This window comes from Streptococcus sanguinis, assembly GCF_019929225.1.
Lineage (GTDB): Bacteria > Bacillota > Bacilli > Lactobacillales > Streptococcaceae > Streptococcus > Streptococcus sanguinis_J.
In genome coordinates this window covers 346,030-402,378 of record NZ_JAHZPA010000001.1, presented here as the reverse complement: position 1 = coordinate 402,378, position 56,349 = coordinate 346,030, and the positions used below count along the sequence as shown (strand labels likewise).

Sequence of the window (56,349 nt, the reverse complement as noted above, 5' to 3'; positions counted from 1 at the left end):
ATTTTTCCCATAGTTCTGAAACTCCTTAGAAACTTCGTTTGTTTTATATCAATTTTATCACGAGAACATTACGTAGATATTACAAAAGTTGATTTTTCCTTTTCAAACTTCCTTGACATAAACCAATTCTTGTTCACTAGACAGGTCAGGTCGGTAAGTAAAGCCAGCAAAGCTTAATTTTTTCATCTGTTCGACTTCTGTTACTTGGTTAGTTATTAGAGTTGTTAAAAACTCACCACGCGCTTTTTTAGAGATGGTCGAATGGACTTTCAGCTTGCCGCCTCGGTCTTCCAGAAATTTAAAGCTTATCATGCGCTGGTGAATTTCCTTGGAAAAGACTGTTTCAAACTCGCTGGACAGGAGGGAGAAAATCACCTCATCTTCTGCCAGGGCTTGGTCATAAGCTTCTTTCCAAAATGCCTTGAGACTCTTCCCATCTAACTTGAGTGGCATCATAAAGTCCAAGCGATGGGGCGCTATGGGCTCCAGGGCTGGGATGACACCGTAAAGTGCTGATGTGATGGCAAGATGCTTCTCGATATACTGACTCTCTTCTTCGGTATAACCCTCTCTCTTGATATGGCGGTACATGAGGCCGTCAAAAAGATAAAGGGCTGGAGCATGCTGCGCGGTTCCTTCTCGCAAAGCCTGAATGGCTTGCCACTCTACCTCCGCTCTTTCTGGGGAGATTTTATAAAATGATGCCAAGTCAGCTACTGACATGGTTGCCAACTCATCCAACACAGCCTGAGTTTGTGCTGAAAATGGATTAGGGATTGCAGGTGGAGCAGTTAGATTCAACTCTTTCGCAGTTGGGATAAGAATTTTCATAGTTTCCTTCTTTCATTTAGTGAATATGGCGGACAACCCATTTACCCAAGGCTGTCTCTAGTAGATAGCTACCAATGATGAAGCCTAGCAGATTAGTCAAGATATCACCCAAGTCAAAAATGCCCAGGTGAAAGAGATACTGGCTCCCCTCAACCAGACTTATAGCCAAGGTAAAAGAAGCCACATGTTTCCATGACAGCTTGCAGAGAAAGCCCAGCGGAATGAACATAATGATATTCATAGTTGGTACCAGCTTATCTCCATAAATCCAATTATAGGTAAAAGACTGCAGGTCCAAACTAAAGCCCTGCCTGCCGATATTTTTCAAAAAGAGCGCATAGAATAGAATGAGAAAATAGAGGGCATAACTGGCTAGCACCAGCCAACGAGGAATATGCCGACTATAGAGGCCACGAATAAAAAGCGAGCTGATAGCTGTCAAAGTCAGAATGATAGAAGCTGGTATCAGCAGGTTCCACTCTGGCTGATTCTTGTAAAAGACGACGGCTACGTAGGCATAAAAAAAGCGCATATAGAGCCAAGACCAGAAAATCAGACTGCCTAGGAAGGCTGCCATATCAAAGATTATTTGTTTTTTCATCTGAAACCTCCCTTTCTTCTTTTTAAGATTATATCAAATTTCAATGGGACATTCTATTTTTTGCTTGACTTTGATTTACAGAGATGTTATCATCTAGTTATAAAGACTAGATAAGAAAGTGATAAAGATTTGAACGCTCAACAAGTTTTTCCCAAGTGGGACGAATTACCAGATCTGGAGCTATATTTGGACCAAGTCCTGCTCTATGTAAACAATGTCTGTGGCTCTTCTATTTCAGCTGCTGACAAGGGACTGACCGCTTCTATGATTAACAACTACGTCAAGCATGGCTATATTGCCAAGCCGGTCAAGAAAAAATATCAACGCCGCCAAGTAGCACGCTTGATTGCCATTACAACCTTAAAAACGGTCTTTTCTATCCAGGAAATTTCAGCTACTTTAAATATGCTGCATAAATCAGCAGATTCGCGAGAACTTTATGATGACTTCGTTGACTATATGAACGGTAGCAAGCTGGAGGTGGCCCCCATCATTTCCACAGCCTGCCAGACGGTCAAACTCTATCAAAAGACCTTATCCCTAATCCAAGTACCAAATGAGGAGGAAGAAAATCTTGAACTACGCGCTTAAACTCAGTAAAAAACTATCCTTCGGAGAGGAAATTGCCAACGCTGTTACCCATGCGGTAGGGGCCGTTCTGATGCTGATTCTGCTGCCTATCTCAGCTATTTATAGCTATGAAGGGCACGGGTTGGTGGCCGCTGTCGGAACTTCTATCTTTGTCATTAGCCTCTTTCTCATGTTCCTCTCCTCGACAGTCTATCACTCCATGTCCTATGGCTCGACCCACAAGTATATCTTGCGCATTATCGACCACTCCATGATTTATATCGCCATCGCTGGCAGCTACACGCCAGTCGTGCTGTCGCTGATGAATAACTGGTTTGGCTATCTCATCATTGCTATCCAGTGGGGCACGACCATCTTTGGCATTCTCTATAAGATTTTCGCTAAGAAGGTCAATGAAAAATTCAGCTTAGCTCTCTATTTGATTATGGGCTGGCTGGTGGTCTTTATCATTCCACAGATTATTGGTCAGACCGGACCAGTCTTCTGGGGACTCATGCTGGCTGGTGGTCTCTGCTATACTGTAGGAGCTGGCTTCTATGCTCAAAAGAAGCCCTACTTCCATATGATTTGGCACCTTTTCATCCTAGCTGCTTCTGCCTTGCAATACCTTGCTATCGTCTACTTTATGTAAGACAAATACACTAAAACCGTCCGAGAATTCTCAGACGGTTTCTTTATTTCTGCTGATTATTGATTCATCCTTGCTTTTCAGTGGCCTTCTTTGCTTGTGCGCTTTTCTGATTTGCTTAAAGATTGGATATAAGATTGGGACGGCGATGACTGTGGCTAGACTGGAGCCAAATGTACCAGTAATCTCAGCTACTGCCAGCAAAAAGGCTGCTGGTAAACTACTCCCGCCAAGCAGTGTTCCTGTCAGAGTGTACTTGAGGATATTAAGCACAATTTTTACCAAAGCTGCTGCTACTGCTGTCACAAGAATATTTCTTAGTTTATCCTTTCTCTGAAAAAGTTCTTCATACAGAAAATGAATCACCGCGGCCACCGCAAGAGCTTCTAGCAAGATAACTGGGATTTCCGCTGCATAACCATTTAGCAAGTCAAATATTCCCAATCCAATAGCAGCCGCTAAAAAACCGAGTTTACTGCCAAAAATCAGACAACCCACTACCACCAGCGCATTCCCAAAGTGAATAAACTGAGCTCCCACAGGAATTTTAAAAAACTGAATGCTCAAAAAAATCAAAGCAGCAAATAAACTAATCATGGTTAAGGTTTGCAAATCAAGTGTTTGTTTCTTCATCTTTTTCCTCCATTAAGGCTTGAAAATCAGCAAAAAGCTCTCCTAGGTAGGGTTGGTAAAAAACGCCCTTCTTTGGATCTATTTGCTCTTTAAAGCTAAGTGCCAAGCTCTTTTCAATAAATTTCAAAATCACAGGTAGGGCTTGCTTGATGTCGACCCCCTGAACAAAAGCGGCAGCTACAAGTGTCGTCAATATATCACCCGTTCCAAAAAATTGCTGGGGCAAAGCCGGACTAGAAAAGAGGTTAAACTCCTCTGTTGCCGCATCAAAATAGGCCACACCAATCTGCTTCTCTTTCATGGGCAAGCCAGTCAGCAAGACCTCGCTCGGTCCTAACTCAGCCAAACGTTTGCAGTAGTCCTCCCATTTATCTTCTGATAAACTATCTTCGTAGGGTTCCTCCAACAACAAACAGGTTTCCGTCAAATTGGGCAGAACCAAATCGGCATGTTGGCAGAGGCGACGTATATGGTCTAGATGGGCATCTGAAAATCCCTGATAAAAAGTCCCCTTGTCCCCCATGATAGGATCCACGATAAGGGGCAAGCTTTTTTCCTTTTTAAAGCGCAGCAAATTTTCCACCTGTATGTCAGATTTCAAATATCCTGTTACCAAAGCTGAAAAGTCGAACTCCAGGCTCTGCCATTGTTTCAAAAAAGCATGCATCCCATGCGTGTAATCATCTATATAGACGTCTGGAAAACCGCCTGTATGGGACGACAGAATCATGGTTGGCAAGAGGGCAACCTCTAGCTGGCAAATTGCAAAGAGCGGCAGGGCAGCTGTTGCGGCAACCTTACCTAAGCCAGAAATATCTGTGGCCAGAATAACTGTTTTTGTTTTCATGACTCCTCCTACTTGCTCTCTATTGTAAAATATCTGAAAATGAGTTACAATATGAAAAAATCAAATCTGTATGGGGACAGTTTCATGGTTAAAGCAAAATACCAACGCATAATTGATAAGATTACTAAGGATATTAAAGAGGGAAAACTGGCAACTGGTCAGAAAATTCCTTCTGTCCGACAGCTAGCCGAGCGATACCACTGCAGTAAGGATACTGCGCAAAAGGCTCTGATTGAGCTCAAGTATCAGAAGTACATCTATGCCGTTCCCAAAAGCGGCTACTATGTGCTGGAGAATGCTCAGGAAGAAAAGCAGGATTTGGAGCTGCCTGTGAGGGATGACCGCCACCAAGCCTATGAGGATTTCCGACTCTGTGTAAATGAAACTCTGATTGGCCGCGAAAATTATCTCTTCAACTACTACCCTCAGCAGGAAGGACTGGAGGATCTGCGCCGCTCTGTGCAAAAGCTAATGCTGGACTCTGCTGTCTATGCTTCTAGGGATCAGCTGGTTCTGACTTCCGGTACCCAGCAGGCCCTCTATATCCTTTCACAGATTGACTTTCCCAACCAAAAAGAGCGTATCTTGGTGGAGCAGCCGACCTACCATCGGATTAATGATCTTCTGCTAGCCCAAAAGCTTCCTTATGAAACCATTGAAAGGACACCGCAGGGGATTAATCTGCAAGAGCTGGAGAGGATTTTTCAAAGCGGAAAGATTAAGTTTTTCTACACCATTCCGCGTTTTCACTATCCCTTGGGCCACTCTTACAGTCGGCAGGAAAAGGAAGAAATTCTTCGGCTAGCCCAGCTCTATAATGTCTATATCGTAGAAGATGACTACCTATCAGACTTTGATAGCCGGCGGGAGCTAACCTTTCATTATCTAGACAATAGCCAGCGGGTCATCTACATCAAGTCCTTTTCAACCAGCCTTTTCCCAGCCTTGAGGATTACTGCCCTGCTCCTTCCGCCCCAGATTCAAAAGACCTTCATCGCTTACAAAAGCGCCGTAGATTATGACAGCAACCTCATCATGCAGAAGGCTCTATCTCTCTACATCGACAGTCTCATGTTTGAAAAAAATAGGCTGGCGCTGCTGCAGCTGCAAGAAGAGGAAGCAAGAAAGGCGCAAATACTACTGGAGCAAGCTCAACTGCCGCTATCCAGCTATCTGACCAAGGACGGCATCCTGCTAGACCTGAGGTCACTTTCTTCTGTCAGTGCTCTCAAACACAGCAGTTTGCGGCTTGACTTCTTTGAACAAAGCTACCTTGCTAGCTGCCCTTACCAGTATGCCAAGCTGCCTTATGATAACTTAGAAGAAAATCTAGAGAAACTAAAAGACTATTTAAAATAGGTGTAGAATTCATTTGGAATTCTACACCTTTTATTTATAATCAGGCTTTTCAAGATTCCATCATCCCAGCCTGCAGTTGGTACATTTTCTTATAGGTGCCATCTTGAGCTAGCAATTCTTCGTGGCTGCCAGATTCGATAATGCGGCCCTTATCTAAGACATAGATGCAGTCGGCATCCTGAATAGTAGACAGCCGGTGAGCAATGGCAATGGTGGTCCGTCCCTGACGCATTTTTCTCAGTGAGGCTTGAATCAACTCCTCTGTCTCCGAATCAATATTGGCTGTCGCCTCATCCAAAATCAAGATTTTAGGCTTGGTGGCAATGGTTCTGGCAAAAGCTAGAAGCTGCCGCTGACCGCTGGAAAAAGTCGCTCCCCGCTCAGTCACAGGGGCATCATAGCCTTGAGGCAGCTGACTGATAAAGCCATGAGCGTCTACAAACTTAGCCGCTTCTATAATTTCTTCTCGCGTCAGCTGCTCTTGGTAAAGCTGAATATTGGAAGCAACGCTACCGTGATAAAGGAAGGGATCCTGTAAAACAAGACCAATCTTTCGCCGCAGCTCCTCCTGACTAAAGTCTTTAATGTCACGGCCATCAATCAAAATCTGCCCCCGCTCAAACTCATAAAAACGTAGGAAAAGATTGATAATAGAGGACTTGCCAGAGCCAGTCGAACCCACAAAGGCAATCGTCTGGCCTTTTTTGACAGAAAAGGAGATATCTCGCAAAACATCACGCTTCCCATCATAAGAAAAGGAAACATGCTTGAATTCGATGCTGCCATCTTGGATTTGCAAGTCTTGGTTAGCCTGCTCAGGCTCATAATCTGTGCGATCCATGATTTCAAAAACCCGCTCCGCAGCAACCATAGATGTCTGCAGAACAGAGTAATTCTGCATAACATCAATCAAAGGATTAAAAAGTTGATTGACATACTGGATAAAGGCATACATAATACCAGCCGTAATTCCCGCCACTTGCCAAGTCAAGCCAAAGTAAGTCAGAATCACTCCATAAGCCAAGATTTTCAGCAGGGACATGGCCGGCCTCAGAAAGAGACTATTGATATTGAGATAGCGATTGGTGAAGCCTAAATGCTGACCGTTAATTTCTTCAAATTCCCGCAACAAGCGCTTCTCTTGCCCAAAAGCCTGAATAATCCGCATCCCTTCAATACTCTCAGATAGCTTGACATTTAAATCGCTGAGCTTATTCCGAACCTGCTTCAGCTGACGATTGGATAGATGCTGATAAAGCAAGATAGAGGCTGCCATCAAAGGCAAAAAGAGAGCGATCATCAGGGTCAATTGCCAGTTGAGGGCAAACATGGCGCTCAAAGTAACAACTAAAATCAGCAAGGAGCTCAAAAAATTAGAAAAAATCTCACTGAACATATCTGCGACTGCCTGAGTATCATTAGTCAGGCGGGAAACGATAGCACCAGCTGGCGTTCGATCAAAATAAGCCATTTGCAGACGCTGGATATTGGCAAAGCTTTCCTGTCGCAAGTCCCGAACCACACTTTGAGCCACACGCGCAAAGAAATACTTTCCCAAGAAGGTAAAAAGTACCCGCAAGAGGAAAAGACCATAGTAAAGAGCCAGCAAAGGCAGGCCAGCCCAGGCTTGATTGCGGCCAATAAACTGATCAATAAAATAGCGAGCCAGAAGCGGCAACGCCGTTGTGACCAGAGTCGTCAGCAGGATGAAGGTCAAGGCCATGCTGCTCACTATCCTGTAGCGCCACATATAGCCAAGGAGGCGATGAAAAGTTGCTTTCTTTTTCATATTAATCTTCCTCCTTCAAGCTTTCTGCCAGCTGCTGATTATGGTATGTCTGAGCATACCAGCCCTTTTGCTCCAATAGCTCTTGGTGGGTGCCCCGCTCCTTGATACGTCCTTCTTCCATGACCAAAATCAGGTCTGCATGCACCAAGGCTGACAGCCGATGAGCTGTGATGATGGTTGTCTTGCCAGCACGCTCTGACTTTAGATTTTCTAAAATCATATGCTCCGTCTTGGCATCAACAGCCGACAAGGAATCATCTAAAATCAGAATTTCAGGATTGGTAATAATAGCCCGACTCATCGCCAAGCGCTGCTTCTGCCCACCAGACAGAGACAAGCCACGCTCACCGACAATCGTATCCAACCCCTCTGGCATAGCCTGAATATCCTCATACACACCGCAGAGTTGAGCGGCAGCTAGAACCTGACTATCTGTCAGCTGGGGGTTAGCAAAGCGGATATTGTCCCGAATGGACAGAGCAAAGAGCATTTGTTCCTGTGGTACATATCCGATGAGACGGCGCAAGTCTTTGAGGCGGTAGTCTCGGATATCATGGCCATTCAGATAGATAGCCCCCTCCTGAATATCCTGCTCCCGCAGCAACAAGCGCAGAAGAGTGGTCTTCCCAGAGCCCGTCTGTCCGACAATTCCCAGTGTCTGTCCCTGCTCAATGGAAAAATAAATATCCGATAAACTAGTCTCCTCTGCATAAGCAAACTTCTGAATGTCATAATCCAATCGACCATTTTCCGCATGAGAGAGGGGTTCTTCAGCTTCCTTGACCTCCGACTCCTGAGCCAGCAGCTTCTCAATCCGTTCATAGGAAACAGCCCCTCGCTGGCCGATGTTAAAAAGATAGCCTGTAGCCTGCAGCGGCCAAACCAGCATATCCAGATAAGTGATAAAGGTAACCAACTCTCCTATGGTAAACTGCCCTTGGGAGATAAAAATTCCACCGAAAATCAAGGTCAAAACATAAGAAAGACCGATAAAAAGCAAAACCAAGGGGTCAAAAAGAGAATCGTACTTGGCAGCCAAAACATTTTTTTCGTAGACTTCTTGATTTGTCTTGGCAAAAGACTGAGTCTCCGCCTCCTGATAGCCAAAGGACTTGGTCACTCGAATCCCTGAAACACTCTCCTGTACCTTATTGTTCAAATCTGAAAATGCCTCTTGAGCAGCCTTAAAACTTTCATGATTTTTTCGACCAATCAAGCCCGTACCCCACGACAAGAAAGGCATGGGCACAATGGCAATCAAGGTCAGCCGCCAGTCCAAAACGAAAAACATGGTCAGCAGGGTCACCAAGGCTGTAATAGAAGCATCCACAGCTGACATGACTCCACCACCAGCCAGACTAACAACTGCATTGATATCGTTGGTCGCATGAGCCATCAAATCCCCTGTACGGTATTTCTGATAAAAAGAGGGAGACATGTGAGTAAAGTGCTCGAACAATCGAGAGCGCAGAATCCGTCCCAGGTTATTGGACGTCCCTAAGATATAAAGGCGCCAGACATAACGCAGGCCGTACATGATAAAAGCTGAAGCAATCAGCAACAGCAAATTAAAGAGCAGCTCTTGAGAAGTCAGATGTTTGCTAGCAATTCGGTCAATAACCTGACCGATGACTCTGGGCGGTATCAGATTGAAGACACTGACCAAGGACAAGGCCAAGATACCGATGATATAGCGCCGCTTTTCCAACTTAAAAAACCAGGCTAATTTTCTAATGAGGTTCATAATTTCTCCTATTCTTACTAGTCTTTTTATTATACTGTTTTTTGAGGAAAAATGAAACACAGCGGATTGGAGCGCTGTGCTTCGATTCTATTTTTTACCGGTCAGCTGGTAACTAACAGCCAGTAAATCAAAAATTTCCTGATCGCTCAGGGTATCATTCAAGGGCAGACTGAGCCAATATTTCTTATTCATGTGAAAGGCCGGGTAAATCCCCTTTTTCTGAACCAGCTCTGCCACATGGTCATTCTTAACATTCAGCACCTCAATAGCGCCGCTTCGATCTGCTTCAAACTTTGACCAGTCTGTGGTCAGAAAAGCTCCGTACCATTTTTTACTATCATAGTGACGGAAAACTCCAGCCTTGGTTGAGCTCTTTCTCGAAGACTTCTCCCAGAGGTACTCTATTTGCCCCTGATAAACCTCAGTTGCGTGATCCCGCAGTCGCTTACTCTGCTCATAGAGAAAGCCAACCTCATCAAAACAGTGCTGACGGATAGCCAGCAGTTCTGCCTGACAAGCTTCACGAACCTGCCCAACAAACTCACCCGTCACCTGCTCCATCTTGACCTGCAGATAGGCGTCATCAGTATCACAATCAAAGACCTGATAGTCCAGCTTCCCATCTCTGATAGTCACCTCCAAGCGAAAGTCACCCTTCATAATCTTCTGCGAGAAATGGTAAGCCCCGTCAGACTCCTTAAAACCGTAAATCTGAAGCTTGTCTGGATTAGCCTTGTATTTTTCAAATAGTTCCAACATCTACTTAGCCGCTGCTAGCGCAGCTTACCCCTCCTTAAAATACAATTTTAGTTCCATGCAGCTGTTCTACTGCCAGACTGTCTATAATTTGCTGACGATTGCCTAAATGAATGCCTCCACCCGGCATGATATCAATCCGATCAGCAGCATGCTCGATTAATTCGTCCAGCCAAGCAAAATGCTCCTCAATCGGCTCACTGGCAGGTCCTCCGTGGGTCAAAATTCGCTGGACACCGTTCTCAATCAGCCAGTCCATTTCGCCAAACTGGTATTCAGCTGGGATTGAGTCAAAAGCCATGTGAAAGACTACTTCCAGTCCCTTGCAAGCCTCTAGCAGGCACTGCATCTTCGAAACATCTATTTCGTTCTTCTCCGTCAAGACACCAAAAACGACTCCCTGACTGCCGACTTCCTTGGCTTTTTGGATATCTGCCAGCATAATCTCAATTTCAAGATCCGAGTAAACAAAATCACCGCCCCGTGGCCGAATCATAGTCATCACAGTCGCACCGTAAGGCTTGGCTAAGTCAACTGCTGCTTGAATTACGCCGTAGCTGGGCGTCGTACCACCGACAGCCAGATTATCACAGAGCTCAATCCGCTGGGCTCCCGCCTTCATAGCCTTTTCTAACAAGGTTACATTTTCCGCACAAAATTCATAAAGCATCATCTCACCTCTGATTTAATATATTGATTCCCTCTATCTATTATAACACAAGAGCTTCGCGATATCAGCTCTTATCAAATTTTCTAGCTTCTCTTTTACACCAATCAAGCCATTTGGTCTGATAATCTTCCTTGGACAAGATGCGGTTCTGTAAATCAGCTATCGAGAAGATGCCTCTTTCTTGACAAGCCTGAACACAGTATTGATAAAAATCCCAGTTAAGCTCATCCCTATCATAATAGATGGGGATATGAGAGAGGCCAGCCTGATATGCCTTAAAGGCTCTGCTATGTCCATCAGTAAAGAAAACTTTTCCATCCATGCACTTGACAGGTAAAGCTTCAAGTTCTTGTTGGTCAAAATCAATGCTAATCCTGTCCAGCTTTTCCCGTGAAAGGTAGAACTGACTGGGCTGGATCTGCGCTATGGGCAAGGTCAAATCAAGTGTATAGGACCTACCTCTCTCCCTAGCATGAGTTGGATAGAAACCAAGCGACTCAAATAGACTGCAAGAGGGCTGATTGAAATCATAAATTTCTTGAACTGTTAGTTTCTGATAGCCTAGATTGCGTGCGCGCTGTATCAAAGCAGAAAGAACTTTCTTGCCAACTCCTTTCCTACGGTAGTCCGCATTTCCAATGACAATAGGCAAATCATCTTGCCAAAAGGTCACATCCCCAATGGCCAGCCAGCACTCCGTCTCCCAAACCTCAATAAAATACACTTCACCTTGCCTAGCAAGATATTCATACATTCTTTGAACTCGCTCCGACGGATAGGGGTCTCTTCTGCCATCAATCATATAAATCGTATCTGGATCTTGGTACCAATCTAAGGCTAACTCAAACTGGCCATCATAGGCCCGCAAACGCAGATTGTCATCAATAACAATCAGCTCCTCTTGCTGGATATTAGGAATAGGCATCTTTTCTCCCTCACAATGACATTACTCAAATAATAGTATAAAAACTCCATTTGATTCGGAAGGACTCCTCCTCAAATGAAGTTTTCTTTTTTAGATTCCATAACCCATGCTGAACTGGATTTTAGCAGCACCGTTCTGGAAGCTGATCTTGTTAATGCTGAATTGACTCTGCGGCAGAGCTAGAAGGAAACTATCTCCCTCCGTTGTGATAGATGAATTAGAGGCCTGCATTTGTTGCTTCAGCATGCCTGTCACCCAAGATTTAGGGATAGGAAGAGAGCCCAGCTTAGCACTATCGATTGTGATGTGTAAGACATTATCCCTCACCGTCACATCCACCTCTAGGTCCAGCTTACTGTCAATAAAGAGAAGCTTGACTGGATACTGGATGCGCAGCTTATTGCCTTCAATGCTGTAAACACTATTCAGTAGCTCCTGATTCTCAGAGTCAGTCAAAGAAGACTTGAGCACCTGATTAAGCTGGACGCTATTGAGAGAAACTTCCGTGCTGACTCCCTGAGCCGTCACATTGGCATTGCTCAAAGCCGGCTCAATAATACTCATCCAGGAAGCACTGCCTTGAACATTTTTTAATTGTTCATTTTGATTAACAGATGCAGGAACCAGAAACAGCACCGCCGCAAGCAACAGCACCAAAGCAATTCCCACTACTCTTTTTACCATTTTCATGTTTGTATTCCTTTAATTTGAGAAAATCCCTCTAACTAAAAACACAGAAAGGATTTATCTTATTTTACACTATTTTTGCATAATTTTCTGTAACAAACATATTAAAAAGCTAACAATCCTGTGAGAAAAGGCTGGGACAGATAATCCCAGCCTCTCAATCACATAGCGCCATTTTTACAAGGCTCATCATAGATAGCCTATCCTTACTTAATCACTTCCTGAGTCTTAGCATAGTTGGCTTCGACTGCTTCTTTTTCAGATTTCCACCAGTCTTGGTTATCCGTGTACCACTTGATGGTCTCTTTGAGACCAGCTTCAAAGTTGGTGAACTCTGGCTTCCAACCTAGTTCATCGCGGAGCTTGCTGGCATCAATGGCATAGCGAAGGTCATGGCCAGCACGGTCTGTCACATGGTCATAAGCGTCAGCTGGCTGTCCCATTTCCTTGAGAATCAGCTCCAGCACTTCCTTATTATTCTTCTCACCATCAGCACCAATCAAGTAAGTTTCACCGATTTGTCCCTTTGTCAGAATCGTCCAAACGCCTGATGAATGGTCATTGGTATGAATCCAGTCACGGACATTCTTGCCTTCACCATAGAGTTTTGGCTTGATACCGCTCAGGATATTGGTGATTTGGCGCGGAATGAATTTCTCAATGTGCTGGTAAGGACCATAGTTGTTTGAACAGTTAGAAATAGTCGCTTTCACACCAAATGAGCGCACCCAAGCTTTAACAATTAAATCTGAAGCTGCTTTAGTTGATGAGTAAGGTGAGCTTGGATTGTACTTGGTTTCAGCCGTAAATTTCTCACCTGGACCTTCTCCATGACCTGGCAAGTCTTCACGCAGAGGCAAATCCCCATAGACTTCATCAGTCGACACATGGTGGAAACGAATGTCGTATTTACGAGCTGCTTCCAAAAGTGTGTAAGTTCCTATGAAATTGGTGTGAATAAATGGGCTCGGGTCATTGAGCGAGTTATCATTGTGGCTTTCTGCCGCATAGTGAACGATAGCATCTGCTTCAGAAGCCAGCTTATCTACCAAGGCTGCATCAGCAATATCCCCAACAACTAGCTCAACACGGTCACCTAAAATTTCTTCAATATTGGCGCGATTACCCGCGTAAGTCAGCTTGTCCAGCACTGTCACATGAACATCTGGAAAGTTATTGTAAACATAGTGGACAAAGTTAGAACCGATAAAACCAGCTCCACCTGTCACGATAATTTTTTTGTATTCAGTCATTTTTATTCCTTAACTTTTTTATAATTGCCTTAAGTGGTAGGGACGCAAGCAAACCTCCGGTTTCATTGCTTATTTTTGAGCCTAATGTCTCAAAAATCCCCTGTCATGTAACAAACTAAATAATTTGTTACATGACTTACACTACAGCGGCAATCATTTCTTCCACTCGCTTTGCTCGGATAGGAGCTGAGCTTAATTATATATTTCAGTATCAATTAATGAATCAGAAAAGAATTCTTCTTACAAATCTTCTTTTCTTAGAGGTTTGACATCCTTAAGTAATGGATGGTTCTTGTCTGCTTCTGAGACTTCTGCTGCTTCTAGGTTTTCCCACTGGATTCCCAGAGCCGGGTCTGCATAGTTAACAAAGGCATACTTCGGTTTGAGTTCCAAAGCCCAATAGTCATTCACCAGATAGCTATACGAAACCGTGTCAGAAAGGACTTGGAAGCCGTTGGCTACACCACGTGGCACAAAAATTCCCTTGCTGGCATCAATTACTGTCTGGTAGGTATTGCCAAAGGTCTCGCCTTCACGCAGGTCTACCCAAGTTCCCAGCACCTTACCGTCATCTGCAACAGAGATGTACTTGTCCCATGGTTCAGCATGAAGGCCACGCAGGACATTTTTACGAGAAAAGCTGACATTATTTTGCAGTTTTCCTTCTGCAAAGAAGCTTTCAGGAAAGCCTAGTGGCAGCATTTTTTCCTTTTGGAAATTCTCCTTAAACCAGCCTCGGTTGTCCCCGCGTACAGGGATATCAAACTCCAGCATTCCTGGAATTCCAGGGACCTCACGCACTGCTAATTCCTTATCAAAAAATTGTTCCGTCATCTTCTTATTCTTCTCCAATCAAGCGCAAGAGATAGTGGCCGTATTCATTCTTTTTCAATGGCTGCGCCAATTCATGCACTTGCTCTTTAGTGATATAGCCCATGCGGTAAGCAATTTCTTCCAGATTTGCCACCTGAACATTCTGCATACGCTGAACTGTTTCGATATATTGAGCGGCTTCTAAGAGACTTTCGTGGGTACCTGTATCCAACCAGGCAAAACCACGTCCCATAAGCTCAACAGACAAATCGCCACGTTCCAAGTAAGCCTTGTTAACGTCAGTGATTTCCAGTTCTCCGCGAGGACTTGGCTTAATATTCTTGGCAATCTCTACAACATCGTTATCATAGAAATACAGTCCTGTTACTGCATAGTTAGAGCGCGGTTGTTCCGGTTTTTCTTCAATGGAGATAGCATTCATATTTTCATCAAATTCTACAACACCAAAGCGTTCTGGATCCTTAACATGGTAGCCAAAAACCGTTGCCCCTTTTTCCTTAGCCGCAGCATTTTGGAGCATTTTACTCAAACCTGGTCCATGGTAAATATTATCCCCAAGAATCAGCGCCACGCGGTCATCTCCAATAAAATCAGCCCCAATGATAAAGGCTTGTGCCAGCCCGTCCGGACTTGGCTGCTCAGCATAAGAGAGCTTGATACCAAACTCAGAGCCATCACCCAGCAGATCCTCAAAACGAGGCAGATCCGTTGGAGTGGAGATAATCAAGATGTCCTTGATACCAGCCAGCATAAGAGTTGACAGTGGATAATAAATCATGGGTTTGTCATAAACCGGCATGAGCTGTTTTGACGCAGCGCGGGTCAATGGATATAAGCGAGTCCCAGATCCACCTGCAAGAATAATACCTTTCATATGAGTTTCCTCTCTTAATGTATTCCCTTTATTTTACCATTTTTGAAAGCGGATGTCATCCTTTTCACTACCCTTAAATAAAAGAAAAAGAGCGGAAATTCCGCTTTCTTCCGCTCTTTGATTCCAAGTTGGCATCAGCCCAAAGCCACATCCAAGACCATCATGAGAACAAAGCCCACCATGAGACCTAAAGTCGCCACATCAGTATTGCCATTGGTCTGCGAATCCGGTATCAGCTCCTCTACCACCACGAAAATCATGGCGCCTGCTGCAAAGGATAGGGCATAGGGCAGAATAGCCGTCATGGCCATAACAGCAACTGCCCCCAGAACAGCCCCGATTGGCTCTACAATCGCGGACATAGAACCCCAGTAAAAGGCTTTAAGCCGAGACTTGCCGTCCGTCCGAATCGGAATGGATAGAGCCGCTCCTTCTGGGACGTTTTGCAGGCCAATTCCCAATGCTAGGCCAATCGCGCCGACAAAGGCTTCTGGACTAGGATTGGCGGCCAAAGCACCAAAGGCTACTCCGACTGCCAAACCTTCTGGAAAATTGTGAATGGTAATGGCTAAAAAGAGCAGGGCTGTCTTGGACAGCTTCTTTCGGCTATGCTCAGAAACACTCTCAGCCTCCGAAATATCCTTGCTCAAGTGCAAGTGAGGCACTACCGCATCAATCAGCCGCAGGAAAAAACCTCCCACTAAAAAACCAATCGCTGCAGGCAGCCAGGACAGCTTGCCATAAGAACTTTGCGCATATTCAATCGACGGCGCCAGAAGCGACCAAAAGGAAGCCGCAATCATGACCCCTGCCGCAAATCCCATCATAATATCCAGCAGCTTACGGCTGACCTTTTTAAAGAAAAATACAACAGCTGAGCCTACAATAGTACACCCCCATGTAAAAAGCCCAGCCAAGAATGCCTGCATAACTACAGGCTGCGATCGTAACCAGTCCATAACTTCTCCTTATCCTCTGAAATCAATCATACAAAATCGTCTTGGTTTCCCCTATACAGTGCTCTTCCTCATTCCAGTAATGAATCCGCTCGAAAGAGCCTTTCCGCCAGTAGAGAGGCAAACGTTCACGTATGTCGTCCTGCATATCTATTTGGCCAAGTTCCGAAATCTTCCACCATTTTGGCTCCCCTTCATGAGCGTTTCCCCTAACTTGCCCCTCAAAGGCAGTACAAAGAAAATCGTAATACACATACCGTTCTTTTTTACTCGGATTAGTGAAGCCTGAAATCCCCTTCAATTCCAAGTTTAGAGCAGTCAGCCCTGTTTCTTCTTTTAATTCGCGCCTTGCAGCTTCGAAAAAAGATTCTGGAAACTCTTACGAAGGTAAAAATCTAAGCTTTTTCTATCCCCAGACTGGTGAAGCCACCTGGTTGTATCCACCCTTTAAAGTTATCATGCTTGCGATTAAGCAGTAAAATTTCATCATCTTTTTTCACACAAATATTGACCCAATTCAAAATGGTTTCTGCCATATCAAACCTTCTTCACATACCGCTCAATAGGATAGTCAGCTGGATTCAGCAGCCCCGCTTCTCCTAGAGCCATCTGGGCCAATTGGCGTCCGATAAGCGGGCCAGTTGTCAGACCAGAAGAGCCTAATCCGCTGGCAGCGTAGACATGCGGTAAGTCTGGAACAGCTCCAAAGAAAGGTGCAAAGTCGCTGGTATAAGCCCGTGTTCCCACGCGCTCACCTAAAATCTCTGCAGTAGCTAACCTCTGCAAGTAAGTTTCCGCTTCTTGCTGCAACTGATTCAGCACTTTCTTATCTACCGTCAAATCAAAGCCCTGATCATTTTCATGACTGGCACCGACGCTGACCTTGCCTGCCAGAAAGGGAATGATATCCAGCTCGCCCTCAGGCATAACAACTGGGTAGTCATCCGTCTTTTCAGCCAGCTTGAAATCACGTAGCTGTCCCTTTTGCGGCCGAACATCTGTCTTATAGCCCAGTGGCTGCAAGATTTCTCCTAGCCAAGCTCCCACAGCCAAGACAACACAGTCAAAGTTACAACCATCAACCAGAAGTTCCTCCCCTTCCACTATCAGACTTACCTTTTTCTCAACCAACTCTGCCTTGCTGGCTTTCAGAAGCGTCTTCGTCAAGAGTGCTCCCTCCACCCGGGCCCCGCCGGAAGCATAGAGAAGCCGCTCAAATCCTTGTAAGTCTGGAAATTTCTCCCAGGCTTCCTGACGACTGAGAAGACTCACCTCCCCAATTAGAGGCGACTCTTCTCGACGATTAGCAGCCAAATCATAAAGCTCCTGCAGCTTGCTCTCATCCTTTTTCAGCAGATAAACACCTGTCTGTTGGTAAAAGTCTGTCTTGATTCCAGCCGATTTCAGTTCCGCAATCAAGTCTTGATAAAAATCAGCGCCCAGACGCGCCATCCTGTACCAAGCCTTGTTGCGACGCTTGGAAAACCAAGGACTGATAATGCCTGCAGCTGCCTTGGTTGCCTGCCCCTTGCCGTCATCAAAGACAGTCACCTCCACATCTGGGGATTTGGACAGATAATAAGCTGCTGTTGAGCCGACAATCCCAGCTCCAATCACTGCTACTCTTTTCATATCGCTTCCTCTCAAATATGTCGGAAAGGATTGGTCGAAGCCTGACTAGCCAGAATCTCAATCTCCCAGCCCTCTTCTGCCTTCCAAGAATCAAGCTTTGCTTTCAATTTTTCCGTAAAAAGAACCTCAATATGGTGTCCAGGATCCAGCGCCAAAAGACCTTCTGTCAGCATTTCCTGGGCAGTATGATAGTAAATATCACCTGTTATGTAGACCTGCGCTCCCTTGGCAATGGCCTCTTGATAAAAGGACTGACCGCTGCCACCACAGATAGCCACACGCTCAATAACGCGTTCGAGGTCTGCTTCTTCATAAGTGACCATACGCAAACTATCTAGTCCAAAACTTGCCTTGACCTTAGCCGCAAAGTCCCCAAAGGTCTGAGGAGCAATCTTCCCCACGCGACCAATACCGTGATCTGGCCCCGTCTGACTGAGAAAACTTGTCTCCTCAATCTCTAAAAGCTGACAGAACCAGTCATTTAGCCCGTCTTCCACGACATCAATATTGGTATGGCTGACATAGACAGCAATATCATGCTTGATGAGGTCTAAAATCATTTGATTTTGCGCCTTATCCGCCACTAGGTCCTTAAGCGGGCGAAAGATAGGCGCATGCTTAACAATAATCAGTCCAGCACCTGCCTCAATAGCCTCCGCCACCGTCTGCTCACGAATATCCAGCGCCACTAGAACCTTGTCCACTTCCTTATCCAAAGTCCCGATTTGCAGGCCTGAAATGTCGCCCTCCATGGACAGCTCTTTCGGGCAGTAAGCTTCATAACGGGCGATGATTTTACTTGCTAGCATGGAGCACCTCCTTGATACTTTCGATTTTTTGGGACATAGCAAAGCGTTCTAACTCATTTTTTTCTGGGATACGAGCCAGTGCTTCTTCGAGTTTTTTCAGTTCTTTCTGCCATCTTAGCTGAAAAGCAGGTGACTGTTGCTTCATCAGAAAAGGTCCGAAACGCTTTTCTTGCTCTGTCAAAGTTTGCTGCCCAGCTTCTGCTACTAGGATTTCGTAAAACTTCCCCGCCTCTTCTAGGACATCCTCAGCCAGCAAGCGAAAGCCGTTAGATACCAGCCAGCTGCGAAGCTCATCCTCTCGGTTATTGGGCTGCAAAATCAAGCGGGAAATAGACCCAAGCTTAGCTCTGCCATTTTCCAAAATCTCTGAAATCAAGCGACCACCCATGCCAGCCATAACGATGGTGTCAATCTGATCTACCGCTTCAAAAGCCGCCAGACCATTGGCAAGACGAACCTCAATCTGCTTCGTCAGCCCATGCTCTGCAACATTTTTCTGGGCAGATTGAAAAGGCCCCTCTACCACTTCTCCAGCCAGAGCCTTCTCAATCCGCCCCTCCTGAATCAGATAAATAGGCAGATAGGCATGATCGCTCCCAACATCCAGAAGCTTAGCACCATCCGGCACAAAAGCAGCTACTCGCTCCAAGCGTTGGGAAATAGTCTTTTTTTGCATTGCTTACTCTTTTCTAAACATTCTTCTATTCAGTATATCATTTTTAAGGGTATAAAAAAAGCAGCGGAGGAAAAATCAGCCTTTCGATAAACTGATTTTGTCTCGCCACTTGATGATGGGTGTTCTACCCATCACTTTTTTATTTGATTTCCTGATACTCGGCAGCTAAACCGCGCTGGACTGCCGGACGAGCTGCAATCTTCTCCGCCCAAGTAACTAGATGTTTGTAGGAGGTGACATCCAAGAACTCAGCTGCGCCTGGATAAAGCTTGTCCTGCACCAACTGACCATACCAAGACCAGATAGCAATATCAGCAATACTGTAGTCTTCTCCAGCTATATAAGCTTTCTTGGCCAATTCTTTATCCAATAAATCCAGCTGTCGCTTGGCTTCCATCGTAAAGCGGTTGATAGGATATTCTAGCTTTTCTGGAGCATAGTTAAAGAAATGACCAAATCCGCCCCCCAAGAAGGGCGCCGCTCCTGTCTGCCAGAAGAGCCAGTTGAGCACCTCAGTCCGACCAGCCAAATCTGACGGAATCAGCTTTCCAAACTTCTCCGCCAGATAGAGCAGGATATTCGCAGACTCGAAGACAGGAATCGGCTTATCGGCTGACTGGTCCAACAAGGCCGGAATCTTGGAGTTGGGATTGAGTTTCACAAAATCTGAGCCAAACTGGTCGCCATCCATGATGCTGATCTTATAGAGGTCATAGGCTGCCTCAGTGATACCCGCTGCCAGTAGTTCCTCCAGCATAATCGTCACCTTGACCCCATTAGGAGTCCCAAGTGAATAAAGCTGAAAAGGCTCTTTACCGACAGGAAGCTTCTGCTCAAAGCGTGCGCCTGCAGTAGGCTGATTGATACCTGAAAATTTTCCTTGGTCGCTGTCCGCAGCAGACCAGACTTTTGGCAATTGATAGGTCATACTTTTCTCCTTTTTTATAAAACCAAGGGCCTGTCATATCAAACAGGCCACCATAAATCTAATAAAATCAGTCCTTCCACAAATTCATGGCATTGAGGAAATCATCTGAAACTGTCACATTTTGAGGATTAGCTGCTTCACGTTCTTCCCGTTTGGCTTCTACCTGAGCAAGTGTAGTGATACCTTCCTTGCGCCAATTGCGCAAGATAGCCTGAATATACTTCCAGTTGGCCTTGCCATTAAACACAGCCTCACGAAGGGCAGCCTTGACCAAGTCAGGATTGGTTTTGTCGTCTTGAACAGTCTTAGTCAAATCCTCAATTTCAAAGGGTGTCAAGAGACGGCCCAGCTCCTGCTGGAAGGTCTCCACCAAGTCTTTCAAGACATTCTGAGGTGCCTTTGCCACAGTCTGCAGACCACTTTTGGCTGCCAGCAGTTCATCCAGCTTTTCCAAAGCCGGCGAAGCATCAAAGATAACCTCTGTCTCTCCATTCAGCTCAATGGTCTTATACTGCAAGAGACCTTTCTCCGTCAAATGGGACATAGAGCGATTGACTTCTGACAGGGTCTTGCCAATATGCTCCGCAATCTGACTAGGCGCCAGCTCTTCCAAGGAAGTCGTATTTTGCAGATAGAAAAACTGCCAAACCAAAAAATCATCGCTGGAATCAAAGATGTCCTTAAAATGTAAAAGAAGGGCACTCGGGATTACTAGATTGCCCGATTTAAAAGCTGATAAATAAGTCATGTCACCTCTTATAGATAAGCAAAAAACGATACATCATTTTCAGGACTCTCCCAGTCGAAAGGTGTCTCCTGATAGACAGCGTAATTGACCCAATTGCTGAAAAAGAGTGCAGCGGCCGAACTCCAGCACAAGGCCGGTGTCGTATGGACATCATCGTTTTTAAAATAATTCTCTGGAATGTGTGGATTCTTCCCTGCCTTCAAGTCGCGGAAATACTCCTTGGATAGAGTATCGCGGTCGTATTCCATATGACCGAAGCTATACACCTCTCGCAAGTCCCGGCTAGCCAGCACAGAGAGGCCCGTATTCTCTCCATACGAAAGAATTTCCAGATTGGTCAGATTGACAATATCTTCCTTCAGAACTTCAGTATGACGGGAATGCGGCGCATAAAACTCATCGTCAAAGCCACGGAAAAGCAGATTACTGCTGTCAGCCAACTGGCTATAAACACCCGATAATTTGCGTGTCATCTGGTGTTTGTCCACGCCGTAGCGAGCGTAAAGTCCAGCCTGAGCTCCCCAACAGATATGCAGAGTCGAAAAGACATGGGTCTTGGACCATTCAATCACCCGTTGGAACTCTTCCCAGTAGTCCACTGCTTCAAAAGGCAGATGCTCTACCGGTGCACCAGTGATAATCAAGCCATCAAAATAGCGATTTTTAACCTCATCAAAAGTCTTATAAAAAGTCTCCATATGCTCTGCGCGTGTCGTTTTAGACTGATGAGAGCTCATGTAGAGGAAGTCAATAGTTAACTGCAGCGGAGTATTAGCCAAATGGCGCAGTATCTGAGTTTCTGTCACCATTTTTTGGGGCATGAGATTGAGTACCAGAATATTCAGAGGGCGGATATCCTGATGGTCCGCCCTATCGTCATCCATGACAAAGATATTCTCAGAACTTAAAATGTCAACAGCTGGCAGTTTCTTATCAATCTTAATTGGCATGAAAATATCTCCTTCAATCGTTAGAAAGGCTTGGAAATACTTTTCCAGCCTATTCTTTGTTTATCCAATATACTTTCATTATACTGAAAGGAGATATAGTTTTCAATTATACTTTTTCTCTAACTAGATATAGTTAGAAACTATGTATTAATAGTGCATCAGAACCTTGTAGTCGTAATCGCCGATAACTTCGCGACCCTTGAGCTCATCCAGCTCAATAAGGAAGGCACAACCAGCCACCACGCCACCAAGGCGCTCAATCATCTCAATCGTCGCCTTCACTGTTCCACCAGTCGCAAGGAGATCATCTACGATTAGAACGCGCTGACCTGGCTTGATAGCATCCGCATGCATGGTCAGGGTATCCATACCATACTCTTTTTCATAGTCAGCTGAGATAACCTCGCGAGGAAGCTTACCAGGCTTGCGGACTGGAGCAAAGCCGATTCCTAACTCAAAGGCAACAGGACAGCCAACGATAAAGCCACGAGCTTCCGGTCCAACGATCATGTCAATCTTCTTGTCTGTCGCATATTGCACAATCTCACGAACAGCGTAGCTATAAGCATTTCCATCTGCCATCAATGGGCTGATATCACGGAATGTCACGCCTTCCTTTGGATAATTTTCGATTGTTGCAATGTAGTCTTTTAAATTCATGATATACTTTCTTTCAAAAAATTTTTTTACTCTCTATTATATCACTTTTTCATCCAAATGGTAATAGAAAAGTTATTTTTTAAGGGGATAGATTATTTAATTTAAAAGAGTATGTTTCATTCATTTATAGACCACCTTATTGAGGCTGGGATTGAGTTGGTTAACCTTTATAATCGTTTTTTCTAGGCAAGTCAAAATTAAATGTATTGCTCTAAATAAAGTGGTGTTGCTATTTCTTGTTCATAATTTTTTACAATATCCTTCGTAAATAAGCCTAATAAGTCCAAATCATTAGATGGATTAATCTCAAATATTGAAAATACAGATTTTTCAAGAAAATCATTCAATTCTTTATAATTCGACATATAACTATAGCCTTGAGGAGCGTTAAATCTCGGTGATAATTCTTTAGCTTGTTTCAATGATATAGGCGAGTCAAGAAGAGACAGGGAGTAAATTGGAGAAAAATACTTAGCACCTTCTTGCAAATGTTTTTCCAAATATGAACGACTACTATTGGCTAAATCTGAATTTTCTAAAAAGTGTTGGATATTATTACGCTGACCTAAAACCATTTTCCCAACAATCATCTTAGCGGGTGAGGAAAGATATAAATAGGCTACCGTTTCTTTTTCAGGAATCCTTGAACGATATTCAAAATGCTTTTTTACTGTTAGCAAAGCTTTAAAAAATTCTGGTTTAAAGCTCAGGATAATTTCATTCATCTAAAATGTTCTCCTTTGCAAGGCTTTGGCTTAGTCTGGTACCATCTCATCTCTCCATCAAATAATTATAAATCTCCTGCACAGTGCCCAGAGCCATGAGTTCTTGTTCTTTGACTAGGCGCTTGAGGTCTTGGTAAATACGACTGCTTTCAATTTCTTTCTTTTCAGCTTCCTTATTGACCTTCATGACGCCTTCTGTGATGCTGACAAAGCCCAGTTCTTCAAAAATCTGAATCATTTTGACCAAGAGAATAGTGTCGATTTTCAGGTATGCAGCTAGGTCCTTGAGCTTATAGCGAACGTCAAACTCAGGGAACTGGTAGATAGTTTTGTAGAGTTTGGCAAACTGCTCACGGTTACCATAACCTGTCAGATAGTAGGGCTTGGCAATCTCATTCTTAAAGTAAATCGCTTCGAAATCCTGAGACTGAAGAATCTTTTTCAAGACCTGCAAATCATCAGGCAGGTCGTAAATTACAACTGCTTTACTATTTGTCAAATCCGGCAATTCCTCTGTGAAACGCAAGACTGGAACCTTATCAGGCAGCGTCGCATTTTTGCTGCGGATATTGAAAAGTTGAACACCGTCCACACGGGCATCTACCAGCATGAGCTGGAGACTGGTCTGTCCATTCCATTTATTGACAGAGAGGCTGACAGCCAGCTCCAGATTCTTGGTCTGGGCAAACTCTGTCGCCAGGCTTCCTTGCCCAAAAGCTACTACTTCAAAAGATGCATCTTCCTGAGAAATTTTCAGCTTAAGATGACTGTTGCCAGCCCCCATAGTCCGAGTATTGTCCACTTTAAAGTTCTTGAGGTAAAAAAGCGGCTTCTTATTGTCCATACCAAAAGGCGCCAGTTTTTCAAAACTTTTGAGTGTATCCAGGGTCAGTTCTGGCAGGTGCAGCTCCTCGTCCAAATACAGGACTGTTTTGCCAGTCAAATCCAAATCATTGTCTGAGATGTAAGCTGTCAAAATATCAGACAACTCTTCTAGCTTGTCTGCTTCAAGAGTCATACCAGCTGCTCCAGCATGGCCGCCAAAGGCTACAAAAAGGTCACGATGACTGTCCAAGGCATCAAAAATATTGACCGCTTCAATACTGCGGGCGCTGCCCTTAGCGATGCCATCCTCAATATTGAGCACTATGACTGGCTGGTGCAGCTCTTCCAGCAAGCGCCCAGCGACAATCCCTAGCACTCCAGGATTCCAACCTTCCTTAGCCAGCACCTGCACTGGTCTCTTAGGATCCAGCATGGTTTGTGCTTCTTCATAAATCTGCTGGACGATTTCCTTGCGCTCATCATTTTTCTGGTTGATCATGAGAGCAATGTCACGAGCTTCTTCATCATCAAAGCCAGTCAAAAGCTCAACCGCTGGATTGGGGTCATCCAATCGTCCCAAGGCATTGAGTCGGGGGGCAAGCTGAAAGCCAACCGTTTCTTCATCCAGTTCATCAGGCTGAATACCAGCTATTTTGAAGAGTTCCTGAAGACCTACTCGCTGGGTATTTTTGAGAACAGAAAGGCCATATTTAACCAGAATCCGATTTTCCCCCGTCAGACTGACCATATCAGCGATGGTCCCAATGGCCACTAAGTCCAAAAGTTCGACTTGGACTTCTTCCAACAAGGCTGTTGCTAGCTTAAAAGCCACCCCACAGCCAGCCAGATGCTTGAAAGGGTAATCCGCTCCGCTATGTTCCGGATGGACAATCGCATAGGCATTTGGCAACTCCTCAGGCATGGAGTGGTGATCCGTCACGATGACATCCACACCCAGAGACTGGGCCAGCTCGATAGCTTCAATGCCGGCCACTCCATTATCTACTGTAATAATGAGCGAAATACCTTGATTTTCAATAAAATACTTATAAACACTGCTATTAGGACCATAACCATCCGTAAAGCGATTAGGCAAGTAGACCTGACACTCAGCCCCCAACTGCTCCAAGGCTTCCTTGACAATAGATGCTGAGGTCATCCCATCAGCATCATAATCGCCATAAATCAAAATCTGCTCGTAATTCTCAATCGCTGCACGAATGCGCTCCACTGCCCGCTCCATATCATGCAGGTCATAAGGGTCATGAAGCTGGTTTAAACTAGGCTCCAAAAATTCCTGTAAAGCCTCCTCAGTCTGCACACCTCTTTGGTAAAGAAGACTGGCAGCGGCGGGTTCTAATCCAGCTTTCTTAGCCTGTTTTAAAAATTTTTCGTCTGTAAAATTTGTGGCAAACTGCCAGTCGTATTTTGAGCTAATCATGATAAGTGAAACACTTTCTCCGTTCAATCTTGTCTGAATATTATAACATGAAAGAGGCTGGGACAAAAGTCCTAGCCTCTCAATTGTCTTTGGATTGTCGAGCAAGACGCAGTGGTTGAGTGGGCTCTACTACGCTGATTTCATCAGCTTTTACAGCCCTACTCAACTGTGCGGAGGTGGGACGACGAAATCGAATTCTAACGAATTACCGATTTCTGTCCCACTCTCCAAACTTTCTATCTACGAGCAAGGCCCTCAGGCTCACTCATCTAGGTAAAGCCCCTTGGCAACACTTTGATCAATAACTTCCTGAGCCAATTCCCAAAGAGTTTCAGAGGTCTCTTGAATAAAGGATTTCTTAGCGATGACCTGTGACTTGGTCAGGCCATAAGGATTATCCTGGGGCTGAGCAACTTCCAAGTGATTGAGCAGAGGAACCAGAGCGTCCAGCACTCGGGCATATTTAGCCTCTATGCTAATGCCGTTTTCAAATTCCTGCCAAAGCTCTAAAAAGGAATCCTGCTGATCTGATGGTAGCTTGTCCAAACTGATTTTCAAGGAGTCCAGCTCTCTATCGTAAGAATCACTCTTGCCTACATCGTCAAAGATAAAGGTATCACCAGCATAAATTTCGCCCAAATCATGAATCAGTAACATAGACATGACTTTTTCCAGATTGACTTCTTCGGGAATATATTCTCGAAAAACTAGCGCCATGAGCGCCCCCTGCCAACTATGCTCAGCAGAATTCTCAAAACGATAGGCATCCAAGGTACGATTGTTGCGATGAGTGGCTTTCAGCTTTTCCAGCTCATTGGTAAAAGCCAGCTGCTGTTGTAGACGTTCAAGCATGTGGAACTCCTTTGAAATGTTTTTATAGCTAATTCTATTCAAAATTGATAGTTACTCTTAACGCTCTATATGATCTTCTTCAAAAAAACTAAGCTTTCATTTCTTTTCTGTTTTTTTCCCTCGCCATCGAATCACTAATTCTGACGTCAGATGGGTCAGGATAATCGTCAGAAGGAAGGCCCAACGGCCATTTTCCCACTTGGTCAGCTGCTGGGATTTGAGCAGAAAGAAAGATAACTCGATAAAGATAGGATGGAGGAAGAAATAAAGGATACTTAGATCTTTTAAATGTCGCCAGTTTTTTTCGCGCTTCCACTCTGCTTTTAGTAGCCAGTTAAATAAGAAAAGTGTAAAGGGAATGAGAGCAAAGAAAAAGTTTTTATCCAGTCCCTGCCTGATGTAAACCAGCAATCCTTCACCTGCTAGGAAAAGACTTGCCAGCAGAAGAGACAGCCAGCGTTTTTTCTGAAATAATGCTACCTGCCCGTAATCAGCTAGAAAGTAGCCTAAATAGATAAAAATGGGCGTATAGAAGAGGCCATTCCTGCTAGTGAAAAAGAGCTTGGCATAAGCATCATACCAGTCTGTCAGCAGGCTAGGCGCCAGGTAGGCGTGATAAGTCTCAATAGCACCTAAGGCAAAGAGAACCAGTAAAAGAACAAATGTTTTCTTGGGACCCAACTTCCTATACAAAAAATGGACCAGCAGTAAACCTAAGAGAAAGGCAGGAATATACCAAAGCTGGTAGCTCATTCCTATGTAGAAGAGCGCTGCTAGAATAGCCAGAGGAGCTAGGTAGAGGGGCAAATGCAGTGATTGGAAATAAGTCAAGGCGTAGGGAAGGTAGACCAGACTCCAAAAACCATAAACCTTTAAAATGCCTTTAATATACAGAGTTAGTTTCACAGCTTGAGGCTCTTGCTTCCAGTGTACTCGGAAAAAATAGGCTGAAGAAATTAAAAAGAAAGGGACCGCCATGCGGCCAAACATACTCTTCTGAATAAAATGTAGAGCTTCATGTTCAAAAAGCCTCTGGCAATGGACCATAATCACCAAAACAGAAGCAATATATTGAAAAAGGCTGAGCAGGGCATAATTGACAGGTTGCTCTGGCTCTATGACTCCTCTCCTTTGCATCAAGCTTTCTCCTTACGAGGTTTGTTTAAGATGTAAATGAACACTTTTTCATTCAATTTAGGACTTGACTAGCCAAACATGCTGAAAGGCAGCGATGTCCCGATAAGGAGATTGGTTGCAGACAACCAGCTCCATCTCAAGCATCTTTTCAGCCCAATCAGGGGCAGTTTTGTAGTCATTGGATTGCAGCCCATAAAAAATTCGTACTCCTTGATAATCCTCAACTTCTAATGGAAGACCTGAAATCACATCTTGGATCTGATAGACCTTAGCAGCCCCCATGCTGTGGGTTTGATATGCCTCACCCGCCAAAAGCTGCTGGGCCTTTTCTGGGTCATTTTCAAAAACCACCGTATGCATAACTCGTCCAACCTCGTGATGCTTAACCAGAGAAATTTTGCCGCCCTTTTTTAATAGTCTGGAAAATTCTGCTAAATAAAGAGCAGGGTCAGATACATACTCTAAGACATTATGACAGACGATGACATCAAAAAACTGGTCTGGCAATGTTTGCAGAAGCTCCAAGCTGCCTTGCAATTGCTCATAGGAAAAGTCCTGCTTGCGCTCAGCAATCATTTCTGAACTAGGCTCGATGGCGGTCACTTGGTTGTTTTTCGCTAGAAAATCAGCCACAATTCCAAAACCACTGCCGAAATCAAGGATTTTCTGGCCCCTCAGCGACTCTAGAAAGGCAAAAACAATATCATACTGAAGCTTGCCCCAAGGCGCCTGCAGATGAGCTTTGTAGGCTTGTAGATTAGCTGTCATAAAACCTCACTTATAATTAAACATATTGGCTGCCATCTTGTCGGCAATTCTTGGAAAAAGAGTATAAAGCTTGTGAGCCAGATTGAGAATTCCAGGTAGATTAATTTCCCGCCTCTTTTTGCCAAAGGAGCTGACAATTTTGCTCGCTACAAAGTCAGGCTCAAGGATATACTTGTCAACTGCTTTTACATAGGAACCATCAGGATCCGCTTGATCGAAAAAGGAAGTTTTAATAGGACCTGGGTTCACCGACGTGACATAAACCCCAAAAGGCAGGAGTTCCAAACGCAGAGCATTGGAAAAGCCAATAGCAGCAAACTTGGTCGCCGAATAAAGACTGGACTTGCTACTTGCAATGAGGCCGGCCATACTAACGATATTGACGATATGTCCTTGACCTGCCTGCTTCATGCGAGCTCCAAAGATACGGGACAGATTCATCAGGGCAAAGGTATTGACTTCAAACATGGCCTCGATATCACTGGAAGTGATTTTGTCAAATTCTTCAAAAATCCCATAGCCAGCGTTATTGACTAGAACATCGACGTGGCCGTACTGACTGTCAATCCGCTCAGCAAATCTTTCTAAAGCTGAGCTATCCGTGATATCCAGCTCAACTAGGTCAAGATTTTCTCTTTCTCCATATAGTTTTTCTAGCTCAGCCTTGCTCCGTCCGACCAAAATCAGTCGGTCATTGGGCAAGAGCTTGACCATTTCCTGAGCCAGCCCACCGCTAGCCCCTGTGATGATGATGGTTCTCATATCTCCACCTCTTCCAAGTCTTTGACCACATGGACCTTTTCAAAGACAGCACTGGCATCGCGGCGCATTTGGCTGATGTCCTTGGCTAGAAAGCGAGCACTGATATGGTTGAGGAGAAGGCGCTTGGCACCAGCTTCCTTGGCTACTTCTGCGGCTTGCATATTAGTAGAGTGACCGTGATTACGTGCAATTTTTTCGTCTCCCTTGCCATAGGTCGCTTCATGTACCAGCACATCTGCTGCCACAGCCAAGCGGACGCTGGCAGCAGTCTTACGGGTATCACCTAGAATAGCAATGGTCTTTCCCGGACGAGGAGCTGAGATATAGTCTGCTGCAATAATTTTGGTCCCATCTTCTAGGACGATATCCTGACCGTTCTTGACCTTGCCAAAGAGGGGACCAAAAGGTACGCCCGCTGCCCGTAGTTTGTCTGCATCTAGCGTTCCTTCCAAATCTTTCTGCATCACCCGATAGCCCACACAGAAAATCGTGTGATCCAGCTTATCCGCATAAACAGTGAACTTGTCCGTTTCAAGAATCTTGCCCAGACTGTTTTCATCAAACTCATGAAAATCAATCCGATAAGGCAGACGAGAGCCAGACACGCGCAGGCTAGACAGGACAAAGTTTTTAATGCCTTTGGGACCATAAATTTCCAAGTCAGTCTGCTCTTCATTAGCCTGAAAAGAACGACTGGACAGAAAGCCCGGCAAACCAAAAATATGGTCGCCATGCAGATGCGTGATGAAAATCTTACTGATTTTGCGCGGTTTAATCGTCGTCTCCAAGATCTGGTGCTGGGTCCCCTCACCGCAGTCAAACATCCAGACCTCATTGATTTCCTCCAAGAGCTTGAGGACAAGGCTGGATACATTGCGAGCCTTGGAGGGCTGACCGGCTCCGGTTCCTAAAAATTGTAATTGCATATTGTTCTTTCTAAATGATATAAATCATGGCAGAGCGATTCTGCGAGTGATAATATTTTCTACCAGCATAGGACTGAGCCAGCTGACTGACTTCATCTTGATTGTAGCCCAGAACTCTTTGGCTGCCATCCGCTAGCTGCTGCCAATCGGTCAAAGCAGTCAGCGCCTGACTGTCCACGACTTGCGACTCAGATTTGAGAGGCACCATTTTTATTCTCCCTGCTTCTTCGTAGACCAAGTATTGTGGAAAGACTTGGGCGATTTCAAAGAGCAAGTCGTCTGTTACCGACTCTGGCTTTTCAGGAAAGACCAAGCCGACTTCCTCGCTCTCATAGCAAAATCCATAGGACTTGCCAGAAAGATTAAGCCGTACAAAAGGTTTATTTTCTACAAAGCTAGGCTCCGTATTCCACAAGTCCAGCGCCTGAGTAATTTCTAGAAAATAGGCTGTTGCGGCTTCCGGACTTTTCTTTTGATAAAGCTCAGCAAAGTAAGCATTGATAACGCTGGGCGGAGGAGTGATGAAGCTACGCTTCTGCTCCTTTGTCAGTCCAGCCAATACTTGCTCTAAGTAGACCCTGTCTAGGCTTGTAAAACCGCCGTATTTCAGGGCCAAGTCAATATAATCAGTCATAAAATTCTTCCAGTTTCCATTTGTTTTTCTCGGCAATCCAGCCTGAAATGACTTCGACATCGTCTATGTATTCTCGATTTCCCATAATCGCGACTTTCTCTAAATCATGAATCTTGTAAGCTTTAGCCGGCGCTACTTTGATGGTAAAAGGCAGGAAAATCTCTTTCATCCGCTCCAGTAGGACTTGCTGCAAAATAGCTCTGCTATTGTCCGCCTTAGCCGAAATTAAAGAATAAGGAGTCAGGGTCGGAGTGAAATACTCCGCCTTGTCTGCTTTGTTATAGAGAGTCAGCCGGGGAATATCCAGCATGTCCAGCTCTTTCATGATGTCGAGTACGGTCTTTTCATGCTCCTCATGATGAGGGTCGCTGGCGTCAATAACATGGACCAGCAAATCGACATTTTTACTCTCTTCTAGTGTGGATTTAAAGCTGGATACCAGCTCTGTCGGCAAATCCTGAATGAAGCCAACTGTGTCTGTCAGAGTGACATTGAGCTGGCCACTGAGGTTGATGTTCTTGGTCGTAGCGTCTAGCGTCGCAAAGAGTTCGTCGGCCTCATACTGGCTCTTGCTGGTCAAGCAGTTCATGATCGTAGACTTTCCCGCATTGGTGTAGCCGATGAGACCGATTTTGAAAATACTGGATTCCAGCCGTTTTTCACGAACAGTAGCCCGATTTTTCTCGACCGCCTTGAGCTGGCGCTCAATATCATGAATCTGATTGCGGACACTGCGTCGATTGAGCTCCAGCTGGCTTTCACCAGGCCCGCGGGAGCCGATGCCACCTGCCTGACGGCTGAGCATAATTCCCTGACCAACCAAGCGAGGCAGCAGGTACTTGAGCTGGGCCAGATGCACCTGCAGCTTGCCCTCATGACTCCTAGCCCTCATGGCAAAAATATCCAAAATCAGCTGCATACGGTCAATGACCTTAACCCCCAAGCTTTCCTCCAGATTGACATTTTGGCGAGGTGTCAGACGGTTATTGACAATGACGGTCGAAATCTCTTCGGCATCAACCATCTGTCGGATTTCTTCTAACTTACCAGAACCGACAAAGGTCTTGCTGTCATACTTTTCCCGCTTCTGACTATAGGAGCCGACTACCTCAGCCCCTGCAGTCTTAGCCAGACTTTGCAGCTCCTCCATAGATAGGTCAAAATTCTCCGTATCTGCTAGTTCCACACCGACCAAAAAGACACGCTCTGTTTTTTTCTCTGTTTCTATCATCTCATATCCTTACTAAGACTTGGTCAGCCAGCTACTTGTCCAGAAAATTCTTGATGTCTTCCATGACCTGATTCTTATAGTCTGGATTTCCCACCTGATAAAAAGTCACGGACATCCGGTTGCGAAACCAAGTCAGCTGGCGCTTGGCGAAACGACGGGTATTCTGCTTGAGCTTGTCCACCGCCTCTTCCAGGCTCATCTGACCTTCAAAGTAGGGGAAAAGTTCCTTGTAGCCAATACCCTTGCTGGCTTGACTGGTCGGAGCTTTCTCAAACAGCCAGCGAGCTTCTTCTAAAAGTCCGGCTTCTATCATCAGATCAACCCGCCGATTGATTCGCTCATAAAGCCGATCCCGCTCATCATCGAGGCAAATCAGCAGGGCTTCATAATCAGGCTGACTGTTTTCTAGCAATCCGCCCAGATGAGCAATCTCCAGCGCTCTCATAGCCCTGCGTCTATTTATCTGTGGAATCTCGATACCCAGCTCTGCTATTTTTTCAAACAAATCCTCATCTGACCAACTGTCCAGCTGCGCCCGATAGGCCAGAATCTCCTCGTGAGGAACGGAGCCGCCCAGATGATAGCCCTCAAGCAAGCTCTGGATATAGAGCCCTGTGCCACCGCAAATTATGGGAAGCTGATTTTGAGCCGCAATCTCACGAATAGCCTGAGCTGCCTCAGTCACAAAATCATAGGCAGAGTAGCTCTCTCCGACCTCCCGCACATTCAGCAGATGATGGGGAATGCCCTCCTGCTCCTCCGGACGAATCTTGGCCGTGCCAATATCCAAGCCACGATAGACCTGCTGACTGTCACCGCTGATGATTTGGCCATTGAAGCGCTTGGCTACCTCGATACTCAGATCTGTTTTTCCGACCGCCGTAGGCCCCACTATCACAATTATCTTGGTTTTCATCTTTTTTCCTTGAAAAAATTTTGATTTTTCGTTACTATTAATTATAACATAAATAATAAAAGTTCAGAAAAGGAGAAATCACATGGCTAAAGGATTTGGAAAAGGCGTTCTTACAGGAGTTGCAGCTACTGTTGCTGCCGTGGCAGGCGCAGTATATGCAGTCAAGAAAAAAGTCATCGAACCTGAAGAACAAAAAGCGGCTTTCATCGAAGAAAACCGTAAAAAAGCAGCTCGCAAACGTGTAGCGCACTAAGCCTGCACATTTCACTAAAAAGCCTGGAAAAATCCAGGCTTTTTATTTTTTGAAAAAACAGTAATCAAAGCTATTAGACTTTAAAAGCCTTCTCTTTCTTGGGCGGTTGAATACCATGAGAGCTAAAGATATAATTGCTTAAGAGCAAGAATACTAACAACTCAAGCACAAAAAACAAATCGAAAGCAGGATTGGAAGACAGAGAAACGAAAGGAATTGCGAGACACACAATTGTGACATAAAAGATTTTCAAGCGTTTGATATAAAGCCAGAAAAGTTCAAGGCTTTGCCTGCCATTAATCTGCGACTTAGACTTACTTCCTGAGTACCAGATGATAAATACTTCCGCAAAAAAGAATAGACCTAGCAAAATGATCATTCTCCAAAAATGAACCTGCAGTAGAATTCCCACTGCTAGCAATAACAAAACACCCAAGCTCAGTGCTAGCACTGCTCGCCTAGTATTAGTCATAAAATCAACTCCTTTATATGACTACGAAGAAAAGTCAAATTAATTATTGCTAATCGATTAGATTGTTCTAGGAGAACATATTTTATTTCGGCTTTATTTTACCACTTGGCAAGAAAACTTACAAATAATACGATAAAGCATTGTAGAAGTTATTGGTTACTGAAAAAAGCCACCCTCGGTGACTTTTCTACATGCCTATTTCCCTTGCATAAACTCTTGGAAACGATGAGTATCAAAGTAAATAGTAGATACAATCAATTTGTCTGATTCATCAAATTTTAAAAATTCCGCTACATCCAACTCTAGTTGATTTCCTTGTGGCGACTGCAGGCGATAGCGATTTAAAGCCGCTATTTCTCGTCCCTCTACCAATAACTTCTTCACTTCAAGATGCTGACTTAAAGCATAGAATTGACCTGCACCTTGCAGATAAACACCACGCCCTTGCCTGATCTCCTGACTGTCGCACATTCCATAATTAAAGTTTTCAGCTACGAAATCCTCCCAGCCACCTTTGTTGACAGCGGTAAAATAGCTTTCTGCTAATCTTCTTGTATCCATTTGGAACCTCCAAAAATAATTTAGGCAAGCACTCAAACAATGAGATTTTCAAGCCATTTAAGATTATACAAAAAGCAATATGACTACAGTCTGTCATATTGCTGAAGATTTTTTTGAAGAGTATGAATTAATTTTCCCTGCAGTTTTTTTGGCGATATGACTTTTACTTGATGAGCAAAACTTAAAATCAATTCGAAAAAGGCCGGTGTCAATGCTCTGAAAGCATGGACCTTTATTCTGGTTTGCTCAACAGTGATTTCTTCTTCTGTGAAATAATCATAAATCTTTGGAAGCGCAGATTTTTCAAAAATTAGCTCTACTTCTTCTTTATTGCCCTCAACTTTATCTTTAGACGGATTTAGAAAAAGATCTAGCTTTTCTTGAGATAAAAGCGGGTAATCTCCAGCTTCGATACCCTCTTCTACTTGTTGCAAATCACGAATCCTGCTAAGTTTGAAAAAACGAAAATCTAACTTTTCTAAACAGTAGCCGATAACATACCAGGCATTCAGTTTAAAAATCAGACGATAAGGAAGAATCGTTCGCCGGCTTCGTTCTTGTTTTTTAGAAAAATAAGAAAAGGAAACTTTCTTCCCAGTTTGTATAGCCTGCTCAATTTCAAGTAAATAATTTGTATTGAGAGACCAGGAAGTAAGATCGAAGTAAAAAGGGTTAACCTTATCGGTCGACTCTTGAGAAGCAAACTTATGCTCAAGGCTGCCAAAACTTGGACGACCAACGATTTTGCCGACATTTTGGCTCATATTGATGATAAACTGCTTTTCTTCTTCTGTGAAAAAGCTGCTGTCCATCTTGTAGTCATCTGGTATATAAAAGCCGCCCTTATCTCCACGCTCAGAGTAGATAGGGATTCCAGCTAAGCTGAGCGTATCCATATCTCGATATACGGTACGAGTAGATATTTCAAAACGTTCAGCAATTTCTTTAGCTGTTATCTGTCTCTTATTCAAAAGGGCTAGTAGAATATAGATTAATCGTTCTAGTTTCATGAGTTTTCTTTTCTTATTACAATAGGCACAGCATCAAATAATCATCTTCCCTCTCTTCAACCGTGACAAAGCCCAGTCTTTGATAAAAGCGAACGGAGGGATTGTCTCTGGAAACGGAGAGGGAGACACTTGGGTAGTCTTTGGCCTTGAGCAAGTCCAGCATGGCCGTCATCAACTGCTGGCCTAGTCCTTGCCCTCTGAAGTCAGGCAGGAATGAAATGGATAGAGAGGGTGTCTGGTCGTCAAAATAGCCGTAATCTTTCATGATGCGAATCCAAACGGCTCCGACCAACCGGTCGTCCACTTCTGCTACTAAAGCCCAATCATCTGGCTACTTGCCAAAGTCCTTGATATACATCTCTAGTTCTGGCTCCTTCAAGATACTTCTGGGCAGCGGCTCTAGACCTGGGGGGATAAAAATAGCTTGGTAAAGAAATTCCTCTAAGAGCGGGATTTCCTCTTGTTTTAAGGGCCTAATCTCAGTCATGATTTCTCCTTCTAGATCAACTGCTCCTCGCCTATGCCAGCCTCAGCTAAGATTTTGGCAACTCGGTCAAATTGCAAGCGGAAATGCTCCAGCTTGTGGCCGTCTGATCCCACTGAAAAGCGCTGGCCGCCCAGCTCCTTAACTAGAGAGAGAGCGTAGATATAGAGTTCCTCGTGTCCATATAGATACATGGACTTGCAGTTGAGCTCAAAGGCCAGATCGTGGTCAATCATCTTTTGAAAAAGATGTCGCAGCTCTGGTTCAAAAGTTTTTAACTCCTCTGCGGTAAGCGCAAATTTTCGGAAACCATAGTCAAAGTGAGCTAGTACATCTGCTGGCACAGCCTCGATAGCCTCTTCTAACTCTCTCAGGTATCGGGGAATCAGCTCCATCTTATCCAGCTGCAGGACTGGCTCTTCCAGATAGTCAAAACTGCCATTGTGGTGGACAGACAGGAGCTTGAGGTCATAATCCTTGTCCGCTAGGAAAGCTAGGATATCATCCTTACGCGGAGCGTAATAGCCAATTTCAATGCCCTTTTTGATGCGGTTGCCATATTGCTGGTTCAGCTCTGCTATTTTTGCTGAATAGGCCGTATAGTCAGGTACATCATCATGGGGCGAGGCAGCTTCGTAGGGGTAGGGATTGGACAAATCATAGTGCTCAGTAGTGACAATCTCGCCCTCATAATGGTCCAGATAGTCACAGAAATCCGCCTCAGAATCATAGGAAAAATAGGTATGAAGATGGTTGTCGCGCATGCTGGACCGCCTTTCTGTAAATCTTATATCCGTTTAATAATGGTTAATTTCAGGTCGGTCGTGAATCCGGCTCTGCTTGCCCTGACGGGCCTGGAGGACGGCCTCTACCTCTTTCAGACTGACACCAGTCTCAACGAGAGCGACCGCCAGATGGTAGAGCAGATCAGCTGTCTCATTGGCCATCTCGTCCTTATCAGCGTTTTTGGCCGCAATGACTACTTCAGTCGCTTCTTCACCGACTTTTTTGAGAATCTTGTCCAGCCCCTTGTCATAGAGATAGCTGGTATAGGAGCCTTCCTTGGGCTCTTTTTTGCGTTTGAGGGCTTCTTGATAGAGGGTTTCTAGCATAGTATCTCCTTGTTACTGTCCTTATTTTACTATAAAAAGCAATTCTTTCCAATGGTAGGCCGGTGTCTTGATGCTTAGTTCTTAGTTTTATTCTTGCATTAACCAAGTACTAAAGTAAGGGAGCTTTTAGTCAGTTTTGCCGTCTTTTTCGTCCCAGATTGTATGAAAAAAGCAGGATTTAGCACCAGTATGGCAGGCAGCTCCCAGCTGATCTACCTCGATCAGCAGGGTATCTAGGTCGCAGTCAGCTGTGATTTTTTTGACAGTCTGGTAGTGGCCGCTGGTGGCTCCCTTATGCCAAAGCTCCTGACGTGACCGGCTCCAGTACCACATCTGACCGCTGGTGCGAGTCAGATGGTAGGCTTCTTCATTGAGATAGGCCAGCATGAGGACTTCTTTGCTGGTGTGGTCTAGGATAATGGCAGGTATAAGACCGCCTTGCTTTTGAAAATCTAACTTCACTTCTGTCATCAGATGCGCACCTCCAATCCAGCTTCCTGCATGGCTTTTTTGGTCTCTGAGATGGAGACCTGACCATAATGGAAAATTGAAGCTGCCAAAGCACCTGTCGCTGCAGTCTTTTCAAAAACTTCTAGGATATGCTGGCTACTGCCAGCACCACCAGAGGCGATGATAGGAACGGAAACCACTTGAGAGACGGCTTCCAACATTGGCAAGTCAAAACCAGACTTGGTCCCGTCCTTGTCCATACTGGTCAAAAGAATTTCCCCCGCTCCAAGACTGACAGCTTCTTGAACCCAGTCTAACAGGTCGCGACCGCTGTCCTTTCGGCCGCCAGCCAGATAGACATGCCAGCTGCCATCCGCTTCTTTCTTAGCATCCACGGCCAGCACCACGCATTGGCTGCCGAATTTTTCAGCGCAATCAGCCAAAAGCTGAGGATTTGCCAGTGCTGAGGAATTAACTGCAACCTTATCCGCACCAGCCTGCAGCATCCGCTTCATGTCCTCAACCGTGCGAATGCCGCCCCCGACGGTAAAGGGAATGAAAACCTGCTCCGCCACGCGCCGGACCATCTCGACCGTCGTGTCCCGCTCCTCATGGGTGGCGGTGATGTCCAGAAAGACCAACTCATCGCAGCCAGCTTCATAGTAAGCCTTGGCCGCATCGACTGGATCGCCCACATCAGTCAGATTAACAAAGTTGATACCCTTAACCACCCGGCCGTCCTTGACATCCAGACAGGGAATGATTCGTTTTTTCAGCATGGCTAGCCCCTTTCTGCTTCCTTGATCTGCTCTAGGCTAATTCGTCCACTGTAATAGGCCTTGCCCACAATGGCACCAGCCAAGCCCAGTTTTTTCAGCTCTTCTAAGTCATCCGCTGACTGAATACCACCTGAGGCAATGACTTGAGCATGCTTGAGCGCTGCCAGCAATTTTTGATAATGCTGGATATTGGGGCCAGTCAGAGTCCCGTCTCGGTCCACATCCGTATAGACGAAGAGACGGACACCGATCTTTTCCATGGCTAAGGCCAGACTTATATAGTCCTGACTGCTGGTTTCCAGCCAGCCCTCAGTCGCAACCAGCCCCTCTTTCGCATCAATGCCAATCACGATTTTGCTGCTGCCAAAGCGCTCCAGCGCAGCCTCAACAAATTCAGGATTCTTAACAGCCATAGAGCCAATAATGACACGGTCAATTCCAACTGCCAGGTAATCTTCAATCTGCTCCAGACTGCGAATGCCGCCCCCTACTTGGATGGCTAGGCCAGTCTCCGCTTTAATCTGGGCAATCAGATCTCGATTGGCCGCCCGACCTTCTAAGGCTCCGTCCAAGTCAACCACATGAATCATGGTAACCCCGGCTTCTTTGAAAACTCGAGCTTGCTCCAAAACATCGGGATTTACTACCGTCTTCTGACTAAAATCCCCTTTTAAAAGGCGGACGGCCTGACCGTCTTTGATATCAATAGCGGGCAGTATTTTCATAGACATACTCCTTAAACTTCTCTAGGATACCGAGGCCGACAGCGCCAGACTTTTCTGGGTGAAACTGACAACCAAAAACTGATCCTCTGTGAATCATGGCTGGGATAGGCAACCCATAATCAGCCGTCACATCCAAGTACTTCTCCGGAACATCTGTATAGTAGCTGTGGACAAAATAGACTGACTGGCCATCAAGACCAGCTGTCAAAGCAGACGACTGCTGGATCTTTAAGTCATTCCAGCCCATGTGAGGTACAGGCAGACCAGCCTGGTCCGGAATCCGGCGGCAAACACCGGGAATCAAGCCCAGCCCAGAGCTTTGACCATTCTCCAATCCAGACTCCAGCAGGAGCTGCATGCCTAAGCAAATGCCCAAGAGAGGCTTGCCATCGGCCACAGCCTGTTGAATAACTGAAACCAACCCTCGCCTTTCCAATTCCTGCATAGCAGTAGGAAAAGCACCGACTCCTGGTAAAATCAAACCATCTGCGTCCAAAATTTCCTGCGGATTAGCTGACAGGCGTGCTTCTACTCCGACCTGAGCCAGAGCACGGAGGACATTGGCAGTATTTCCTGCGTCATAATCAATTACAATCATCATCTCTACATCAACTCCTTTCACTCAGAAGGACAAGCTAGAGCAAGCCCTTGGTGGAGTTGACTCCATGAATCTCTGGATTTATCGTAATAGCCTCCCGCAGAGCTCGTCCAGTCGCTTTAAAGAGGCTTTCTGCCTTGTGGTGACTGTTCTTGCCATGAAGGATTTTCAGGTGCAGATTCATCTGCAGATTAAAGGCTAGGGCTTGGAAAAATTCCTCTACCAGCTCGGTGTCAAAGTTCCCAAGCTTGGGATTGTCAAAATCAGCCTCAAAAACCAGATAGGAGCGACCGGATAAGTCCAAACTAGCCATACCCAGCGTTTCATCCATAGGCACAAAGCTAGTGCCGTAGCGGTTGATACCTGCCTTGTCTCCCAAAGCCTGACGCAGAGTCTGTCCTAATACGATGCCCACATCCTCAACCGTATGGTGGCTGTCCACCCATAGGTCGCCTTCAGCCTTGACCGTCAGAGAAATCCGACTGTGGCGGGCAAAAAGGGTCAGCATATGGTCAAAGAATCCGACACCGGTCTTGATAGCTACCGGCTCCTGTTGGTCAAGATTGACAGCCAGTTCAATATCGGTCTCCTGTGTTTTACGCTTGATTTCAGCTTGTCTCATGGCAACTCCTTTTATTTTTCCTGTCTGCGGGCTTCGATGGCCTTAGCATGTCCCTGCAGGCCTTCTGCATAGGCCAGACTGGTAATATCCTTGTCAGCCGCCCCTACAGCAGCACGGCTGTACTGGGTGTACTGGATGCGCTTGATGAAGTCATATACTCCCAGAGCTGATGAAAAGCGGCTGGTGCTGGTAGTCGGCAAAACGTGATTGGCTCCCGCATAGTAGTCACCAATCGGCTCGCTGGTATAGTGTCCCAGAAAGACAGAGCCAGCATTTTCAACCTGATCTAGATAGCTGTAAGCATCGTCCATGGCAATTTCCAAATGCTCAGGTGCCACCTGATTCATAAGCTCAAACATGGCTTCCTTAGAAGGCGCAAGGATGATGCGGCCGTTATTCTCAATCGAAGCACGCGCGATTTCCTCTCGCGGCAGCTCTTTGAGCTGTCTGTCCAGCTCTGCTTCGACTTGGTCTGCCAGCTCCTCCGAGTCGGTCACCAGAATAGCCCGAGCCAGCTTGTCGTGCTCAGCTTGCGACAGGAGGTCAGCTGCCACATAGACGGGACTGGCTGAACGATCCGCAATGACCCCAATCTCCGAAGGCCCAGCAATCATGTCAATCCCCACGATGCCATAGACCATCTTCTTGGCCGTAGCCACAAAGATATTGCCCGGTCCAGTTATCTTATCCACCTTGGGAATGGTCTCAGTTCCATAAGCCAGGGCTGCTACGCCTTGGGCTCCGCCAATTTGGAAAATCCGATCCACACCAGCCAGCTTGGCAGCGACCAAAATCGCTGGGGTAAAGTGCTCTTGGGGCGGTGTAATCATGATGATTTCCTTGACACCAGCAATCTTGGCTGGAATAACATTCATGAGAACGGAGGATGGATAAGCTGCGGTGCCGCCAGGTACATAGGTGCCGACCCGCTCAATCGGCCTAATCAACTGACCACGGACAACGCCCTCACTGGGACTGTCCTCAAAACCAGTCTCCAACTGCTGGCGGTGGTAGGATTCGATATTGGCTTGGGCATGTTTCAAGGCGGCCAAGACCTCTGGATCAATCTCCTCAAAAGCCTGATCAATCAGCTCCTGCCCAATCTCAAAATCTGTCACCTCAACCTTGTCAAAGAGCATGGTATAGTCTCTTAAAGCTTGGTCACCGTCTTGTTTGACCGTTTCTATAATCTCAGCCACCGCTTCTTCCACATCTAAGTTCTGCTGACTAAGCTGCAGCTGCTCCTCGTATAAAATCCGTGAAATTTCTTCGTTACTTCCACTTAAACGCTTGATAATTGTCATTTAAAAGCCACCTCTCTTCTTCCTACTAGGGATTCAATGCTTGCCACAAAAGGCATGATATCTAGGTTATTTTTCAGGGAAGCCTGATTGGCAATGAGCCGGGCCGATACTCGGCAAATATCTTCAAAAACCCGCAGGCCGTTAGCTGATAGGGTATGCCCCGTCTCCACAATATCAACAATGGCATCCGCCAGACCCAGCACCGGTGAAATCTCCACACTTCCCTGGATAGAGATGATTTCCACATCTTCCCCCTTTTGATTAAAATAATCAGTCGCTACTGTTGGGTACTTGGTCGCAATCCGCTTGCGCTTGTGATCATGAGGTTCATAGCTGGGAACCGAGGCCAATGAGAATTTACAAAGGCCAAAGTTCAGATCCAGCAGCTCCAGATAGCCAGTCGGATGCTCAAAGAGAATATCCTTGCCGACAATGCCCAAATCAGCGACTCCATGGCGCACATAGGTTGTCACGTCAGGCCCTTTGACCAAGAGAAAGCGAAAACGACTGTCTGAACTTTCAAAAATCAAGCTGCGCCCCTTGTCTGCCATGAAGGACATATCAAAGCCAGCCTGGGTCAAGAGCTTGACCGTATCTTTCTCAATCCGCCCCTTGGTCAGGGCAATGGTAATCTGACTCATCTGCCATCACCTTCCTTTCCACCCTCGTCCGGTAGGTCATCATGAATGGCCTGATAGACACTGTCAATGTCTAGGGACCAGCCGATAGCTGTCAGCTCTGCTGCCCCGAAGCGCTTGAAAAGCTGATCATAGCGACCACCAGATAGAAAAGCATCTGGTACTCGGTCGCCAAAGACCTTGAAGGTCAGGCCGGTATAGTAAGGCATGGTTGCTACCTGCCCCAAGTCCATGGTCGTCTGATCCAGCAAGCCTGATAGACTCTGCAGAACCTGCTCCACATCATCTAGAGCCGTCAATATCTGCTCGTTGTCAACTATCTCTCTAGCTCTAGCTAAAACCTGTTGGCTAGGACCAAACAAATAGGGCAGCTCCTGCAAAAAATCATCAAATTCACTCGATCTGGTCTGGGTGAATTCAAAGAGTCCCATCCTATTTTTCTTGCGAATATAATCAAGCAGCTGGGCCTCCTCCTGCGAATCCAAGGCCAGACTCTCTAGGATGGTCTGCAGGATTGCTGCATGGGAAAACTCAAACTGATAAGACTTAACTTGCACCAAATCCAGCGACTGCTTGGCTGTCTTGATAGCCTCAAGCACCGCCTCGCGAGCTGGATGACCGATAATCTCAATACCAGCTTGGCTGAGCTCGTTAGCAAGACCGCGCAGCTCTTCTTGATAGTGAAAGACCTTGCCTGAATAAGAAAACTTGGTTGGCGTATGCACCCTGGTCGATGCAATAACCCGACCAATCTGGCTGGTTACATCTGGCCGTAGCACCAATAGCTCGCCTTTTTTATCGAAAAGATGATAATGATGGGGCTCCACATGGTCACTGAAGACCTCGAAGTGCTCCAAAGTCGGCGTGTCAATCCGATTGAAGCCCTGAGCCATCAGGAAATCACTGATGTCCCGCTCAATCTCGTAGGTCACACGCGCCCTCTTGAAAAGCTTGTCATGCATGCCAATCGGAAGGGTGATTTTATTCATAGGCTGCTTTCCTTTCTTACTCTATTCTTACATTGGTTGGCTCCGAGTCAAACTCTCAGCTGCTGCAAATTTCCTTGATAGCTGCCAGGACTGTTTCCATCTCCTCTCGCCGTCCGATAGAGATACGCAAAAAGTCTTTGATACGTTCTACTTTTGGAAAATACCGCACATAAATCCGACGCTCCTCTAGCTGCTGGAAAAGCTCTGCTGCAGAGATTCTAGTAGGCTGGGCTAGGACAAAGTTAGTCTGACTAGGCAGGACTTGGAAATCCAGCGCAGCCAATTCCCCAGCAAACCAATCTCGGGTCTCTTGAATGGCTCTGCCGGTCTCCAGATAATAATCCCAATCTTCAACAGCCGCAAGGGCTAAGCGCTCTGCTAACAGATCCACTGAGTAAGGATTGATGGAGTCCTTAACAGCTTTCATGACAGCTATTAAGTCTGAATGGCCAATGCCGTAGCCCACCCGCAGACCAGCCAAGGCCGCATCCTTGGAAAAGGTCCGCGTGATAAAGAGATTGGGATAAGTCTCTAGCAGAGGCAAGGCAGATTGACCGCCAAAGTGAATGTAGGCCTCGTCCACCACCACTACCACATCCTGATTGGACGCCAGAATTTCTTCCAACTGATCCAGCGGCAGATAAATCCCTGTCGGAGCATTAGGATTAGCTAGGATAATGCCGCCGTTGTCTCCAAAATAGTCGGACGGATGGACCTCAAAATCATCTGTCAGTGGGATTTCTCGAAAAGGCACATGGTAGAGGTCCGCCCAGACCTTGTAAAAACCATAGGTCAAATCCGGAAACAAGACCGACTCGCCGCTGTTAAAGAAAGCCAGGAAAGCCATGGACAAGATGTCGTCACTGCCGTTGCCAATAATGAGCTGATCGGGCGATACACCCAAGTTTGCTGCCAAAGCCTGACAGAGATCCGCCTGATCCAAACTGGAATACTTGCGCAACTCCTGAGCATCAAAGTTCTGCAGGGCCTCTGCCACCTTAGGACTCGGCCCATAAGCATTTTCATTGGTATTGAGCTTAATCATGTCTGGCTCATTGGGCTGTTGCCCCGCTACATAAGGATTGATCTGTCTGAGACCTTTTAGCTTCACCATCTTGCCACCTCTCTTTCACACACTAGCCATTATCTGACTCTGATTATCTTTTAAAACTTCTAATAAATGAAAAACGAAATTTACCGCTTTGCTAAAGGAAAATGGGGGAATCTTCTAGTTTAAATATAATAAAAAGCCCTCGCAAAAAAACTTTGCAAGGACGTTGACACGTGGTTCCACCTTTATTCGGACCCCAGTCGCCTGAGGACCCTCTGGGAGTACGAGACTCCAGATTGATAACGGCAATCAGCCGTCGGACACTAGTTTCAGACTGCTGACTGATTTCGCATCCGCACTCAAGAATGTGTCGTCTAAGGATTGCATGCCGTCTCACCATTAGGCACTCTCTGTTTCTTGTCTTAGACTTTTTCTCTCATCGCTTTCAATTTATTGTTGAATATTCTACATGAATTTTTATTAAAAAGCAAGAGGAAATTTGAAAAAAATTAAATATTTTTTTCTTTCTAAATGAATTAACGTTCTTTCAGCATAGAGCTGGACAAGTCCAACAGATTGATTGCTGTTTCAAAATGCTCCCCCATCAGATTATAGACAGCATCTTCACTTAAGACGCCGCACGCTATATTTTCAGGGAAATCCGGCCCATTCGAGAACTCTAAATCATCAAAAAATTCCTGACCAATATAGTAGTCCCTCAACTGGATATAATCTGACTGGCAGCGCTCCAGCTCAGCTAAAGCTTCCTGAGCACTTGCCAATACCTGAGAATATTTATTCAGGTGCTTTTCCATTTTTTGAATGCGTTCTAACTGTTCCACAGGCTTCCTTCCTTTCTGGACATGACAAACGAATCAGTCAACCTGAACCACCTGCAGCTGCTCACCGCCCAGCAGAATCAAATATTTTTCAATCTGCGAAATGCCATAAGAATGGCTGAGAGCTTGAGCATATAAGTCTAGCTGGCCATGGTAGCGAGCAATCAACTCAGACGAATCCTTGTATTTATCCGTCTTGTAGTCAAAGAGAATTATCCGATCTTCAAAAAGCAGGTAGCCATCCAAAATCCCCCGCAAAACAAATTCCTGACCACTAGCGTCATCCCTCTTGAGCATGGCAAATGGTGCTTCTCGACGAACTCTATCACTGTTCTCAATCAAGAGTCGCCCCAAATCCGTCTCGAAGAAAGATGCAATCTTAGGCAGCTGAATCTGCTTTTTGACCGCTTCATCGGCCTGAACCTGAGCCAAGGCAGAACGAAGTACAGCCATGCTGGGCCTGCTATCCAAAGGAATCCGCTGCATGAGTTCATGAACGGCACTGCCGACTTGCGCCCAAGTCACCGTGGCTTTTCTGCCAAAATCAGGCAACTCAAAGCTAGGCTGAGGCCGAAAAGCTGCTCGCTCATCCATGATATCCAGACCATCCGTATCCATGATTGGCTCATAAAACTTCTTAATCTGGCTTGGAGTTCGTACACTAGGCAGCTCAATGGCAGATCGGTACTGGCTATTCAGCCGGTCCACGCTTTCTAAAATATCCAGAGCCCGACGGATATCATCCGACTGACGATTATCTGCCAAATCATCCGCTGGAAAGAGCACAGGCTCATTAATTCGCCCTATCTCTTCAGCAGTTAGCTCTTCATCAGTGACAAAACGGGTCTCGTAGGCAAGATTCTCATCGGAAAAAACAGCCTGAATGGCATAGAGCCAGTCTTGGAAATTACTGAGTTGGCTGCGCATACTGGCAGACAAACGCCCTTGCTGGCTCTTGCCCCACTGACGCTTGTCCAAGGCCTCTTGACTGCCCTTGCCGACCAGATAAAGCTTGGTTTCAGCCCGCGTCATAGCCACATAAAGCAAGCGCATCTGCTCAGACAGACTAGCCAACTGCAGCTCCGCTAGATTCTGCTGATAAGGCAGCGTATCCATAGAAATGCGCAGCTGATTCGGCGCATAGGGGTCTTCCACAGACACTGATACATCCGCTACATACTTGATGCCGATTCCCTTGGCTCGGCTAAGGATAATAGCAGAGCTGCTATCCTGACGGTTGAAAGCCTTGTCCATATTGAGCAGAAAGACATATTTGAACTCCAGCCCCTTACTCTTGTGAATGGTCATGAGACGAACGGCGTCCTTAGGCACCGCCACTGGCACACTGGCCAGATCATGCTGATTTTCCAAGATACGGTCAATCATCCCGATAAAGCGAGACAGGCCTTTAAAGCTAGACTTTTCATACTCATTGGCCCGCAAAGAGAGGGCATAGAGATTGGCCTGTCTCTGGGCACCATTGGCCAGAGTCCCCACCATGTCATAGTAGAAACGATCCTGATAGATCTTCCAAATCAAATCATACAGGGAATGTGTCTTGGAATAGGTCCGCCAGCCTTGCAGAGTCTCATGGAAATACTGCAGCTTTTTCTGCAGTTCCTGGGTGACTAAAGCAGGGTTCAAACCTCTTCCTTCAAGGGCATTGAGCAATTTTTCATAAAGATTTTCTTGAGAACGCTCTTGACTGGCCTGCAGGGACAGCCGAGCCAGCTCGTCCTCACCAAAGTCAAACATAGGAGACTTGAGAAGGGCGGTCAGGGCATAGTCATTCAGAGGATTATTGATGGTCCGCAGGGTGTCTAGCATGACCAATACCTCTACTGACTGCAGATAGTTTGCGGCGCCATCATCTGGTACCAGCGGAATCTGGTGCTGCTCAAAGGCAGCTAAAATCAAATCATTGCGGGTTCTGGATGCTGTCAGCAGCGTAATATCTTTAAAAGCCACTCCTTCTTCATTGTGCAGGCGGATGATTTCCTTGATGACTAGGTCCACTTCCCCAGCTGATACTGCCTGTGGCAAGCCTTCATCAGCCTCCTCTTCCGGACTCTCCTTGGAGCCTTCATAGATTAAGAAGGAAGCGCGATTAGCTGGATTAGGCTCGCGTTTGGCAGGATTTCCAGCCACCAGATAGTGGGTTTCATTGTAGTCAATTTCCCCAACTTCTTCATCCATCAGGCGTTTGAAAACATCATTGGTCGCTTCCAGCACCTCAAGATGACTACGGAAATTTTCCTTAAGGACAATCAGCTTGCCCTGACTACTATCCTCTTGATAAGCCTTAAACTTATCACTGAAAATCTGCGGATCCGCTTGACGGAAGCGGTAGATAGACTGCTTGATATCGCCCACCATAAAGCGATTTTGCCCTCTGGAAAGCAAGTCCAGCATGCGCTCCTGCGTATGGTTGGTATCCTGATACTCATCCACCATGACCTCATGGTAGCGTTCCTGATAAAAGCGACGCACCTCTGGAAAAATCTCTAAAATCTCAATAGCAAAATGGCTGATGTCACCAAATTCAAAGGCATTTTCTGCTTTCTTTCGCTCCAGGTAAGCCTGTGCAAAGTCCGCCACAAAATCCCGCAGAAGCTCAACCAGAGGCAGACATTCATCCTGATGCTGCTCAATAAAGTCCAGCTGATAAAGCTGCTGGTCAAAGCTTCGTAGCCGCTCAATCATAGGCTTCCTTGCTTCATTGTAGTCCTTGGCCATTTCTTTTTTGAGCTCATCTGCATTCTTGCCAACCCGAGCTGTAAAGGCTTGGCCATTGGACAGTTGGGAAAGGGCCACGATCTGTTTGAGAATCTGAGCTGTTTCTTCTATCGAGGACAGTTCATTCAGCCCTGCTAAGGCGGTCAGAGCGTCTTGGACATTCTCCTGATACTTGGCGCCCACAAACTCTCTTCCTTCATGCTCCAGATGGGCAGAAAAGAAAGTTTCCAGCTCCCAAAGGGATGATTTGATTTGACCAAATATCCTCTCTCTCTCTGCCGCAAAATCACTGTGCTCATAGCCATAGAGGAAGGTTTCTTCCAGCCAGCGCTGAGGGCTGCTGGTTGACTGAAGAAAACTGTAAATCCGATAAACTTGCTCCCGGAAGCCTGATAAATCCTTGCGCTTACCAGTAAAATTCTTAACCAAACAGCTAAACAAAGCCTGACGCTCGCTGTCATAGTAACGGTCAAACACTTGGCTGAAAACTTCATTTTGCAGAATCAGCTGCTCACTGGCAGACTGGAGAATCCGAAAATTCGGTGCCAAACCAAGCAGGTAACCATAGCGACTCAGTACTTTCTGGGTAAAGGCGTCCATAGTGCCGATGTCAGCATTGGGCAGATCAGCTAATTGCTGGGCTAGATGTTGCTTAAGTTCAGGACTCTCGGCCTCTTTCAAGGCCTGCCCCAGCTCCTTCTCCAACCTCTCTTTTAGCTCGCCTGCTGCCTTGACGGTAAATGTTGAGATAAAGAGCTGGCTGACAGCAACACCTCTAAGAATCTGGTCGATAATCCGCTGGACCATGACAAAAGTCTTACCCGAGCCGGCCGAAGCGGAAACCAGAATATTCTGGCCAGAGGAGTAGATGGCCTCAATCTGCTCTGCCGTCTTTTTCTGTGGCTTGTCCGAAGCAGCTTCTTGGGCTTGCTTAAGAGCAATCTCTTCTGCAGTTAAAAAAGGAATTCTCTTCATTTTTCCATCTCCTCCCTCATCTTTTCTAGCCAGGCCTGGCGCAACTTCTCACCAGTCGGCCGCCTATCAAACTTGCTTGCATCCAGCTTTTCTAATTGGCGTGCCTGTCCCAAGTGTAGATTGGCTTCAAAGCCAGTAATGGCCTTAAACTGCTCCACATAAGGTGCAATGCTGCGCCCATTCTCTGTATAAGGATTGACTGCAAAGTGGCCTGATAGAATGCCTTCTGCAGCTTTTTTGTAGAGATAAGCATTGTAGGTCAGGAGCAAGTCCAAGTCTCCCTGACTCAGCAAGTTGGTCTTATTTTTTTCATAGAGCGGACCAAGCTCCTTGACAGCATCAGCCACAAATAGCCCCTTGTACTGGAGTGGCTTCATAGACTGATTGACTGCATCCGCCAAGGTCTTGGTATCTTTAAGCGCCACAATCGGATCGGTCATCTGCAAATACATGGCACCAAATGTTCCCTTATCCTCTTGATAGTCTGCTAACTCTTCAATCGCTGCCAGATAGGTCGGCAGCTGAGAATTCAGTCCATTAAAGAACTTTTCAAAGCTGAACTTAATATCGCCAGACTTATAGTCCACCACTCCCAGACTCTCGGTCTTGGTCAAACGGTCAATTCGGTCCACCTTACCTCTCACGGTCACTGCTCTGCCATTTTCCAAGGTCAGGAAAGGCTTAGAAGCTGAGCCAAAGCCAGTCTCCTCACCAATGGTCTCAATCCCAGTTGGATGAGCCAGCACCCGGCCGGTTGCCCTCGCCGTATCTAGCAAGAGTTGGCGCGCAAAACGGGTCTGACCTGACTCACTGTAGATACTCTCAAACTCGGCCTCTCGGCTGGTCTCTTCCATAGCCCGCGCTAAACGCCGGTCAAAATCAGCTGACGAATCATCCTGCAGGACCTTTTCAAAGATCCGGTGAAGGAAAATCCCATGACTGCGAGCATCTGGATGAATGGTCCACTCTTCCTGTAGGCGCAGAACATACTTGAGAAAATAAGCATACTGATGCCGGAAATACTCGTTTAAAGCTGACGCCGAAAGTCGGAGGGGTTGATCTTTTGGATAAAGGGCTTGCAGAGTTTCCGGCTGCAGAGACTCCGTTTTCAGTTCTTTGCTGATTTGCGGAATGCTGATGCCTTCTGCTGCCAATTTCTTGCGGAGAACCCGCACAGCCACCGCCCAAAAAGTCTGCTCCTCTGCTGTCCACTCTCGGTCAATCTCCTCTTGGTGGAGCTCGATGATTTGAGACAAGAGAGCTCGATAGCTACCAATATCATCACTGGAAGCCTGAGGCTTTTTGACAATGATGGGCAAGGAAAGTGGAGCGGCAGTCAATTCCAGTAGATAGGTCGACATGCTGTCCTCTACTTCATTGACCAAGGCTGGCGCAGACAAGACCAGCTCTTTGGTAGCAGAATTCATCAGCGACAGAGCTGTATAGCGATTCTTCTTGAGATTTTCTGAGCTGGCAATCTGCAGTTCCGCCTGAGAATCCGTTGCGTCATTGAGTCGAGCCCGGTCTTCGTCACTGAGCAAACTCTTGTTTTGTGCGATTTTCGGGAAACGCTCCTGAGTCAGTCCAATCGCATAGACGTAAGGAGCTGCTAAAGGCTCTATCAGGTCATAAGACTGGACCTTGAGCACATCTACTGTCGCCGGCACCATCCGATAGTTTGACAAAAGCATACCTGAGAGGATCAAGGCTAGAAAATCATCCAGTTTGACCTTGCTATCTGCAAAGACTTGAGCAAACTGCTCTAAGACATGGCTGAAAGCCTTCCAGACTTCCTCGTGACGCTCCTGCTCCTGCTGACTTTCTCCCTGCAGCAGAACTGTCAAATTATCAGACAAGCGGGCTGCTTGGACGAACTCTGTGAACTTAGCCAAGAGCCCTGACGCCGTCTGACTGCGGGATTTGAAAAAGTCTTGCAGCGGAGTCATGACTCGGCGACGAATATGATTGAGACAGTCTAGGTCAAATTTCCCTTGGCTATTGGCCGTGAAATCCTTGGCTAGCTTGCCTGCCCCCTTAATGTCCGCAAAGCGCAGATATTGCTCAAAATGATCCAGCTCTTCTTGAGTCAAATCGCCATAGAGCCCCGTCTTTAAGAGATTGAGCAGGTCTTCCAGTTGGAAGTTATAGCTCTTGAGCCGCTCCAAGGACTCGACAAACTGGACCAGCGGATGCTGAGCCATTGACTCGCTCCGCCCCAGATAGTAGGGAATCTGATATTGGTCAAAGATGGTCTTGAGCTGAAGCTGGTAGGCTTCCACATCTCCCAAAAGCAGACGAATATCCTTATAGCGCACACCTTCATGAACCCGCTGCCGGATGGACTTAGCCACATACTCTAGCTCTTCTTTCTGGTTCATAGTAGCCCAAATCTGAAGCTGTGACCGGTCTGACTCACTAACTTCAACAGCTGGCTCTGAAAAGTCATAGCGACTCTCCAAGACCTTGGAAATCCGTCCAAAGGCATCTTCTGCTTCTGCATGAGAGATATAGTCAGGCTTGACTTGATAGTCCTCGGCTAGCTTTCTCAAAAAATCCACGCTGGCCTGATAGAGATTGCCTTCACGAAAGGCTGCTCGATAGGCCTTTTGGCTGGCATAGGTCCCAATGACAATCTCCACACCTTTTCGATGCAGGAGACTGACCAGGTATTCCTCTTCGGCAGAAAAACGAGTAAAGCCATCAATGACCAGGGCCAAATTCTCCAACTCCTCATCCGTATCACCAGCCAGAATATGCTGGGCAAAAGCAGCAATCTGAGAAGACGAATCAAAATCGCCCTTATTCAGAGCAGCAGTCACCGCTGTAAAAATCTTGACCAGATCCTCCCGCTTCTCAGGCTCCTCGAGAAATTCCAGATCCGCAAAGGACATCTGGGCAGTCTGCAGTTCATGATAAAGATCCATCAATTGCTGGATAAACTGGGCATCCTTCTTAATCCGGCCATAGACCTTAAGCTCTCCATCATCCAGCTCTGTCAAGGTCCGATAAATCAGCATTCCCAGACCAATATCGTCCAAACTCTGCCCTTGCCGAACATCATTGAGGACAAAATATCGAGCCATCTGGGCAAAGCGCGTCACTGTAATGGCAAAGGAAGCCTTGTTCTCTAGGCACTCCAAAACCGCCCGCTCCTTCTCAAAAGAAAGCGAATTAGGCGCAATATAAAAGACTCGCTTACCAGCCGCCACCAAGCTCTCAGCCTCAGCCACTAAAACCTTGGTCAAAGAATGGCGAATATCTGTATAAAGTAATTTCATAGCCTGCCTTTTCCTCTAGAAAATATAGGAACATTATACCATTTTTAACGATAATTCTCATGGAGAATAGTCCCAAAGCCCAATTAGAAACCATCATCCAAAAATAGCGTTAGCGACCGGCCTTGTCATGCCAAAAAAACAAATGAAAAAGCCACTGCTTCCAGTGACTTTCTAAGGCTCTCATTTTTTTCAAAGTAGGAGTTCATCTGATTTTATGCTTATTCATCTTTTCTTCAAAAATGCTTGTCATAATCACGCGCAATTCTTCTCTTTCGTTGTCAGGAAGTTCGCCTTGCTGCTTAGCGACAGCGTATAGCTGAGGATATTGCTTAGCAACTCGCTCAACCGTCTTGGTCGTCGCATGCCCTCTCACGAAGAAAGGAATTCTCTTAATCCACTCTTGGGGCACGAGTGCCAGAATCTTTTTGGCAGCTTCCTTATCGGATATTTCTGCAGTGCTGAGCCCTTGATTGATCTGCTCTTGCTCTTTTTCTGTAAAATCTTTTAATTCCATACGCTACAATCTCCCAGTTCTCTTTTCTTAATGCTAACTAAAGCACACTACTTACCCTCTACCCACTTATCATTGTCCATGATAAAGGGCTTGGCCAAACCTTCCCCTGTGTAGTCTTTATATTTGGTCTGCAAGTATTTGTAGACATCTTCCTTGGTCGCAAACTTGATAGCCTGGTAAGGCTCTTCAAAGGTCAGCTTTTCGACAAATAAATATCCGTCTTTATCTGGAACCAAGACGCCGACATGCCCTACAAAGAGAGAATCGCCATCAAGATTGTCGTGGACAATGACTGAAAGCATCCGTGCTTTTTCGCTAAACTTGAACTTTTTGAAGTATTCCTCCATCTTCTTAGCATGGACTTTGACATCTTGAGTCGCTTCAGTTTTGACTCTTGAAAACAGGATATTAAATTCTTCCTTATCCTTGGCATCAAAGAGCTTGCCCTTGTCAATCGAATCATTATCTATGAACAAGAGTTCGTCATCTTTTTCGATTTGAGGGATTTCGATGCTATTTTTCAGCAAAGTATAAGTATTAATCCGACAATTTGTTCCGATAAAATCGCCCTTTTTTGCCTGCCATAGAGGATTGATTTTTTCTACGTCATATTCAGTTTTGGTAAACTTAGTGAAATCGCCCCTTAATCCAGTAGAACCAACAAGTCCATTGTAGTCATTGACTAGATTGACAAAGTTATCGACACTGTCTTTATCCAAGTTGGCAGCCAACAAACTCTTAACTTCTTCGACACTCTTTTTACTGTTTAGATTTGAATAAGTCGATGTAGTTTGACTTGTTTCTTTATTTTTCTGCGAACTGGCGCATGCCGCCAGTCCAAAAGTCAAAGCCAGGCAGGCGCAGGACATGATTATTTTGCTGTATTTCTTCATTCTTATTTCTCTCTAATTCTTGTCTTCTACAGACTATTTTGCTTTACAATTTTTTTGATGAGCCTTCAATTTTTTCATGGCCCAGTCATAATGGCTGGAAGTAGCACTTACAAAATAGGAACCTAGTACGGTCCCTCCGACCCATTTATATACGTCTTTTGAAAATAATTCTTCATTTGTAAATGTGTCAGCTAAGTCCAAAACATCTTGACGGGACTGATGAAAGATCTCTGTTGCCTCTTCAAGAGAAGTATTCTGATGCTTCTTCCAAAATTCCAGATTCAACTCTCCATAAGTCTTCCAGTTGTAGGGCGCAGGAAGAAAGGGCTGCTCTTGACCCTTTTGATTGGAATGCACCCAATTCAACAAGAGCTGATGCCATTCATAGAGGTGAATCAAAACATCTCTTACATTTTTATCTCGCCTCCAATGGGCCTCCTTCTTCTTTTCATCCCGAGAAAAATCAAAAGGCGTATTTAACTCTTGATCAGACAATTTGGAAATGAGAGTTTGTAACTTCTCAAAGTTTTCCTTGGCAGCTAGCATCAAATCTTCTTTAGTTTTCGGTCTAGGCATAAGATTGCACTCCTTTGCAACTTTCAGCTCTTGGAAATCGTTTTGCAAATCATCAGCGTTTATAGGATTTTCTCAATTTTCTTTGCAATTTTACTCTTTTTCAATTTCCTATTTCTGATGTATCTCCATAAAACAGCAAGATTCAAGCTGTATGACAATTGCAATAGATAGTAATTTACCCACTCTATAAGAGCAAACATCCAAATCGAAAAAGAAATGATAAACGAGGAAAATTCTCCATGATTCAATAATATCACAAAAATTCCCGTAGCTAGTAAAATAAAATCCAATTTCTTCAATATCTTGTAAATTTGTCCTGTATACTTTTCAGCAAATCCTGGATTGGAAATCCTCTTGATTAAAATCAACCAAAAAACGGAACCCTGTATCAAGATAAAAGTTAGGAGAAACAAGGAGAAGGAAATAGAAATGAAGGCTTTAGTAGTAAGAATCCACTTTTTAAGCAGAAAAAAATTCATCCAAAATACTAAAACAGCGACCAACTCCCCACTAGCTAGATTAATCAACTTTTTCTTCAGAAGTCCTTTTGATTTCATCTTACACCACCATGAAAAAATTCTAACACTTTTAAAGAAGGAATTTTTAAGACCTTGTTTGTTCGGATTCCTTTATTTCTATTCCATTACTTTTTAGACTCATCACAATAAACTACAAATCCCTTTGGTAAGATGACAAGTTGTTGGTCATCAGTTTGGCAATGACTCACTAAATCAGCTGAATCTCTGTCTAACAGATAATTCTCATTCGACTGATTAAAAATGGCTCGGATTACTTGACGATCATGTTGCCATTCTAAAGCCAGTACATCAGGTTCGATTTCTTCTAGACTATATTTCCCATGCTGAATAATATCCGCAATATCTTTGCGAAGCTGAATCAAGTTCTTCATAAAATTGAGCATGTCATTGCTATCAGACACCCGGTCCCAAGGCATGACCCGTCTACAATCCGGGTCCATACCTCCATCCAATTCTAGCTCGGTTCCATAATAGATACAAGGCGTTCCCCTTTGTAAAAAGAGAAAGGCAAGTGCGGATTTGACCAGCTGGATATCACCTTGAGCTGTCGCCAAAATGCGCTCCGTATCATGCGAATCCAAGAGATTGAACATGACCTCAGAAATTTGCTGCTTGTAGTACATGGACTGGCTGTTAATCTCAGCTATAAATTGACTGGTCTTCTTGCTCCTGCTCAAAAAGTAGTCCTTGATACTATCGGATAGTGGATAGTTCATGACAGCGTGAAACTCGTCGCCATTGAGCCAAGGCTGAGAGGTATGCCAAACTTCTCCAAGAATATAAAGGTCAGGCTTTTTGGCCAAAACTGCCTTGCGAAAATCTCGCCAAAATTGATGATCAACCTCATTGGCTACATCCAGTCGCCAAGCATCAATGTCAAAATGTTCAATCCAATAGGTCGCAATGCTTAAGAGATAGTCTTTCACCTCAGGATTTGCCGTGTTTAACTTAGGCATATAGCTGGCAAAGGCAAAGGTATGATAAGGCAGTTCTTTTGGATTCACAAGCTTATCATTCGTCACTGGGAACTCTTGAATGTGGAACCAGTCTTTATATGCTGACTTTTCACCATGCTTGAGAACATCCTGCCATTGAGAAGATTGATCACCCATATGATTGAAAACCGCGTCCAGCATGACCTTCATGCCACGCAGGTGAGCCTGCTCCACCAGTTGACGGAAGGTTTCCTTGTCTCCAAAGTGTCGATCAATTTCAAAGTAATCTGTCGTATTGTACTTGTGATTGCTTGGCGATTCAAAGATGGGACAAAGGTAAAGCCCTGTAATCCCTAGGTCTTGCAAATAATCCAGATGGTCAATAATCCCCTGTAAATCCCCACCAAAGAAATCACTGCTTTTAGGTGTGATAGACGAATCCCAATCTAGAGCTCTCTCTGGTGAAAGTTCAACATTTCCATTGGCAAAACGTTCAGGAAAAATCTGATACCAGACCGTTTTTGAAACCCAGTCAGGAACCTTGCAGCCATCGATTTCGTGAATATAAGGGAGTTTAAAACCATTGCCCTCTAAAGCAAGATTTTCTGGACTATTGTCAGCGAAGCCTTTATCTCCATATAAGATGCTTTGACCTTTTTTATCCTCAAGCTCAAACAGATATTGGAGCCTAGCAAAGCGCACAGAGACAACAACTTGCCAATAATCAAATAAGGCATCAGAGGTCACCTTGACCATCTCTTTCACATCTTCATAAGAATCCTCAAGAAAAATAAAGGGATCGCCATAGTGCAAAACGATTTTCTCTACATCATCTTTCTTAGTCCTAATTCTGATATGCACTTGACCTTCTTTATAAAGGTAGGCATACTCCGACTCCGGTCTGTGATAAATGGCTGTTAATTCCATACTTTTCATCTCCTAGATTTCTCTTTTTAAACTCATTGCAGCTTTATGCAAACGATTCCATAGCCTAGCCCTAGTATACTATTTTAAAAAAATGATTGCAAGCCATTGTTTAAGTTTGGGAATAGGAAGTATAGCAGAGAATATTAAAAAGCCTTGAGGACAAGGCTTAATAGTAGTTTCAATTTTGAGATTTCATTGTATTCTATTCTTTTTCCAAATTGATATTCAAACGCTTAAATTATTCAGTATTATTCTTGTTCATATACCAACTTGGGACTAGTCGGTTCATATCATCATACCATTCTAAAATTTCCTTAGCTTGATTTTGCATTACTGATACTTCTTCATCTCCATAAGGAATAGCCCATGGAAGAGCTCCAATTAAGTTACTTAGAATGTAGACGGCAAGAAGTTTCCAAAATAAATCTGGAACCTTGTCGTCAAAATATCCATCTATCATACCTGATGCAAAGGAGGGAGATACTTGAGCT

Annotated in this window: 59 protein-coding genes and 2 pseudogenes (2 of these 61 cut by a window edge); 4 read left to right on the top strand and 57 right to left on the bottom strand. The window is 45.3% G+C overall.

Features of this window, described 5'->3' with window-relative positions; all coding sequences use genetic code 11:
- The 3 genes from K1I80_RS02055 to K1I80_RS02045 form a co-directional block, all read right to left on the bottom strand.
- On the bottom strand, nt 1-11 hold the 5' portion of the coding sequence (locus K1I80_RS02055) for a TIGR04197 family type VII secretion effector (RefSeq protein ID WP_223313052.1). Its footprint begins 262 nt before the window's first position; the window shows 11 of its 273 coding nt (coding positions 1-11); its start codon is at nt 9-11; its stop codon lies off the left edge, out of view.
- Between the two features lie 91 nt (nt 12-102).
- Nucleotides 103-831: a peroxide stress protein YaaA gene (gene yaaA / locus K1I80_RS02050; RefSeq protein ID WP_223313053.1), complete on the bottom strand. Its 729-nt coding sequence runs from the start codon at nt 829-831 to the stop codon at nt 103-105.
- A 16-nt stretch (nt 832-847) separates the two neighbouring features.
- Nucleotides 848-1,432, bottom strand: coding sequence for a VanZ family protein (locus K1I80_RS02045; protein WP_223313054.1), 585 nt, complete (start codon nt 1,430-1,432; stop codon nt 848-850).
- Between the two features lie 129 nt (nt 1,433-1,561).
- Between K1I80_RS02045 and K1I80_RS02040 the strand changes: the two genes are divergently transcribed.
- On the top strand, nt 1,562-2,023 hold the full coding sequence (locus K1I80_RS02040; protein WP_223311573.1) for a DUF1836 domain-containing protein: 462 nt from the start codon (nt 1,562-1,564) through the stop codon (nt 2,021-2,023).
- A complete protein-coding gene (gene trhA / locus K1I80_RS02035; RefSeq protein ID WP_002900134.1) occupies nt 2,007-2,654 on the top strand; it encodes a PAQR family membrane homeostasis protein TrhA in 648 nt (215 codons plus the stop codon). The genes K1I80_RS02040 and trhA overlap by 17 nt, the downstream gene beginning before the upstream one ends.
- A 30-nt stretch (nt 2,655-2,684) precedes the next feature.
- Here the strand turns inward: trhA and K1I80_RS02030 are convergent, their stop codons facing one another.
- Nucleotides 2,685-3,284: an ECF transporter S component gene (locus tag K1I80_RS02030; protein WP_223313055.1), complete on the bottom strand. Its 600-nt coding sequence runs from the start codon at nt 3,282-3,284 to the stop codon at nt 2,685-2,687.
- The gene (locus K1I80_RS02025; RefSeq protein WP_223313056.1) at nt 3,265-4,131 is read right to left on the bottom strand and encodes a pyridoxamine kinase; all 867 of its coding nucleotides are present in this window, start codon (nt 4,129-4,131) and stop codon (nt 3,265-3,267) included. Before K1I80_RS02025 ends, K1I80_RS02030 begins: the two co-directional genes overlap by 20 nt.
- A gap of 39 nt (nt 4,132-4,170) precedes the next feature.
- Here K1I80_RS02025 and K1I80_RS02020 point away from each other — a divergent pair, with 39 nt between their 5' ends.
- Complete coding sequence (locus K1I80_RS02020) at nt 4,171-5,490, top strand: aminotransferase-like domain-containing protein (RefSeq protein ID WP_223313057.1); 1,320 nt, start codon at nt 4,171-4,173, stop codon at nt 5,488-5,490.
- Nucleotides 5,491-5,539: 49 nt separating this feature from the next.
- Here the strand turns inward: K1I80_RS02020 and K1I80_RS02015 are convergent, their stop codons facing one another.
- The 28 genes and pseudogenes from K1I80_RS02015 to miaA all read right to left on the bottom strand — a co-directional run bounded on the left by K1I80_RS02015 (nt 5,540) and on the right by miaA (nt 32,598).
- Entirely contained in the window at nt 5,540-7,279 is a 1,740-nt protein-coding gene (locus tag K1I80_RS02015) for an ABC transporter ATP-binding protein (protein WP_223313058.1), read from the bottom strand.
- Between the two features lies 1 nt (nt 7,280).
- A complete protein-coding gene (locus K1I80_RS02010; RefSeq protein WP_223313059.1) occupies nt 7,281-9,023 on the bottom strand; it encodes an ABC transporter ATP-binding protein in 1,743 nt (580 codons plus the stop codon).
- A gap of 87 nt (nt 9,024-9,110) precedes the next feature.
- A complete protein-coding gene (locus K1I80_RS02005) occupies nt 9,111-9,782 on the bottom strand; it encodes an MmcQ/YjbR family DNA-binding protein (RefSeq protein WP_223313060.1) in 672 nt (223 codons plus the stop codon).
- Nucleotides 9,783-9,816: 34 nt separating this feature from the next.
- Nucleotides 9,817-10,449 carry a copper homeostasis protein CutC gene (locus K1I80_RS02000; protein ID WP_223313061.1) on the bottom strand — a complete coding sequence of 211 codons (633 nt, stop codon included), beginning with the start codon at nt 10,447-10,449 and terminating at the stop codon, nt 9,817-9,819.
- Between the two features lie 64 nt (nt 10,450-10,513).
- Complete coding sequence (locus K1I80_RS01995; protein WP_223313062.1) at nt 10,514-11,374, bottom strand: GNAT family N-acetyltransferase; 861 nt, start codon at nt 11,372-11,374, stop codon at nt 10,514-10,516.
- Nucleotides 11,375-11,464: 90 nt separating this feature from the next.
- Nucleotides 11,465-12,064 carry a hypothetical protein gene (locus K1I80_RS01990; RefSeq protein WP_223313063.1) on the bottom strand — a complete coding sequence of 200 codons (600 nt, stop codon included), beginning with the start codon at nt 12,062-12,064 and terminating at the stop codon, nt 11,465-11,467.
- Nucleotides 12,065-12,267: 203 nt separating this feature from the next.
- On the bottom strand, nt 12,268-13,314 hold the full coding sequence (gene rfbB, locus K1I80_RS01985; RefSeq protein WP_002906330.1) for a dTDP-glucose 4,6-dehydratase: 1,047 nt from the start codon (nt 13,312-13,314) through the stop codon (nt 12,268-12,270).
- A gap of 240 nt (nt 13,315-13,554) precedes the next feature.
- On the bottom strand, nt 13,555-14,148 hold the full coding sequence (locus K1I80_RS01980; RefSeq protein WP_223313064.1) for a dTDP-4-dehydrorhamnose 3,5-epimerase family protein: 594 nt from the start codon (nt 14,146-14,148) through the stop codon (nt 13,555-13,557).
- A 4-nt stretch (nt 14,149-14,152) separates the two neighbouring features.
- On the bottom strand, nt 14,153-15,022 hold the full coding sequence (gene rfbA, locus K1I80_RS01975; RefSeq protein WP_002913447.1) for a glucose-1-phosphate thymidylyltransferase RfbA: 870 nt from the start codon (nt 15,020-15,022) through the stop codon (nt 14,153-14,155).
- A gap of 134 nt (nt 15,023-15,156) precedes the next feature.
- Complete coding sequence (gene tmpA, locus K1I80_RS01970; protein ID WP_223313065.1) at nt 15,157-15,981, bottom strand: ZIP family manganese transporter TmpA; 825 nt, start codon at nt 15,979-15,981, stop codon at nt 15,157-15,159.
- Nucleotides 15,982-16,003: 22 nt separating this feature from the next.
- Nucleotides 16,004-16,514: pseudogene (locus K1I80_RS01965) on the bottom strand (NUDIX domain-containing protein).
- A gap of 1 nt (nt 16,515) precedes the next feature.
- On the bottom strand, nt 16,516-17,610 hold the full coding sequence (locus K1I80_RS01960; protein WP_223313066.1) for an NAD(P)/FAD-dependent oxidoreductase: 1,095 nt from the start codon (nt 17,608-17,610) through the stop codon (nt 16,516-16,518).
- A gap of 11 nt (nt 17,611-17,621) precedes the next feature.
- Nucleotides 17,622-18,419, bottom strand: coding sequence for a Nif3-like dinuclear metal center hexameric protein (locus K1I80_RS01955; protein ID WP_223313067.1), 798 nt, complete (start codon nt 18,417-18,419; stop codon nt 17,622-17,624).
- The gene (locus tag K1I80_RS01950) at nt 18,406-19,095 is read right to left on the bottom strand and encodes a tRNA (adenine(22)-N(1))-methyltransferase (protein ID WP_049541137.1); all 690 of its coding nucleotides are present in this window, start codon (nt 19,093-19,095) and stop codon (nt 18,406-18,408) included. The genes K1I80_RS01955 and K1I80_RS01950 overlap by 14 nt, the downstream gene beginning before the upstream one ends.
- 139 nt (nt 19,096-19,234) lie before the next feature.
- Nucleotides 19,235-20,023 (bottom strand): glutathione-dependent disulfide-bond oxidoreductase, encoded by a 789-nt coding sequence (gene yghU / locus K1I80_RS01945; protein ID WP_223313068.1) that lies wholly within the window; start codon nt 20,021-20,023, stop codon nt 19,235-19,237.
- Nucleotides 20,024-20,090: 67 nt separating this feature from the next.
- A complete protein-coding gene (locus K1I80_RS01940) occupies nt 20,091-20,771 on the bottom strand; it encodes a DnaD domain-containing protein (protein WP_002906317.1) in 681 nt (226 codons plus the stop codon).
- A gap of 8 nt (nt 20,772-20,779) precedes the next feature.
- Nucleotides 20,780-21,721: a homoserine O-acetyltransferase MetA gene (metA, locus tag K1I80_RS01935; RefSeq protein WP_223313069.1), complete on the bottom strand. Its 942-nt coding sequence runs from the start codon at nt 21,719-21,721 to the stop codon at nt 20,780-20,782.
- Between the two features lie 147 nt (nt 21,722-21,868).
- Nucleotides 21,869-22,381: an adenine phosphoribosyltransferase gene (locus K1I80_RS01930; protein WP_002906315.1), complete on the bottom strand. Its 513-nt coding sequence runs from the start codon at nt 22,379-22,381 to the stop codon at nt 21,869-21,871.
- Nucleotides 22,382-22,578: 197 nt separating this feature from the next.
- A complete protein-coding gene (locus tag K1I80_RS01925; RefSeq protein ID WP_004186488.1) occupies nt 22,579-23,106 on the bottom strand; it encodes a hypothetical protein in 528 nt (175 codons plus the stop codon).
- A 46-nt stretch (nt 23,107-23,152) separates the two neighbouring features.
- Nucleotides 23,153-25,372 carry a single-stranded-DNA-specific exonuclease RecJ gene (gene recJ, locus K1I80_RS01920; RefSeq protein WP_223313070.1) on the bottom strand — a complete coding sequence of 740 codons (2,220 nt, stop codon included), beginning with the start codon at nt 25,370-25,372 and terminating at the stop codon, nt 23,153-23,155.
- 261 nt (nt 25,373-25,633) lie between these two features.
- Nucleotides 25,634-26,224, bottom strand: a complete 591-nt coding sequence (locus K1I80_RS01915; RefSeq protein WP_223313071.1) for an HD domain-containing protein — start codon at nt 26,222-26,224, stop codon at nt 25,634-25,636.
- A 96-nt stretch (nt 26,225-26,320) separates the two neighbouring features.
- Entirely contained in the window at nt 26,321-27,361 is a 1,041-nt protein-coding gene (locus K1I80_RS01910) for an acyltransferase family protein (RefSeq protein ID WP_223313072.1), read from the bottom strand.
- 57 nt (nt 27,362-27,418) lie between these two features.
- Complete coding sequence (locus K1I80_RS01905) at nt 27,419-28,129, bottom strand: class I SAM-dependent methyltransferase (RefSeq protein ID WP_002906310.1); 711 nt, start codon at nt 28,127-28,129, stop codon at nt 27,419-27,421.
- Between the two features lie 6 nt (nt 28,130-28,135).
- Entirely contained in the window at nt 28,136-28,891 is a 756-nt protein-coding gene (locus tag K1I80_RS01900) for an SDR family NAD(P)-dependent oxidoreductase (RefSeq protein WP_223313073.1), read from the bottom strand.
- Nucleotides 28,888-29,817: a ribonuclease Z gene (rnz, locus tag K1I80_RS01895; RefSeq protein WP_223313074.1), complete on the bottom strand. Its 930-nt coding sequence runs from the start codon at nt 29,815-29,817 to the stop codon at nt 28,888-28,890. The genes K1I80_RS01900 and rnz overlap by 4 nt, the downstream gene beginning before the upstream one ends.
- A 10-nt stretch (nt 29,818-29,827) precedes the next feature.
- Nucleotides 29,828-30,451 (bottom strand): hypothetical protein, encoded by a 624-nt coding sequence (locus K1I80_RS01890; protein ID WP_002906307.1) that lies wholly within the window; start codon nt 30,449-30,451, stop codon nt 29,828-29,830.
- Nucleotides 30,444-31,682 (bottom strand): GTPase HflX, encoded by a 1,239-nt coding sequence (gene hflX, locus K1I80_RS01885; protein WP_002906306.1) that lies wholly within the window; start codon nt 31,680-31,682, stop codon nt 30,444-30,446. Before hflX ends, K1I80_RS01890 begins: the two co-directional genes overlap by 8 nt.
- Before the next feature lie 31 nt (nt 31,683-31,713).
- The gene (gene miaA / locus K1I80_RS01880) at nt 31,714-32,598 is read right to left on the bottom strand and encodes a tRNA (adenosine(37)-N6)-dimethylallyltransferase MiaA (RefSeq protein WP_223313075.1); all 885 of its coding nucleotides are present in this window, start codon (nt 32,596-32,598) and stop codon (nt 31,714-31,716) included.
- 82 nt (nt 32,599-32,680) lie between these two features.
- Here miaA and K1I80_RS01875 point away from each other — a divergent pair, with 82 nt between their 5' ends.
- Nucleotides 32,681-32,851 (top strand): DUF3042 family protein, encoded by a 171-nt coding sequence (locus tag K1I80_RS01875; RefSeq protein ID WP_002895160.1) that lies wholly within the window; start codon nt 32,681-32,683, stop codon nt 32,849-32,851.
- A 73-nt stretch (nt 32,852-32,924) separates the two neighbouring features.
- Here K1I80_RS01875 and K1I80_RS01870 read toward each other — a convergent pair whose 3' ends face one another.
- From K1I80_RS01870 to K1I80_RS01755, 24 genes and pseudogenes are all read right to left on the bottom strand, one after another.
- Nucleotides 32,925-33,323, bottom strand: a complete 399-nt coding sequence (locus tag K1I80_RS01870) for a hypothetical protein (RefSeq protein ID WP_223313076.1) — start codon at nt 33,321-33,323, stop codon at nt 32,925-32,927.
- Between the two features lie 195 nt (nt 33,324-33,518).
- Nucleotides 33,519-33,884, bottom strand: a complete 366-nt coding sequence (locus K1I80_RS01865) for a hypothetical protein (RefSeq protein ID WP_049541723.1) — start codon at nt 33,882-33,884, stop codon at nt 33,519-33,521.
- An 83-nt stretch (nt 33,885-33,967) separates the two neighbouring features.
- Complete coding sequence (locus K1I80_RS01860) at nt 33,968-34,894, bottom strand: helix-turn-helix transcriptional regulator (RefSeq protein WP_223313077.1); 927 nt, start codon at nt 34,892-34,894, stop codon at nt 33,968-33,970.
- A 16-nt stretch (nt 34,895-34,910) separates the two neighbouring features.
- Nucleotides 34,911-35,381 (bottom strand): annotated as a pseudogene (locus tag K1I80_RS01855) (N-acetyltransferase family protein).
- Nucleotides 35,382-35,392: 11 nt separating this feature from the next.
- Nucleotides 35,393-36,142 carry a PHP domain-containing protein gene (locus K1I80_RS01850; protein WP_223313078.1) on the bottom strand — a complete coding sequence of 250 codons (750 nt, stop codon included), beginning with the start codon at nt 36,140-36,142 and terminating at the stop codon, nt 35,393-35,395.
- 33 nt (nt 36,143-36,175) lie between these two features.
- Nucleotides 36,176-36,490 carry a phosphoribosyl-ATP diphosphatase gene (gene hisE, locus K1I80_RS01845; protein WP_223313079.1) on the bottom strand — a complete coding sequence of 105 codons (315 nt, stop codon included), beginning with the start codon at nt 36,488-36,490 and terminating at the stop codon, nt 36,176-36,178.
- A gap of 126 nt (nt 36,491-36,616) precedes the next feature.
- On the bottom strand, nt 36,617-36,961 hold the full coding sequence (hisI, locus tag K1I80_RS01840; RefSeq protein ID WP_223313080.1) for a phosphoribosyl-AMP cyclohydrolase: 345 nt from the start codon (nt 36,959-36,961) through the stop codon (nt 36,617-36,619).
- The gene (hisF, locus tag K1I80_RS01835) at nt 36,961-37,719 is read right to left on the bottom strand and encodes an imidazole glycerol phosphate synthase subunit HisF (RefSeq protein ID WP_045773246.1); all 759 of its coding nucleotides are present in this window, start codon (nt 37,717-37,719) and stop codon (nt 36,961-36,963) included. The genes hisI and hisF overlap by 1 nt, the downstream gene beginning before the upstream one ends.
- Before the next feature lie 2 nt (nt 37,720-37,721).
- On the bottom strand, nt 37,722-38,444 hold the full coding sequence (gene hisA / locus K1I80_RS01830; protein ID WP_223313081.1) for a 1-(5-phosphoribosyl)-5-[(5-phosphoribosylamino)methylideneamino]imidazole-4-carboxamide isomerase: 723 nt from the start codon (nt 38,442-38,444) through the stop codon (nt 37,722-37,724).
- Nucleotides 38,422-39,045 carry an imidazole glycerol phosphate synthase subunit HisH gene (gene hisH / locus K1I80_RS01825; RefSeq protein WP_223313082.1) on the bottom strand — a complete coding sequence of 208 codons (624 nt, stop codon included), beginning with the start codon at nt 39,043-39,045 and terminating at the stop codon, nt 38,422-38,424. Before hisH ends, hisA begins: the two co-directional genes overlap by 23 nt.
- A 34-nt stretch (nt 39,046-39,079) precedes the next feature.
- Complete coding sequence (gene hisB / locus K1I80_RS01820; protein WP_002906292.1) at nt 39,080-39,664, bottom strand: imidazoleglycerol-phosphate dehydratase HisB; 585 nt, start codon at nt 39,662-39,664, stop codon at nt 39,080-39,082.
- Nucleotides 39,665-39,675: 11 nt separating this feature from the next.
- Nucleotides 39,676-40,968 carry a histidinol dehydrogenase gene (gene hisD / locus K1I80_RS01815; protein ID WP_223313083.1) on the bottom strand — a complete coding sequence of 431 codons (1,293 nt, stop codon included), beginning with the start codon at nt 40,966-40,968 and terminating at the stop codon, nt 39,676-39,678.
- On the bottom strand, nt 40,965-41,609 hold the full coding sequence (hisG, locus tag K1I80_RS01810; RefSeq protein ID WP_223338990.1) for an ATP phosphoribosyltransferase: 645 nt from the start codon (nt 41,607-41,609) through the stop codon (nt 40,965-40,967). Before hisG ends, hisD begins: the two co-directional genes overlap by 4 nt.
- A complete protein-coding gene (locus K1I80_RS01805; protein WP_223324235.1) occupies nt 41,606-42,595 on the bottom strand; it encodes an ATP phosphoribosyltransferase regulatory subunit in 990 nt (329 codons plus the stop codon). The genes hisG and K1I80_RS01805 overlap by 4 nt, the downstream gene beginning before the upstream one ends.
- A 55-nt stretch (nt 42,596-42,650) precedes the next feature.
- Nucleotides 42,651-43,709, bottom strand: a complete 1,059-nt coding sequence (gene hisC, locus K1I80_RS01800; RefSeq protein ID WP_223338988.1) for a histidinol-phosphate transaminase — start codon at nt 43,707-43,709, stop codon at nt 42,651-42,653.
- 473 nt (nt 43,710-44,182) lie between these two features.
- On the bottom strand, nt 44,183-44,488 hold the full coding sequence (locus K1I80_RS01795) for a DUF4298 domain-containing protein (protein WP_223311608.1): 306 nt from the start codon (nt 44,486-44,488) through the stop codon (nt 44,183-44,185).
- Nucleotides 44,489-44,521: 33 nt separating this feature from the next.
- Nucleotides 44,522-48,196, bottom strand: coding sequence for a helicase-exonuclease AddAB subunit AddA (gene addA, locus K1I80_RS01790; protein WP_223324232.1), 3,675 nt, complete (start codon nt 48,194-48,196; stop codon nt 44,522-44,524).
- Complete coding sequence (gene rexB, locus K1I80_RS01785) at nt 48,193-51,474, bottom strand: ATP-dependent nuclease subunit B (protein WP_223313088.1); 3,282 nt, start codon at nt 51,472-51,474, stop codon at nt 48,193-48,195. Before rexB ends, addA begins: the two co-directional genes overlap by 4 nt.
- A 202-nt stretch (nt 51,475-51,676) precedes the next feature.
- Nucleotides 51,677-51,988: a hypothetical protein gene (locus tag K1I80_RS01780; protein WP_223313089.1), complete on the bottom strand. Its 312-nt coding sequence runs from the start codon at nt 51,986-51,988 to the stop codon at nt 51,677-51,679.
- Between the two features lie 47 nt (nt 51,989-52,035).
- Nucleotides 52,036-52,881, bottom strand: a complete 846-nt coding sequence (locus K1I80_RS01775) for a DUF4300 family protein (RefSeq protein WP_223313090.1) — start codon at nt 52,879-52,881, stop codon at nt 52,036-52,038.
- 33 nt (nt 52,882-52,914) lie between these two features.
- Nucleotides 52,915-53,457 carry a ClbS/DfsB family four-helix bundle protein gene (locus K1I80_RS01770; protein WP_223313091.1) on the bottom strand — a complete coding sequence of 181 codons (543 nt, stop codon included), beginning with the start codon at nt 53,455-53,457 and terminating at the stop codon, nt 52,915-52,917.
- Between the two features lie 59 nt (nt 53,458-53,516).
- Nucleotides 53,517-54,014, bottom strand: a complete 498-nt coding sequence (locus tag K1I80_RS01765; protein ID WP_223313092.1) for a hypothetical protein — start codon at nt 54,012-54,014, stop codon at nt 53,517-53,519.
- An 86-nt stretch (nt 54,015-54,100) separates the two neighbouring features.
- Complete coding sequence (locus K1I80_RS01760) at nt 54,101-55,858, bottom strand: glycoside hydrolase family 13 protein (protein ID WP_223313093.1); 1,758 nt, start codon at nt 55,856-55,858, stop codon at nt 54,101-54,103.
- A gap of 238 nt (nt 55,859-56,096) precedes the next feature.
- Nucleotides 56,097-56,349: the 3' end of an aminoglycoside phosphotransferase family protein gene (locus K1I80_RS01755; RefSeq protein WP_223313094.1), read on the bottom strand. 626 nt of this gene lie beyond the right edge of the window; 253 of the gene's 879 nt are visible here — the last part of the coding sequence; the start codon falls outside the window, past its right edge; its stop codon occupies nt 56,097-56,099.

What these genes read in the sequence shown, in the direction of transcription:
- yaaA (WP_223313053.1), bottom strand. Translation starts at nt 831, where the DNA reads ATGAAAATTCTTATCCCAACTGCGAAAGAGTTGAATCTAACTGCTCCA.
- K1I80_RS02045 (WP_223313054.1), bottom strand. Translation starts at nt 1,432, where the DNA reads ATGAAAAAACAAATAATCTTTGATATGGCAGCCTTCCTAGGCAGTCTG.
- K1I80_RS02030 (WP_223313055.1), bottom strand. Translation starts at nt 3,284, where the DNA reads ATGAAGAAACAAACACTTGATTTGCAAACCTTAACCATGATTAGTTTA.
- K1I80_RS02025 (WP_223313056.1), bottom strand. Translation starts at nt 4,131, where the DNA reads ATGAAAACAAAAACAGTTATTCTGGCCACAGATATTTCTGGCTTAGGT.
- K1I80_RS02020 (WP_223313057.1), top strand. Translation starts at nt 4,171, where the DNA reads ATGAGTTACAATATGAAAAAATCAAATCTGTATGGGGACAGTTTCATG.
- K1I80_RS02015 (WP_223313058.1), bottom strand. Translation starts at nt 7,279, where the DNA reads ATGAAAAAGAAAGCAACTTTTCATCGCCTCCTTGGCTATATGTGGCGC.
- K1I80_RS02010 (WP_223313059.1), bottom strand. Translation starts at nt 9,023, where the DNA reads ATGAACCTCATTAGAAAATTAGCCTGGTTTTTTAAGTTGGAAAAGCGG.
- K1I80_RS02005 (WP_223313060.1), bottom strand. Translation starts at nt 9,782, where the DNA reads ATGTTGGAACTATTTGAAAAATACAAGGCTAATCCAGACAAGCTTCAG.
- K1I80_RS02000 (WP_223313061.1), bottom strand. Translation starts at nt 10,449, where the DNA reads ATGCTTTATGAATTTTGTGCGGAAAATGTAACCTTGTTAGAAAAGGCT.
- K1I80_RS01995 (WP_223313062.1), bottom strand. Translation starts at nt 11,374, where the DNA reads ATGCCTATTCCTAATATCCAGCAAGAGGAGCTGATTGTTATTGATGAC.
- K1I80_RS01990 (WP_223313063.1), bottom strand. Translation starts at nt 12,064, where the DNA reads ATGAAAATGGTAAAAAGAGTAGTGGGAATTGCTTTGGTGCTGTTGCTT.
- rfbB (WP_002906330.1), bottom strand. Translation starts at nt 13,314, where the DNA reads ATGACTGAATACAAAAAAATTATCGTGACAGGTGGAGCTGGTTTTATC.
- K1I80_RS01980 (WP_223313064.1), bottom strand. Translation starts at nt 14,148, where the DNA reads ATGACGGAACAATTTTTTGATAAGGAATTAGCAGTGCGTGAGGTCCCT.
- rfbA (WP_002913447.1), bottom strand. Translation starts at nt 15,022, where the DNA reads ATGAAAGGTATTATTCTTGCAGGTGGATCTGGGACTCGCTTATATCCA.
- tmpA (WP_223313065.1), bottom strand. Translation starts at nt 15,981, where the DNA reads ATGGACTGGTTACGATCGCAGCCTGTAGTTATGCAGGCATTCTTGGCT.
- K1I80_RS01960 (WP_223313066.1), bottom strand. Translation starts at nt 17,610, where the DNA reads ATGAAAAGAGTAGCAGTGATTGGAGCTGGGATTGTCGGCTCAACAGCA.
- K1I80_RS01955 (WP_223313067.1), bottom strand. Translation starts at nt 18,419, where the DNA reads ATGCTAGCAAGTAAAATCATCGCCCGTTATGAAGCTTACTGCCCGAAA.
- K1I80_RS01950 (WP_049541137.1), bottom strand. Translation starts at nt 19,095, where the DNA reads ATGCAAAAAAAGACTATTTCCCAACGCTTGGAGCGAGTAGCTGCTTTT.
- yghU (WP_223313068.1), bottom strand. Translation starts at nt 20,023, where the DNA reads ATGACCTATCAATTGCCAAAAGTCTGGTCTGCTGCGGACAGCGACCAA.
- K1I80_RS01940 (WP_002906317.1), bottom strand. Translation starts at nt 20,771, where the DNA reads ATGACTTATTTATCAGCTTTTAAATCGGGCAATCTAGTAATCCCGAGT.
- metA (WP_223313069.1), bottom strand. Translation starts at nt 21,721, where the DNA reads ATGCCAATTAAGATTGATAAGAAACTGCCAGCTGTTGACATTTTAAGT.
- K1I80_RS01930 (WP_002906315.1), bottom strand. Translation starts at nt 22,381, where the DNA reads ATGAATTTAAAAGACTACATTGCAACAATCGAAAATTATCCAAAGGAA.
- K1I80_RS01925 (WP_004186488.1), bottom strand. Translation starts at nt 23,106, where the DNA reads ATGAATGAAATTATCCTGAGCTTTAAACCAGAATTTTTTAAAGCTTTG.
- recJ (WP_223313070.1), bottom strand. Translation starts at nt 25,372, where the DNA reads ATGATTAGCTCAAAATACGACTGGCAGTTTGCCACAAATTTTACAGAC.
- K1I80_RS01915 (WP_223313071.1), bottom strand. Translation starts at nt 26,224, where the DNA reads ATGCTTGAACGTCTACAACAGCAGCTGGCTTTTACCAATGAGCTGGAA.
- K1I80_RS01910 (WP_223313072.1), bottom strand. Translation starts at nt 27,361, where the DNA reads ATGCAAAGGAGAGGAGTCATAGAGCCAGAGCAACCTGTCAATTATGCC.
- K1I80_RS01905 (WP_002906310.1), bottom strand. Translation starts at nt 28,129, where the DNA reads ATGACAGCTAATCTACAAGCCTACAAAGCTCATCTGCAGGCGCCTTGG.
- K1I80_RS01900 (WP_223313073.1), bottom strand. Translation starts at nt 28,891, where the DNA reads ATGAGAACCATCATCATCACAGGGGCTAGCGGTGGGCTGGCTCAGGAA.
- rnz (WP_223313074.1), bottom strand. Translation starts at nt 29,817, where the DNA reads ATGCAATTACAATTTTTAGGAACCGGAGCCGGTCAGCCCTCCAAGGCT.
- K1I80_RS01890 (WP_002906307.1), bottom strand. Translation starts at nt 30,451, where the DNA reads ATGACTGATTATATTGACTTGGCCCTGAAATACGGCGGTTTTACAAGC.
- hflX (WP_002906306.1), bottom strand. Translation starts at nt 31,682, where the DNA reads ATGATAGAAACAGAGAAAAAAACAGAGCGTGTCTTTTTGGTCGGTGTG.
- miaA (WP_223313075.1), bottom strand. Translation starts at nt 32,598, where the DNA reads ATGAAAACCAAGATAATTGTGATAGTGGGGCCTACGGCGGTCGGAAAA.
- K1I80_RS01875 (WP_002895160.1), top strand. Translation starts at nt 32,681, where the DNA reads ATGGCTAAAGGATTTGGAAAAGGCGTTCTTACAGGAGTTGCAGCTACT.
- K1I80_RS01870 (WP_223313076.1), bottom strand. Translation starts at nt 33,323, where the DNA reads ATGACTAATACTAGGCGAGCAGTGCTAGCACTGAGCTTGGGTGTTTTG.
- K1I80_RS01865 (WP_049541723.1), bottom strand. Translation starts at nt 33,884, where the DNA reads ATGGATACAAGAAGATTAGCAGAAAGCTATTTTACCGCTGTCAACAAA.
- K1I80_RS01860 (WP_223313077.1), bottom strand. Translation starts at nt 34,894, where the DNA reads ATGAAACTAGAACGATTAATCTATATTCTACTAGCCCTTTTGAATAAG.
- K1I80_RS01850 (WP_223313078.1), bottom strand. Translation starts at nt 36,142, where the DNA reads ATGCGCGACAACCATCTTCATACCTATTTTTCCTATGATTCTGAGGCG.
- hisE (WP_223313079.1), bottom strand. Translation starts at nt 36,490, where the DNA reads ATGCTAGAAACCCTCTATCAAGAAGCCCTCAAACGCAAAAAAGAGCCC.
- hisI (WP_223313080.1), bottom strand. Translation starts at nt 36,961, where the DNA reads ATGACAGAAGTGAAGTTAGATTTTCAAAAGCAAGGCGGTCTTATACCT.
- hisF (WP_045773246.1), bottom strand. Translation starts at nt 37,719, where the DNA reads ATGCTGAAAAAACGAATCATTCCCTGTCTGGATGTCAAGGACGGCCGG.
- hisA (WP_223313081.1), bottom strand. Translation starts at nt 38,444, where the DNA reads ATGAAAATACTGCCCGCTATTGATATCAAAGACGGTCAGGCCGTCCGC.
- hisH (WP_223313082.1), bottom strand. Translation starts at nt 39,045, where the DNA reads ATGATGATTGTAATTGATTATGACGCAGGAAATACTGCCAATGTCCTC.
- hisB (WP_002906292.1), bottom strand. Translation starts at nt 39,664, where the DNA reads ATGAGACAAGCTGAAATCAAGCGTAAAACACAGGAGACCGATATTGAA.
- hisD (WP_223313083.1), bottom strand. Translation starts at nt 40,968, where the DNA reads ATGACAATTATCAAGCGTTTAAGTGGAAGTAACGAAGAAATTTCACGG.
- hisG (WP_223338990.1), bottom strand. Translation starts at nt 41,609, where the DNA reads ATGAGTCAGATTACCATTGCCCTGACCAAGGGGCGGATTGAGAAAGAT.
- K1I80_RS01805 (WP_223324235.1), bottom strand. Translation starts at nt 42,595, where the DNA reads ATGAATAAAATCACCCTTCCGATTGGCATGCATGACAAGCTTTTCAAG.
- hisC (WP_223338988.1), bottom strand. Translation starts at nt 43,709, where the DNA reads ATGGTGAAGCTAAAAGGTCTCAGACAGATCAATCCTTATGTAGCGGGG.
- addA (WP_223324232.1), bottom strand. Translation starts at nt 48,196, where the DNA reads ATGAAGAGAATTCCTTTTTTAACTGCAGAAGAGATTGCTCTTAAGCAA.
- rexB (WP_223313088.1), bottom strand. Translation starts at nt 51,474, where the DNA reads ATGAAATTACTTTATACAGATATTCGCCATTCTTTGACCAAGGTTTTA.
- K1I80_RS01780 (WP_223313089.1), bottom strand. Translation starts at nt 51,988, where the DNA reads ATGGAATTAAAAGATTTTACAGAAAAAGAGCAAGAGCAGATCAATCAA.
- K1I80_RS01775 (WP_223313090.1), bottom strand. Translation starts at nt 52,881, where the DNA reads ATGAAGAAATACAGCAAAATAATCATGTCCTGCGCCTGCCTGGCTTTG.
- K1I80_RS01770 (WP_223313091.1), bottom strand. Translation starts at nt 53,457, where the DNA reads ATGCCTAGACCGAAAACTAAAGAAGATTTGATGCTAGCTGCCAAGGAA.
- K1I80_RS01765 (WP_223313092.1), bottom strand. Translation starts at nt 54,014, where the DNA reads ATGAAATCAAAAGGACTTCTGAAGAAAAAGTTGATTAATCTAGCTAGT.
- K1I80_RS01760 (WP_223313093.1), bottom strand. Translation starts at nt 55,858, where the DNA reads ATGGAATTAACAGCCATTTATCACAGACCGGAGTCGGAGTATGCCTAC.